At 62.9% G+C, this 55566-nt stretch carries 59 protein-coding genes and 8 pseudogenes; 39 read left to right on the top strand and 28 right to left on the bottom strand.

The window, feature by feature from the left end; translation table 11 throughout:
* Nucleotides 1–64: 64 nt before the first annotated feature.
* Nucleotides 65–472, bottom strand: coding sequence for a recombinase family protein (locus QMK32_RS20185; RefSeq protein WP_283477021.1), 408 nt, complete (start codon nt 470–472; stop codon nt 65–67).
* Between the two features lie 539 nt (nt 473–1011).
* On the opposite strand from QMK32_RS20185, the pseudogene QMK32_RS20180 reads away from it, so the two are divergent.
* The 5 genes and pseudogenes from QMK32_RS20180 to QMK32_RS20165 form a co-directional block, all read left to right on the top strand.
* Nucleotides 1012–1935 (top strand): annotated as a pseudogene (locus tag QMK32_RS20180) (3-oxoacyl-ACP synthase III family protein); the annotation flags it as partial.
* A gap of 4 nt (nt 1936–1939) precedes the next feature.
* On the top strand, nt 1940–2059 hold the full coding sequence (locus QMK32_RS25450; protein WP_502943714.1) for a hypothetical protein: 120 nt from the start codon (nt 1940–1942) through the stop codon (nt 2057–2059).
* A gap of 1 nt (nt 2060) precedes the next feature.
* Nucleotides 2061–3485, top strand: a complete 1425-nt coding sequence (locus QMK32_RS20175) for an aspartate aminotransferase family protein (RefSeq protein WP_283477019.1) — start codon at nt 2061–2063, stop codon at nt 3483–3485.
* Nucleotides 3482–4645 carry an acyl-CoA dehydrogenase family protein gene (locus QMK32_RS20170; RefSeq protein ID WP_283477018.1) on the top strand — a complete coding sequence of 388 codons (1164 nt, stop codon included), beginning with the start codon at nt 3482–3484 and terminating at the stop codon, nt 4643–4645. Before QMK32_RS20175 ends, QMK32_RS20170 begins: the two co-directional genes overlap by 4 nt.
* A gap of 17 nt (nt 4646–4662) precedes the next feature.
* Nucleotides 4663–5043 (top strand): thioesterase family protein, encoded by a 381-nt coding sequence (locus tag QMK32_RS20165; protein WP_283477016.1) that lies wholly within the window; start codon nt 4663–4665, stop codon nt 5041–5043.
* A gap of 21 nt (nt 5044–5064) precedes the next feature.
* Here the strand turns inward: QMK32_RS20165 and QMK32_RS20160 are convergent, their stop codons facing one another.
* Complete coding sequence (locus QMK32_RS20160; protein ID WP_283477015.1) at nt 5065–5622, bottom strand: CGNR zinc finger domain-containing protein; 558 nt, start codon at nt 5620–5622, stop codon at nt 5065–5067.
* Nucleotides 5623–5702: 80 nt separating this feature from the next.
* Here QMK32_RS20160 and QMK32_RS20155 point away from each other — a divergent pair, with 80 nt between their 5' ends.
* Together QMK32_RS20155 and QMK32_RS20150 are read left to right on the top strand one after the other, a co-directional pair.
* Nucleotides 5703–6926 carry an MFS transporter gene (locus QMK32_RS20155; protein ID WP_283477014.1) on the top strand — a complete coding sequence of 408 codons (1224 nt, stop codon included), beginning with the start codon at nt 5703–5705 and terminating at the stop codon, nt 6924–6926.
* 199 nt (nt 6927–7125) lie between these two features.
* Entirely contained in the window at nt 7126–7671 is a 546-nt protein-coding gene (locus QMK32_RS20150) for a LuxR C-terminal-related transcriptional regulator (protein ID WP_283477013.1), read from the top strand.
* A 669-nt stretch (nt 7672–8340) separates the two neighbouring features.
* Here QMK32_RS20150 and QMK32_RS25445 read toward each other — a convergent pair.
* A complete protein-coding gene (locus tag QMK32_RS25445) occupies nt 8341–8772 on the bottom strand; it encodes a transposase (protein ID WP_502943718.1) in 432 nt (143 codons plus the stop codon).
* A gap of 75 nt (nt 8773–8847) precedes the next feature.
* Nucleotides 8848–9750, bottom strand: coding sequence for a LysR family transcriptional regulator (locus tag QMK32_RS20145; RefSeq protein WP_283477012.1), 903 nt, complete (start codon nt 9748–9750; stop codon nt 8848–8850).
* Nucleotides 9751–10111: 361 nt separating this feature from the next.
* On the opposite strand from QMK32_RS20145, the gene QMK32_RS20140 reads away from it, so the two are divergent.
* The 5 genes from QMK32_RS20140 to QMK32_RS20120 all read left to right on the top strand — a co-directional run bounded on the left by QMK32_RS20140 (nt 10112) and on the right by QMK32_RS20120 (nt 15365).
* Nucleotides 10112–10924, top strand: coding sequence for an EamA family transporter (locus QMK32_RS20140; protein ID WP_283477011.1), 813 nt, complete (start codon nt 10112–10114; stop codon nt 10922–10924).
* A gap of 172 nt (nt 10925–11096) precedes the next feature.
* Nucleotides 11097–11636 carry a putative immunity protein gene (locus tag QMK32_RS20135; RefSeq protein WP_283477009.1) on the top strand — a complete coding sequence of 180 codons (540 nt, stop codon included), beginning with the start codon at nt 11097–11099 and terminating at the stop codon, nt 11634–11636.
* 382 nt (nt 11637–12018) lie between these two features.
* A complete protein-coding gene (locus tag QMK32_RS20130; protein WP_283477008.1) occupies nt 12019–13257 on the top strand; it encodes an MFS transporter in 1239 nt (412 codons plus the stop codon).
* A 126-nt stretch (nt 13258–13383) separates the two neighbouring features.
* Entirely contained in the window at nt 13384–14655 is a 1272-nt protein-coding gene (locus tag QMK32_RS20125; protein WP_283477007.1) for a glycosyltransferase, read from the top strand.
* Nucleotides 14652–15365 (top strand): PIG-L deacetylase family protein, encoded by a 714-nt coding sequence (locus tag QMK32_RS20120; protein WP_283477006.1) that lies wholly within the window; start codon nt 14652–14654, stop codon nt 15363–15365. The genes QMK32_RS20125 and QMK32_RS20120 overlap by 4 nt, the downstream gene beginning before the upstream one ends.
* 5 nt (nt 15366–15370) lie before the next feature.
* Here the strand turns inward: QMK32_RS20120 and QMK32_RS20115 are convergent, their stop codons facing one another.
* Together QMK32_RS20115 and QMK32_RS20110 are read right to left on the bottom strand one after the other, a co-directional pair.
* Nucleotides 15371–15616 (bottom strand): hypothetical protein, encoded by a 246-nt coding sequence (locus QMK32_RS20115; RefSeq protein WP_283477005.1) that lies wholly within the window; start codon nt 15614–15616, stop codon nt 15371–15373.
* A gap of 77 nt (nt 15617–15693) precedes the next feature.
* Nucleotides 15694–16614, bottom strand: coding sequence for an IS3 family transposase (locus QMK32_RS20110; RefSeq protein WP_502943713.1), 921 nt, complete (start codon nt 16612–16614; stop codon nt 15694–15696).
* Nucleotides 16615–16739: 125 nt separating this feature from the next.
* Between QMK32_RS20110 and QMK32_RS20105 the strand changes: the two genes are divergently transcribed.
* Nucleotides 16740–17903: an IS30 family transposase gene (locus tag QMK32_RS20105; protein WP_502943712.1), complete on the top strand. Its 1164-nt coding sequence runs from the start codon at nt 16740–16742 to the stop codon at nt 17901–17903.
* Nucleotides 17904–17906: 3 nt separating this feature from the next.
* On the opposite strand, the pseudogene QMK32_RS20100 reads toward QMK32_RS20105, so the two are convergent.
* Nucleotides 17907–18095 (bottom strand): annotated as a pseudogene (locus QMK32_RS20100) (IS3-like element IS987 family transposase); the annotation flags it as partial.
* A gap of 242 nt (nt 18096–18337) precedes the next feature.
* Here QMK32_RS20100 and QMK32_RS20095 point away from each other — a divergent pair.
* Nucleotides 18338–18844 (top strand): DinB family protein, encoded by a 507-nt coding sequence (locus QMK32_RS20095; RefSeq protein ID WP_283477003.1) that lies wholly within the window; start codon nt 18338–18340, stop codon nt 18842–18844.
* A 412-nt stretch (nt 18845–19256) separates the two neighbouring features.
* Here QMK32_RS20095 and QMK32_RS20090 read toward each other — a convergent pair whose 3' ends face one another.
* The 4 genes from QMK32_RS20090 to QMK32_RS20075 all read right to left on the bottom strand — a co-directional run bounded on the left by QMK32_RS20090 (nt 19257) and on the right by QMK32_RS20075 (nt 21516).
* On the bottom strand, nt 19257–19616 hold the full coding sequence (locus QMK32_RS20090; RefSeq protein WP_283477002.1) for a hypothetical protein: 360 nt from the start codon (nt 19614–19616) through the stop codon (nt 19257–19259).
* 416 nt (nt 19617–20032) lie between these two features.
* A complete protein-coding gene (locus QMK32_RS20085; protein ID WP_283477001.1) occupies nt 20033–20707 on the bottom strand; it encodes a hypothetical protein in 675 nt (224 codons plus the stop codon).
* A 9-nt stretch (nt 20708–20716) separates the two neighbouring features.
* Nucleotides 20717–21040 carry a hypothetical protein gene (locus QMK32_RS20080; RefSeq protein WP_283477000.1) on the bottom strand — a complete coding sequence of 108 codons (324 nt, stop codon included), beginning with the start codon at nt 21038–21040 and terminating at the stop codon, nt 20717–20719.
* Nucleotides 21041–21309: 269 nt separating this feature from the next.
* Complete coding sequence (locus tag QMK32_RS20075) at nt 21310–21516, bottom strand: hypothetical protein (RefSeq protein WP_283476999.1); 207 nt, start codon at nt 21514–21516, stop codon at nt 21310–21312.
* 277 nt (nt 21517–21793) lie between these two features.
* On the opposite strand from QMK32_RS20075, the gene QMK32_RS25280 reads away from it, so the two are divergent.
* The 4 genes and pseudogenes from QMK32_RS25280 (at nt 21794) to QMK32_RS20055 (ending at nt 23979) form a co-directional block, all read left to right on the top strand.
* Entirely contained in the window at nt 21794–21961 is a 168-nt protein-coding gene (locus tag QMK32_RS25280) for a helix-turn-helix domain-containing protein (RefSeq protein WP_349307585.1), read from the top strand.
* Nucleotides 21894–22829 carry an IS30 family transposase gene (locus QMK32_RS20065; RefSeq protein WP_283476997.1) on the top strand — a complete coding sequence of 312 codons (936 nt, stop codon included), beginning with the start codon at nt 21894–21896 and terminating at the stop codon, nt 22827–22829. Before QMK32_RS25280 ends, QMK32_RS20065 begins: the two co-directional genes overlap by 68 nt.
* Nucleotides 22830–22863: 34 nt before the next feature.
* On the top strand, nt 22864–23481 hold the full coding sequence (locus QMK32_RS20060; RefSeq protein WP_283476996.1) for an SDR family NAD(P)-dependent oxidoreductase: 618 nt from the start codon (nt 22864–22866) through the stop codon (nt 23479–23481).
* A gap of 10 nt (nt 23482–23491) precedes the next feature.
* A pseudogene (locus tag QMK32_RS20055) lies at nt 23492–23979 on the top strand (MerR family transcriptional regulator).
* Here the strand turns inward: QMK32_RS20055 and QMK32_RS20050 are convergent.
* Nucleotides 23959–24228: a hypothetical protein gene (locus QMK32_RS20050; RefSeq protein WP_283476995.1), complete on the bottom strand. Its 270-nt coding sequence runs from the start codon at nt 24226–24228 to the stop codon at nt 23959–23961. The pseudogene QMK32_RS20055 and the gene QMK32_RS20050 sit on opposite strands and share 21 nt — an antisense overlap.
* Nucleotides 24229–24241: 13 nt before the next feature.
* Entirely contained in the window at nt 24242–25432 is a 1191-nt protein-coding gene (locus QMK32_RS20045) for a MerR family transcriptional regulator (RefSeq protein ID WP_283476994.1), read from the bottom strand.
* Between the two features lie 134 nt (nt 25433–25566).
* Here QMK32_RS20045 and QMK32_RS25440 point away from each other — a divergent pair, with 134 nt between their 5' ends.
* On the top strand, nt 25567–25704 hold the full coding sequence (locus tag QMK32_RS25440) for a Fic/DOC family N-terminal domain-containing protein (RefSeq protein ID WP_502943710.1): 138 nt from the start codon (nt 25567–25569) through the stop codon (nt 25702–25704).
* 212 nt (nt 25705–25916) lie between these two features.
* On the opposite strand, the gene QMK32_RS20040 is transcribed toward QMK32_RS25440, so the two are convergent.
* Nucleotides 25917–26768, bottom strand: coding sequence for a helix-turn-helix transcriptional regulator (locus QMK32_RS20040; protein ID WP_283476993.1), 852 nt, complete (start codon nt 26766–26768; stop codon nt 25917–25919).
* An 86-nt stretch (nt 26769–26854) separates the two neighbouring features.
* On the opposite strand from QMK32_RS20040, the gene QMK32_RS20035 reads away from it, so the two are divergent.
* Together QMK32_RS20035 and QMK32_RS20030 are read left to right on the top strand one after the other, a co-directional pair.
* Nucleotides 26855–27649, top strand: a complete 795-nt coding sequence (locus QMK32_RS20035; RefSeq protein ID WP_283476992.1) for an SDR family NAD(P)-dependent oxidoreductase — start codon at nt 26855–26857, stop codon at nt 27647–27649.
* Between the two features lie 68 nt (nt 27650–27717).
* On the top strand, nt 27718–28599 hold the full coding sequence (locus QMK32_RS20030; protein ID WP_283476991.1) for an AraC family transcriptional regulator: 882 nt from the start codon (nt 27718–27720) through the stop codon (nt 28597–28599).
* Between the two features lie 6 nt (nt 28600–28605).
* Here QMK32_RS20030 and QMK32_RS20025 read toward each other — a convergent pair whose 3' ends face one another.
* Both QMK32_RS20025 and QMK32_RS20020 read right to left on the bottom strand, forming a co-directional pair.
* Nucleotides 28606–29871 carry an MFS transporter gene (locus QMK32_RS20025; RefSeq protein WP_283476990.1) on the bottom strand — a complete coding sequence of 422 codons (1266 nt, stop codon included), beginning with the start codon at nt 29869–29871 and terminating at the stop codon, nt 28606–28608.
* A 49-nt stretch (nt 29872–29920) separates the two neighbouring features.
* Nucleotides 29921–30514: a TetR/AcrR family transcriptional regulator gene (locus tag QMK32_RS20020; protein WP_283476989.1), complete on the bottom strand. Its 594-nt coding sequence runs from the start codon at nt 30512–30514 to the stop codon at nt 29921–29923.
* Between the two features lie 98 nt (nt 30515–30612).
* Between QMK32_RS20020 and QMK32_RS20015 the strand changes: the two genes are divergently transcribed.
* On the top strand, nt 30613–31797 hold the full coding sequence (locus QMK32_RS20015; protein WP_283477029.1) for a Cmx/CmrA family chloramphenicol efflux MFS transporter: 1185 nt from the start codon (nt 30613–30615) through the stop codon (nt 31795–31797).
* Between the two features lie 81 nt (nt 31798–31878).
* Nucleotides 31879–32073, top strand: a complete 195-nt coding sequence (locus tag QMK32_RS20010; RefSeq protein ID WP_283476988.1) for an NAD(P)H-dependent oxidoreductase — start codon at nt 31879–31881, stop codon at nt 32071–32073.
* Nucleotides 32074–32137: 64 nt separating this feature from the next.
* On the opposite strand, the gene QMK32_RS20005 is transcribed toward QMK32_RS20010, so the two are convergent.
* A complete protein-coding gene (locus tag QMK32_RS20005) occupies nt 32138–32728 on the bottom strand; it encodes an NADPH-dependent FMN reductase (protein WP_283476986.1) in 591 nt (196 codons plus the stop codon).
* Nucleotides 32729–32767: 39 nt separating this feature from the next.
* On the opposite strand from QMK32_RS20005, the gene QMK32_RS20000 reads away from it, so the two are divergent.
* The 4 genes and pseudogenes from QMK32_RS20000 to QMK32_RS19985 all read left to right on the top strand — a co-directional run bounded on the left by QMK32_RS20000 (nt 32768) and on the right by QMK32_RS19985 (nt 36014).
* Complete coding sequence (locus tag QMK32_RS20000) at nt 32768–33466, top strand: TetR/AcrR family transcriptional regulator (protein WP_283476983.1); 699 nt, start codon at nt 32768–32770, stop codon at nt 33464–33466.
* Complete coding sequence (locus QMK32_RS19995) at nt 33463–34341, top strand: aldo/keto reductase (protein WP_283476982.1); 879 nt, start codon at nt 33463–33465, stop codon at nt 34339–34341. The genes QMK32_RS20000 and QMK32_RS19995 overlap by 4 nt, the downstream gene beginning before the upstream one ends.
* A 223-nt stretch (nt 34342–34564) precedes the next feature.
* A pseudogene (locus QMK32_RS19990) lies at nt 34565–35056 on the top strand (transposase); the annotation flags it as partial.
* A 66-nt stretch (nt 35057–35122) separates the two neighbouring features.
* Nucleotides 35123–36014, top strand: a pseudogene (locus QMK32_RS19985) (IS5 family transposase).
* A gap of 293 nt (nt 36015–36307) precedes the next feature.
* Here QMK32_RS19985 and QMK32_RS19980 read toward each other — a convergent pair.
* The 3 genes from QMK32_RS19980 to QMK32_RS19970 form a co-directional block, all read right to left on the bottom strand.
* Entirely contained in the window at nt 36308–36667 is a 360-nt protein-coding gene (locus QMK32_RS19980) for a GntR family transcriptional regulator (protein ID WP_283476981.1), read from the bottom strand.
* Nucleotides 36664–37614, bottom strand: coding sequence for a hypothetical protein (locus QMK32_RS19975; RefSeq protein WP_283476980.1), 951 nt, complete (start codon nt 37612–37614; stop codon nt 36664–36666). The genes QMK32_RS19980 and QMK32_RS19975 overlap by 4 nt, the downstream gene beginning before the upstream one ends.
* Nucleotides 37615–38004: 390 nt before the next feature.
* A complete protein-coding gene (locus QMK32_RS19970; protein WP_283476978.1) occupies nt 38005–38484 on the bottom strand; it encodes a winged helix-turn-helix domain-containing protein in 480 nt (159 codons plus the stop codon).
* 201 nt (nt 38485–38685) lie between these two features.
* Between QMK32_RS19970 and QMK32_RS19965 the strand changes: the two genes are divergently transcribed.
* From QMK32_RS19965 to QMK32_RS19945, 5 genes and pseudogenes are all read left to right on the top strand, one after another.
* Nucleotides 38686–39306 carry a SagB/ThcOx family dehydrogenase gene (locus QMK32_RS19965; RefSeq protein ID WP_283476977.1) on the top strand — a complete coding sequence of 207 codons (621 nt, stop codon included), beginning with the start codon at nt 38686–38688 and terminating at the stop codon, nt 39304–39306.
* Between the two features lie 221 nt (nt 39307–39527).
* Nucleotides 39528–40657 (top strand): annotated as a pseudogene (locus tag QMK32_RS19960) (IS1380 family transposase); the annotation flags it as partial.
* A gap of 131 nt (nt 40658–40788) precedes the next feature.
* Nucleotides 40789–41988: a tyrosine-type recombinase/integrase gene (locus tag QMK32_RS19955; protein WP_283476976.1), complete on the top strand. Its 1200-nt coding sequence runs from the start codon at nt 40789–40791 to the stop codon at nt 41986–41988.
* The gene (locus QMK32_RS19950) at nt 41981–42913 is read left to right on the top strand and encodes a tyrosine-type recombinase/integrase (protein WP_283476974.1); all 933 of its coding nucleotides are present in this window, start codon (nt 41981–41983) and stop codon (nt 42911–42913) included. Before QMK32_RS19955 ends, QMK32_RS19950 begins: the two co-directional genes overlap by 8 nt.
* The gene (locus QMK32_RS19945; protein ID WP_283476973.1) at nt 42910–43809 is read left to right on the top strand and encodes a tyrosine-type recombinase/integrase; all 900 of its coding nucleotides are present in this window, start codon (nt 42910–42912) and stop codon (nt 43807–43809) included. The genes QMK32_RS19950 and QMK32_RS19945 overlap by 4 nt, the downstream gene beginning before the upstream one ends.
* 170 nt (nt 43810–43979) lie before the next feature.
* Here the strand turns inward: QMK32_RS19945 and QMK32_RS19940 are convergent.
* Nucleotides 43980–45110 (bottom strand): annotated as a pseudogene (locus QMK32_RS19940) (IS1380 family transposase); the annotation flags it as partial.
* 319 nt (nt 45111–45429) lie between these two features.
* On the opposite strand from QMK32_RS19940, the gene QMK32_RS19935 reads away from it, so the two are divergent.
* The 3 genes from QMK32_RS19935 to QMK32_RS19925 all read left to right on the top strand — a co-directional run bounded on the left by QMK32_RS19935 (nt 45430) and on the right by QMK32_RS19925 (nt 47475).
* The gene (locus tag QMK32_RS19935; RefSeq protein ID WP_283476972.1) at nt 45430–45624 is read left to right on the top strand and encodes a hypothetical protein; all 195 of its coding nucleotides are present in this window, start codon (nt 45430–45432) and stop codon (nt 45622–45624) included.
* A gap of 75 nt (nt 45625–45699) precedes the next feature.
* The gene (locus QMK32_RS19930) at nt 45700–46416 is read left to right on the top strand and encodes a hypothetical protein (RefSeq protein ID WP_283476971.1); all 717 of its coding nucleotides are present in this window, start codon (nt 45700–45702) and stop codon (nt 46414–46416) included.
* Between the two features lie 513 nt (nt 46417–46929).
* Nucleotides 46930–47475, top strand: coding sequence for a pyridoxamine 5'-phosphate oxidase family protein (locus QMK32_RS19925; protein ID WP_283476969.1), 546 nt, complete (start codon nt 46930–46932; stop codon nt 47473–47475).
* Between the two features lie 105 nt (nt 47476–47580).
* Here QMK32_RS19925 and QMK32_RS19920 read toward each other — a convergent pair whose 3' ends face one another.
* A complete protein-coding gene (locus tag QMK32_RS19920; protein ID WP_283476968.1) occupies nt 47581–48210 on the bottom strand; it encodes a LysE family translocator in 630 nt (209 codons plus the stop codon).
* A 103-nt stretch (nt 48211–48313) separates the two neighbouring features.
* Between QMK32_RS19920 and QMK32_RS19915 the strand changes: the two genes are divergently transcribed.
* Nucleotides 48314–49234, top strand: coding sequence for a LysR family transcriptional regulator (locus tag QMK32_RS19915; RefSeq protein WP_283476965.1), 921 nt, complete (start codon nt 48314–48316; stop codon nt 49232–49234).
* Nucleotides 49235–49423: 189 nt separating this feature from the next.
* Here the strand turns inward: QMK32_RS19915 and QMK32_RS19910 are convergent, their stop codons facing one another.
* Complete coding sequence (locus QMK32_RS19910) at nt 49424–49921, bottom strand: hypothetical protein (RefSeq protein ID WP_283476964.1); 498 nt, start codon at nt 49919–49921, stop codon at nt 49424–49426.
* Between the two features lie 77 nt (nt 49922–49998).
* Nucleotides 49999–50388, bottom strand: coding sequence for a helix-turn-helix domain-containing protein (locus QMK32_RS19905; protein WP_283476963.1), 390 nt, complete (start codon nt 50386–50388; stop codon nt 49999–50001).
* Nucleotides 50389–50442: 54 nt separating this feature from the next.
* Here QMK32_RS19905 and QMK32_RS19900 point away from each other — a divergent pair, with 54 nt between their 5' ends.
* Nucleotides 50443–51306, top strand: a complete 864-nt coding sequence (locus QMK32_RS19900; RefSeq protein ID WP_283476962.1) for an alpha/beta fold hydrolase — start codon at nt 50443–50445, stop codon at nt 51304–51306.
* A 146-nt stretch (nt 51307–51452) separates the two neighbouring features.
* Here QMK32_RS19900 and QMK32_RS19895 read toward each other — a convergent pair whose 3' ends face one another.
* The gene (locus QMK32_RS19895) at nt 51453–52304 is read right to left on the bottom strand and encodes a helix-turn-helix transcriptional regulator (RefSeq protein WP_283476960.1); all 852 of its coding nucleotides are present in this window, start codon (nt 52302–52304) and stop codon (nt 51453–51455) included.
* A gap of 138 nt (nt 52305–52442) precedes the next feature.
* Between QMK32_RS19895 and QMK32_RS19890 the strand changes: the two genes are divergently transcribed.
* Nucleotides 52443–53222, top strand: coding sequence for an NAD(P)H-dependent oxidoreductase (locus tag QMK32_RS19890; RefSeq protein ID WP_283476959.1), 780 nt, complete (start codon nt 52443–52445; stop codon nt 53220–53222).
* 112 nt (nt 53223–53334) lie between these two features.
* Here the strand turns inward: QMK32_RS19890 and QMK32_RS19885 are convergent.
* From QMK32_RS19885 to QMK32_RS19875, 3 genes and pseudogenes are all read right to left on the bottom strand, one after another.
* Nucleotides 53335–54032, bottom strand: a pseudogene (locus QMK32_RS19885) (site-specific integrase); the annotation flags it as partial.
* A 404-nt stretch (nt 54033–54436) separates the two neighbouring features.
* Nucleotides 54437–54697, bottom strand: a complete 261-nt coding sequence (locus QMK32_RS19880) for a Txe/YoeB family addiction module toxin (RefSeq protein WP_283476957.1) — start codon at nt 54695–54697, stop codon at nt 54437–54439.
* Nucleotides 54694–54945: a type II toxin-antitoxin system Phd/YefM family antitoxin gene (locus tag QMK32_RS19875; protein ID WP_283476955.1), complete on the bottom strand. Its 252-nt coding sequence runs from the start codon at nt 54943–54945 to the stop codon at nt 54694–54696. Before QMK32_RS19875 ends, QMK32_RS19880 begins: the two co-directional genes overlap by 4 nt.
* A 310-nt stretch (nt 54946–55255) precedes the next feature.
* On the opposite strand from QMK32_RS19875, the gene QMK32_RS19870 reads away from it, so the two are divergent.
* Nucleotides 55256–55546: a type II toxin-antitoxin system Phd/YefM family antitoxin gene (locus QMK32_RS19870; RefSeq protein WP_283476717.1), complete on the top strand. Its 291-nt coding sequence runs from the start codon at nt 55256–55258 to the stop codon at nt 55544–55546.
* Nucleotides 55547–55566: the final 20 nt, after the last annotated feature.

Genomic DNA, 55566 nt, shown 5'->3' with positions numbered 1-55566 from the left:
CCTGCCGCCGAGTGCTTGATCACTTTCATACCGGACTCCCCTCAGGTTGCCGGTATCTACTGCATCACGCAGCGACTTCCAACTCGTGCAGGCTGGAGTTCCGGTGTGTCGAGATAACTGAGAATTCGGCCATCAAGCCGAGCATTCCGATGAACATTTTGCCCATCGGGTCTGTCGGGTCGTAGACCTTGCCGTCTATCGACAATGCCACCCCGCGCGCGGCCAAGCGGTCGACGGTCTCGTGGAGATCTCCTGCCGACCGGGAGAGCCGGTCGAGCTTGATGACGCAAAATTCGTCACCTTCGCGGCTGGCATTGATCGCGTTCTCGAGTCCGGGCCGCTTCGCTTGCCGGCCGCTGATCCCGTGATCGATGTAGATGTGATCGCGGTGTACGCCGGCCTTCGTGAGCAACCCGACTTGAACGGCCGTGTCTTGGCGGACGGTAGAACAGCGTGCGTAGCCAACTTTCATGCCCACTCCCCCTTGTACGTCCGATCTGTCCACTAGAAACAGCGGACTACTGGACTTCAGCAAATGGACTCATAACGGACGATTTCAGAGGCTATATGTCGACGTCGATCGCACACAGACGGCCGTTCCCGTCCGTCCGGTATGACGATGGTCAAAACGCACACCCGAAGCCGCAGGAAGCTGCTCAGCTCCACATCGGCTCGCTGATGTCTCCAAAAGCGTTGACGACGGTCTCCGGGACAGACGTGAGGCCGTGGAGCGCTGCGGTGCTATCAGGCGGCCTGAAGCAGCACCGTCCAACATCCGGTCGGCGAATACGTGGTGCAGTGCCTCCGTATCACGAACGGCGCAGATACAGCGAAATTGCGGACCTTACCGCCTGAGCGCCGAAGAACGGTTCACCCAAGCGTGGTCGAGGGAAACAATGCATGTCCCGAGATGTCGGGACATGCACAAACCTTCCGGTCCTCATAGCGTTGAAGTTGCAGCTGACGGGATCCAAAGACCCACGAAATCACTGAAACGGGAGCGTTTAGCGAATGCAGAATGCATCAGAACCTCTAGTAGCGACCACCGTGACCGGAACGGGTTCGTACGTGCCCGACACATGCGTGTCGTCGACGGAGATGGAAGCGCGCCTCGGTCTGCACGACGGCTGGATATTTGAGCGCACGGGAGTGCTCGAACGCAGAGTCGCCTCCCCGACACAGGCCACATCGGACCTTGCGACCATCGCGGCAACGCATGCCCTGACATCCGCCGGGGTAAGCGCAACCGACATCGGCCTGATCATCGTGGGCACCTCGACACCGGACAGTCCACTCCCCTCGACCGCCTGCATCGTGCAGGCGCAGCTCGGTGCCGCCGCTGCTGTCGCCATGGACATAGACGCAGTCTGCACCGGCTTCGTCTATGCACTCGATGTCGCACGGAAGATGATGCAGGGCGACCCCGAGCTCGACCATGCCCTAGTCATCGGAGCTGATGTCTACTCCCGCATCCTCGACTACACCGATCGACGCACCAGCGTGCTGTTCGGAGACGGCGCCGGCGCCGTCGTATTGTCACGCTCGAATGCCGGTGCGGCCATCAGCCATTCGAAGTTGGGTAGCGACGGCACCTTGTCCGACTATGTCGGGATCGTCGGCGGCGGCAGCAGACGGCCTTTGACCCCAGACCGTCTGTCCGATGGAGAACAGTTTTTCCGGATGAACGGTCGCGCGGTTCGCGACTTCGTCCACGACCGACTCCCGCAGATGATCCATGAAGCGCTCGACGCTCGAGGACTCGTCGCGGCCGACATCGACCTGTTCGTTCCTCACCAAGCCAACGTCCGCATCCTTGAGGAGGTCAGCAAGCACCTCGGCTTCGCCCACGACCAACTCGCTATCACCGCGGACAGATTCGGCAACACCGGAGCAGCGTCGATACCCATCACGCTCGACTACGTGGTGCGACAGGGGGGGCTTGAGCAGTGGCGGCAGAGTCCTGCTCGCCGGATTCGGAGGCGGCATGACATGGGGCTCGATCCTGCTCGAATGGCCGGCATCCCCTCGTCCCGCACAGTCGACCACGGGCGGTGAATGACATGACTGTCATCGAGACCTATCAGCAACGGACTCCGTTGTCGCGGAGACACTTCGACGCGGCGTCGCTCGCGATCCCCGGAGGGGTGACCCGCAGTCTGAATGCCTGGCCGCCCTACCCGACCTACATCGATGCGGGAGATGGAAAGCACCTGCGAGATCTCGACGGCAATCGGTACCGCGACTTCCTCGGCAACTACACGGCACTGCCGCTGGGCAACACCAACGAGGCGGTCCGAACCGCGGTGACTGACCAACTCCGAACCGGCAGTGTCTACAGCTTCTCTGGCGACCTCGAAGCTCGGCTGGCGGCCATGATCGTGGGGCGCATTGCCGGTATGGAGAGGGTTCGCTTCACCGGCTCGGGAACGGAAGCGGTGATGTTCGCGCTGCGCCTGGCGCGCGCGGCGACCGGGCGACCGAAGATCGTGAAGGCAGAGGGCGGCTATCACGGCACTGTCGACGACGTGATGGTGTCGAACAGGCCACCCGCCGACCTCGCCGGCCCTCGCGACCGGCCGAACTCGGTACCGGAAATGCGCGGCATACCCGAGAGTCGGGTCCACGACACGGTGATCGTGCCCTTCAACGATCCGGAGGCGACGGAGGCGATCCTCCGCCAACATCACACGGAGCTCGCTGCGATCATCGTCGAACCCATGCTCGGCGTCGGCGGCATGATTCCGGCCACCGCCGGTTATCTGCAGCGGCTGCGATCGATCTGCGACGAACTCGGAATCCTGCTCATCTTCGACGAAGTCATCACCCTTCGACTCGCAGTCGGGGGGGCTCAGAGCTTCTACGGCGTCACTCCTGACCTGACCACCATGGGGAAAGTCATCGGCGGCGGGCTTCCGATCGGAGCGTACGGCGGTCGTGCCGACCTGATGGCGCTCCTCGAACCCGGCCGAGGAACAGACGTCTACGATGCACGCTCCGGCGGTCCCGTGCTCTATCAAGGGGGAACATTCACCGGAAACGCCCTCAGCCTCGCAGCAGGAATAGCAGCGCTCACCCAACTCGACCATCCTGCACTCACCGCGCTGAACGCACACGGAGACCATCTCCGCGACACCCTGAACAACCGACTTCGAGGTGCACGACACCAGGCCTGTGTCACCGGTAGAGGGTCGCTGTTCAATGTGCACATCGGGCCCACCACCGTCGACACCTTCCGCGACACCCGTTCCGTCAACGCTTCCGGTCAACACGATTTCTTCCTCGGAATGCTCAACCGCGGGTTCGTCCTGGCCGCCCGAGGCATGGGCTGTATCTCCACCGAACACGACACGCTCGACATCGACGACTTCGTCGATGCCGCGATCGATGCGATCGCCGACCTCGCACCCCGCCGCGCAGACATCTCGTCAGGCTCTGACGCCGCGTCAACCGATCTCTCCCCTCAGCCGTTGGAGGCCACCCAATGAACCTCACCTGGACACCCGAACAACTCGCGCGACGAGAGAAGTACCGAGCCTTCGGGCGAACCGCAGTCGCACCCGGCGCCGAGGACCGAGACGCGACCGGCGACTTTCACCGCTCCGCGTGGAAGGAGTTAGCCGCGTCGCAGTTCTGGCTCTCGCATGTCAGCACCGACGTCGGTGGCCACGGCGGAACACTGTGGGATTTCCTCGCCAATCTCGAGGGTCTCGCCACCGGAGCAGAAGACTCCGGATTCGTCTTGAGCGCCGTCGCTCACGCGGGTCTAATCCACGTCCTTTCCGAGCACGGAACACCGGAACAGCAGCGCCGCATCATTCCGGCACTCACCGGTGGGGCGCTGGGCGCGACGGCGGCGACCGAACCCCAGGGCGGCTCCCACGTGGCAGCGGTCGCGACCACCGCCAGACCCGCCGCTCACGGGGGGTGGACCCTCACCGGACACAAGAGTCACATCACCAACGCCCCTGCGGCGGACCACCTGCTGATCGTCGGACGCATGCCCGAGCTCGGCAAGAGAGACATCACACTGTTCGTCGTCGAACGCGGACGCGCCGGGCTCAGCACCGGAGACCACGAGCACCTGCTGGGACAACGCACCAGCCCCACCGGGCCCATTTACTTGCAGGACGTCGCCGTGACCGACGATGACATCGTCGGCGAGCCGGGTAATGGACTGGCGACGCTCTACAGCTTCCTCGCGTTCGACCGCCTCATGTACGGCATCGTCGTCGCCGCCCAACTGGAAGCGGCCTTGCCCGGTGCCATTGCTCGCATCACCGACCGCCACGCCTTCGGCTCCCCTCTGGCCGAGCACCAGATGATCCAGGACAAACTCGTCACCGCGCGGACCACCATCGAATCATCCCGGCACCTGGCCTACGCGGCGGCAGACGCCCTGATTCGTGGCGACGATCGTTTCAGCGTTCTGGCCTCCTGCGCGAAACTCGCAGCGTCCGAGGGCGGGGTCCATTCCGCACTTGAGCTGATGCAGATCTTCGGACACTCGGGCTACGAGCGGACGCAGCCCCATGAACGGCGCCTCCGCGATGCTGTCGCGATCCGGATCGCCGGCGGAACAACGGAAATGCAGAAGAAGAACATCTTCAAGGACACCGCTGAGCGCTTCGCGCCGGCGGCGACATGAGAATCGGAGACTACGCCATGAGAACAGTGCAGATGCGACAGTTCGTCGAGGTGAGGCCGGAGGATTGCGCCACCCAGTGGGGAAACGACGGCCTCGACGTGCTGTCGACACCCACGATTCTGGGAACGATGGAACGGTTGTGTGTCGAAGCGTTGGCACCCGCCCTGAGAGTCGGGGAGATGACGGTGGGCACCGGAGTGGAGATGTCGCACACCGCTGCAGCGCTTCTGGGGGAATTGGTGAGCTACGACATCGAAGCTGCCGTCGACGGCCGGCGCATCGACGTCACGTTCACCGTGACCAGCAGCGACCAGACCGTCATCAGCCGAGGCCGTCACTCACGGGCCACGGTCGACGCCCGGCGCTTCAAGCAGAAGCTGGGACTCATTCCGGACTGACTGTGGACCGGGCGCGGTTGGTCACCGGATGGGGCGCTGCCTCGCGCGGTGGGCGGTGACTTTGGCGATGGTGCCGCACGCACGCCCCTCGGGGCCGTTCGCGTACATCCCGCACCACACTCGACTCAGGTTCGGGGACCGGTCGTAGAACACACGCTCACACCCGTGGCACGCCCTCAGCCGTCGCCACTGATCGTCGGAGACGGCGTCGACCACGATCGCCACGACGGTCGCGGCGCAGCTGCCATTGCGGGCGCGGTGCCGAACGGTGCCCGATTCGGGATGCAGGTACGTCTCCACCGGGTGCGTGTCCAGCCAGCACTGCAACCCCGGGGGGTGGTGTCCGCCGAGTTCGCGTCTGATCTCGTCCAGGAGCGCGCGTAGTCGGGCCAGTTCGTCTGCGGCCGGACGAGGGAACGCACCGGAGAACTCGGCACCCCACCGCTCCGGCGCAGAAGCGATCTCGGTGAGGTGGTCTACGGGGACGCGGGTGTCATGGGAGATCGTGCAGGTGTTGAGCAGTGTGCGAACGTCGTCCAACGCTCCGGGCGCGGGGTTGCGCGCGTACTCCTTCACCACGGTTCAACGGTACACCTGCACATGTAACCTTCATAATGGAGTGTGATGGTTACACATTTGCCAACCAGGGGGACGACGCCATGCGTACGACATCGACCGAGACAGTGACCGTGATCAGGGCGCGCGGATTCAGCGCGTGGTTACTCGCGACAATCGGCGCCCGCCTTCCGATCGCGATGGCGCCGCTCGCGCTCGTCGTCGTCGCCGAACAGGCGACCGGCTCCTACGGGTTCGGCGGCGCCCTGGTCGCGGCCCACACCGTGGGCGAGATCGCCGGATCTCCCCCGATGGGAAGGCTGGCCGACCTCTGGCCCAGCCGGTGGAACCTCGCGGCCGTCCTCGTCCTGCAGGGCGCCGGGTTCGCGGCGCTGTCGTGGTCACTGACCATGGAGCACCCGCAGTGGTTGCCAGTTGTTCTGGCGGTAGCAGTCGGCGTGATTGCCGCCGGGGTCCCAGGGGCGCTCCGGTCTCGGCTGACTCAGATGGTGCCCGCACCGGCCGTGATCAAAGCGCTGTCCATCGACAGCGCGATCAATCAAATCTGTTGGGCTGTGGCTCCGGTCGTCGTCGCCCTGCTGGCCGTGACCGCCTTTTCGTCGATAGCGCTGCTGATCGTGGCAGTTTCCCCGCTTCTCGCAGTTCTGGCCTGTATCGCCCTTCCTGAGTCAGGATCGGCACCCGAGACGGCCGCCGGCGGTTTCGTCTCGCTCGCCCGCCTGCTGCGCACGACACTGGTTCTCACGATTGTTCTTCGGTTGGCTCTGGGAATCCTCGCGGTCGCCGCGATACCGGTGTTCACCGATGCAGATCACGCCGGTCTCGCCGGCCTCGCGCTCGGGTTGTATGCGGCCGCCACAGGAACCGGCGCTGTGACACTCGGGGCGCGGCGGCCACTTCATCGGGATGCGCAACGAGACGTTGCGTTACTACTTGCCCTGCTGGCAGCAGTGTTGATTCCTACGCTCCTGCTCGCCTACAGTGTGGTGGGGCTACTCGTGGTGTTCGTGCTCGCCGGTTTTGTCGAGGGGCCCACCGTGGTCGCATTGTCGGTCCACATCCAGGACAGCGTGCCCGTTCCGTGGCGCGCCACCGGGTTCTCGGTGCAGTACGCCGCACTGGGCGTCGGGTTTGCGCTGGGAAGCCTCGCACTGGGCCCACTACTCGATGTCACCTCCCCCGCCGGCGCCGTCTCGGCCGTCGGAGCAGTCATGTTCGTCTCCGCATGCACAGTTGCTCTGCTTCGCGGACGCGAGATCACGCGCTCACAGCGGAACACCTTCCCTGCGAGTACCCACTCCGAATAGTCGCCCTGTCGACGTAATAACAGGTTGCAGCGCCGGATCGTGGCCGAAGCCTCCACTAATACGGCCGGCGGTCGCTCCTCGCTGCCTCGGCCCGGCGGTCAGCTACACGACAACACCCTTACGATTCGACACCGGACGAGTCTCACATGCGATTGACACGACTCGTCATCGCTGCTGACCGCCTCTCTCCGGCGCGGCCGTGAAGATCGGAGTGGTTATCGACCACGCTGTCCTTCTTGGATATGTGTTGTCAGCGATCCAGGAGACGCGCCCTCTGATCGCGGTGCATTCGCACAGTGCTCGACACCTGCCCAGCGACATCCACCTCTTGGTCATGGAGTACACCAACGAACGAACCTCGCTCAGCGACCAACCCGATCACCTGCGAATTTTACTGGAAGTCTCCGCGACCGGGCGCGTCGCCCGCATCGAGGCCACCGACACAGTGCCGAGAGCGACTACAAAACTCGTGTGGGACCTCGGCCACCGGATCCACGCTTTAAGCAATGGTTGCATCGACAGCCCAGTCCCCAGCAACCGAACGAACCGAGGTCAGTTTTCCCAACGTGAGCGTGACGTCCTCGCCGGCCTCGCCGCAGGCCTCACACGCCGTGAGATAGCGCGCAACCTCGGCATCAGCATTCACACCGTCGACACGTACAAGTACCGCGTAAAAGAGAAGGCGCGGGCCGAAACGATGGCGGATCTCGTCAGAACTGCCATCGAGCTGGAAGACGCCAGCTGAAGAAGACCCTCCGGTCGGGCGGCGATTTCTAGCCTGGCGGGGTGTGCCACATCCGATCGTTTCTGGCAGCTGCCGTGCTGACATTCAACAGGCCCGAAGGGATTGCTGACTCGGCGATGATCGCCGAGGCTGTCGGCGGCACCGCGCACGGGGTTTAGGTGACATCCGGTGACACCTTGACCGCAGTCCTCGGTTTCAAGGACCACCTAAAAGATAACGGGCGCCGGTTAGTGCAGTCAGCTCTTGAAACTGACGGTGGTGTTTGACGATGGTCAAAACGCACACCGGAACCCGCAGGAGCGATCTGAGGGTGGTCCGGGCAATAGGCGTTGACTCAGACTCAAGATTCCTACAAGCGCACTGGACAATGGGGCGATGGGATCAAAACCCGGCGATTTCGCCTTGACGATGGACGAGTTGCGCGTCGTTGCGCGTTTCGCCGCAGACAGCGCAGAGACGGTACTGTCGATATCTTGATCGTGAATGCTGGCCGTTCACCGAGCACTCTTACTTCGCTGCGGCCGATGAGGACTGGATTGACATCTACACGACAATCGCCCCGGCGAGAAGCCGCACGAGCTTCGCAGCGATGAAATCCGCACGTATGCAGCCGATCTCGATCGCACGCTCGGCGAGTTCTGTCGCCGACGATGAATCTCATCTCGGGACCTACCGTGGCCACACGGATGTGGGCACCGGACGATCTCGTCGACCGTGCCCGCCGCCACAACTCCGCCTCCTCATTATCCGACATTCCTGGTCGGCCGATCTTCGACACCCGCACCCTCCTTCAACTGGACTGTTGCGCTGACCCTTTGATTGAAAGGATGCTTTTTTCAGGAATGAGATGTCTTTCTCCTGGTCAGCGACCTGCTTGCGGAGACGGGAAAGTTCGGTGCGCTCGGCAGCAGCCAACGGTTCGTCGCCGGTGGCAGCTGCGGCGTCCCTGCGCCGACGCTCGTCGGCGACCCAACGCCCGAGCAGTGCTTCGTTGATGCCCAGTTCACGGGCGACTTCGGCGATTGTGCGGCCGGAATCGATAACCCGGCGGGCGGCCTCGACCTTGTACTCGGTGGTAAACGACCTACGCTTGCCGGATATGAGGACCTCCTTCCAACGAAACCATCGGTCCCGCTATCATGCTGTCCACCATCTGGGGTGAGCCTCAGAAAGTCATCAGTACCGTCGGGCGGTCTGCTCGAGTAGTTGTAGCGTCCTGCTGATCAAAGGTTGGCGGCTGCTACCCGCTCGAACACACGTCAGCACACGGCGTATCGGAAGATTTGACCCGGATAGAACAATCCGATGGACACCGGGTGTATTGAGCGGTGCCATGCGTGGGTAAAGGCACACACCCATGCCTGCTTTGACCAACGCCAGGACGGCATTCCACTCGTTGGCCTGGTGCCGAAAGTTCGGTACGAAGCCTTCCATCGAGCAGGCGGCCTCGATGAGACGCCGTTGATCTATGTGAGGCTCAATCCAGTACTCACGATCAGCATCCTGTAATCGCCCTGTCTCGAGCTGACCCAGCGGACCATTGCTCGCAGCCACGAGGTCCTGAGGATCGTCGAGCAGGGTTTTCTGCTCGAATCGGGGATCACCGAACGGCAGGTTGGTCGGTGCGGCGATAACCGCCACATCGACGCTTTGCTGCAGCAATAGGGTCAGACTCTCGGCAGTGCTCGCCTCGCGAACCGAAACCGTAACCCTATTGCTTTCCTTTGTCAGCGAGTGCGCTGTTGGTGCCACGAGTGACGGTATTGCGGTAGCAAACCCACACATTGCCAGGTGGCCAGTTAGTCGTTCATCACCTGTAACGAGGAGGTCGAGATCTGCGCGAGCCTCCTCCCAGACAGCAGCCGCCCGGTGTGAATACCGCAACAAGGTATGAGCCGCTGGTGTCAATCGCACTGACCGGCCTTCGCGTTCGAGTAGGGATGCTCCGACATCGTCCGACAGTTGGCGGATCTGTTGCGAGATCGCTGATGGTGTCAGATGCATGACCCGTGCGACTTCTGCTATCGAGCCGTGGTGTTCGATCGCTCGTAGCGTCTGCATCCTGCTGGGATCGATCATGTAGCTCACTCTTCACTATTTCGGTAGCAAAGACTCGCTTGACCTTACGAACAGCTCGTGCGGAACTGAAGTCATGTTTGAATTCATTTCTCGGACAACAGAGCTGCGTGGAACGCCGCGCACTCTAGTTCGCCGACTTCGTCGCACACCCGCAGTGGTACTTGTGTTGTGCAGCGTGTCGAGCGTTCAGTTCGGACAAGCGCTTGGCAAACGATTGTTCGACACAATCAGTTCCGAGGGGGTCGTAACACTGCGTTTGGTGATTTCGACAATACTTGTTTGTGCGGTCGTTCGCCCTGCGCTACCCAGGACCAGGCGCGATCTGATCTTGGTGGGTTCATTTGGAACGGCTATCGCCGGCATGAACATTGTCTACCTCGCATTGCAGTATCTGCCAGTGGGCGTGGCCGCCACCATCCAATTACTCGGCCCACTGACAGTCGCGATCTCGATGTCACGCAAATATCTCGACATCGGGTGGTCGTTGCTGGCAGCAATAGGTTTGGCGTTGTTCGCCGTACCGTCCCTCAGCAGCAGTGTGGGTCTGCCCCTGACGGGAATATCTTTAGCAGGGTTGTCGGCGGTATCGATGGGCGCGTACGTCCTGTTGAGCAAGAAGGCGGGAGCCGCTTCGCTAGATGGTAGGTACCTCGCGCTAGCGCTGGTGTGGGCATCGGCTCTGTGGTGCCCTTTCGGGATCGCTGCCGATGGTGTCGGTCTTGTGCACCCCGGTACCTTCGCCATGGGATTTGTCGTGGCCGTCTTGTCCGCCGCGGTGCCATATTCATTGGAACTGGTAGCTCTGCGCAAGTTGAGTCCACGCATCGTTGGCACTTTGCAGAGTCTGGAACCGGCGGTTGGTTCCCTGGCCGGATTGATTGTGCTCAGCGAGTTGCTGACACCCTCTCAATTGATTGCCGTGGCGTGCGTCACTGTTGCATCCGTCGCCTCCGTCTCGACCTCTCGTCAACGACGATCTAAAGACGACCAGATAGCCGAGATAGACGAGATTAAATATGATCTTGACTCGGCTGGAATCGAAACAATTGGCACTCAACGCAGCACAGAACCCCGTGCCCCCAATCGTCCGGATTGGGCCAATCGAAATCGACCCAGAACCGCAGGCGCACGCCGCAGAAACGAACTCAGACGCGATCGCCGACCGAACGCCTGACCAAGCGCGAACCTCGCCGACAGACGAGGTTACGAACCACAAGCAATCGGATGGGTTTGCCACACTCGCGAAGTTGATCGATTCATGCCCCGAAATGCAGCGTTTCGTGTTTGAACAGCGATTAATTTGGACTTGGCTTCGGATTCCTACAAGCGCATAGGACAATTAGGCGATGGGACCAGTATCCGGCGATTTCGCCTTGTCGATGGACGAGTTGCGGATCGTTGCGCGTTTCGCTGCATACAGCGCGGAGGCGGTACTGCCAGATTTTGAAGCCGAACTACCGGACGACCCGCGCCCACGCGCAGCGCTGGCCGCAGCACTGACGTTCGCGTGCGGAGCACCACGAACCAACCTTCAACGAACGACCGCGGTCGCTGCACACCGCGCCTCGAAAGAAGCAACTAGCGAGGCCGCGCGACTTGCAGCACAAGCATGTGGCGACGCAGCCGCAGCCGCGTATCTTCACCCGATCGCCAAACCGACTCAGGTCGGCCACATCTTGCGCTCCGCGGCATGCGCGGCTCGCGTGGCTGAGTTGAAGGCGGGCGGCGATGAGGCCGCGGCCATGAGCGCGATCACCTCAACGGCTCACCATGCCACCCTCAAACTGAGAGACGTGCTGAACCGGTACCCGCTGGCACCTAGTGGAACCGGCAGACTCGCGCAGATCATGAGCGCACTTGACGTCTTCCTGCGGCACCAAATCTAGGACCGAAGCTGGTGTTCCCGAATCGACGGTGTTCCGGTCCGGTATGACGATGGTCAAAATGCACATCCGTAGCCACAGGAGGCAGCTCGGGCTCTGCTGGAAGTTCGGCCGAAAGACGGCCCACCGAAGAGCTTGAGCGCTGAGCTTCTGCTGCCCACCTGTCAGTTTCAGAAGACGACTGCACTTTTCAGAAGACGACTGCGCGATCGGCGGAAGTAACTGTGGCCCAGACACGCCACCGTCACTTGTTGTTTAGTCGGTACTGGTTGACGCGATTCGGACGGCGTGGTTTGCTTTGGGTGTTCACACATGATGCCGCAGCATTCCTGCCCGTCCGGGGATGTAGGCACTTGATTCCGACAGGGCGACCGCGAGGGTTGCCATGTCTGTTCCCGTTCGTACCCGCCGTCAGACGGTGGCGTTGTGGACTATTTTCTTCGTCAACGGTGCTGTTCTGGCAAGTTGGGCGCCCCGCATCCCACAGGTCAAGTCCGAACTCTCGCTGACCGACGGCCAGATGGGGTGGGCGCTGCTCGGGGTCGCGGCTGGTTCGGTGCCGGCGTTGATCGGTACTGCACGTCTGCTCCGGTCGGTATCGGCACGATCGGTCTGCATCAACTCCTCCGTCATTTTCGCCGGCGCGTTGCCATTGATCGCTCTCGCGCCGAACGGATGGTCTCTCGGTATCGCGCTGGCTGTGCTGGGGGCAGCCAGCGGATGCCTGGATGTGGCAATGAATACTGCTGCGATCGAGTACCAGAATCGCGAGGGGAAACGGATTCTCTCGCGACTGCACGGCGGGTACAGCCTGGGAGTTCTCGCCGGAGCTGCGTCCGGTGCGATCGCCTCGAAGTTCGGGATCACTGTTTTCGAACACTTTGCGGCCGTCAGTGTCGTTCTGTTGGCGTTGGCCGTTTCGGTGTCTGTATCTCTTCCTATATCGGCTTCGCGCTCTGCTCCGCCTGCAGGTTCGGGGAGGGCAGCAGACCCAGCCGGGGATGGTCTGCGCTCGGTGTCCGATCGGGTCGCCCACATGCTGGCGATTCCGGCGGTGGTAGGTCTGATGGCGATCGCGGCCTTGCTGGTCGAGGGGATGGTCACCGATTGGTCCGCTCTGATGGTCTCCCGGGACTTCGCCGGCGGCGCCACGGTCGGTGCCACCGCAATCGTGGTGTTCAGTAGCGCGATGTTCCTCTCGCGTTCGTTCGGTGACTTCGTCATCGAACGACTCGGGTCACAGATGACGCTGGTGTACGCAGCGCTGGTTATAGCAACGTCGACACTCGTGGGAGTGGTTCTCCAGCAAGGCCCGTGGGGCGTCGTGGTGGCCATGGGCTTGATCGGTATCGCTCTCGGTCCTCTGTTCCCGCTGCTGATCACCGAGGCGGGTCGCCGCAGCCGTGCAGGTATCGCGACCGCGACCGCTCGTGTCAGCGCCATCGGATACGGCGCATATCTCGGCGGGCCTCCGCTCGTAGGTTTCCTCGCCGATCACACCGGACTGCCCAGTGCCTTCGTTCTGGTCGCCTGTACGTGTTCGATCGTCCTCGTGGCTGCATCGTCATCACTGCGGCGCCACCCATCTCCTGTCCCTTCATCCAGCCAGTTCGCCGAGAGGTAACTCATGCCACACGTGACCGAAGTCGCCGTAGCACCATACGATTCATCGGCTCTCACATCCGAATTACCTCCAGGACGGTGGAACTCGCTGATCGAGTCAGCTGACCGATACCCCGGTGGGGCCACGATGTGGCACATCAATTCCACATCGGCAGGAGGAGGCGTCGCCGAGATGCTGCACCCCATGATCGGCTTGGCCACGGCTCTCCGAGTACCGGCGCGGTGGCTGGTGATCGATGGGCCACCGGAGTTTTTCGAGATCACCAAACGCATCGACAACGGAGTGTCCGGTATCGCAGGAGACGGCGGACGGCTGGGAGAACCGGAAACGTACCTCTACGAACTGGTTTCAGCCGCCATCGCTGATGAGCTGGCAGCGTATGTTCAGGCTGGTGACCGCGTCGTCCTGCACGACCCCCAGACCGCCGGGTTATGCGCCGCTATGCGCGAGCTCGGTGCGACGGTGGCATGGCGAGCGCACAACGGCGCGGACCGAGCCAACGAACATTCCGTTCGATCCTGGGAATTCCTCCGCCGGTACATCGGCAGCGCCGCCGGCCTGATTGCAACAACCGACGAATTCCGCCCTCCCTCACTCGACGCTGTCCCCTACAGGAGCATTGCTCCGTTCATCGACCCCACCGCACCGAAAAACCGCGCATTGACCGAGTCCGATGTACTCACCCGCCTGGAGCACTGGGGCATCATCGAGGGCAACGCCCGACCTGCGCGCATACCACCCGGCTACGAGCTCTACAGGGAAGGACCACCCCCCACCGCCCGCACTCCCATGATCGCGCAGATCTCGCGGTGGGATCGAGTCAAAGACATGGCAGGTGTCATCGACTCCTTCGAGCGCAGCATCGCACCGTACACCGACGCCCACCTCACCCTGGCCGGCCCCGAAGTTACAGGCGTCGCCGATGATCCTGAAGCCGCCGACTACCTCGCCCACTGCGTATCGCGGTGGCGCCAGCTTCCCCGCGAGATCCGCCGGCGAGTCCAGCTGGTGTGCTTACCGATGGCTGACATGACCGACAACGCCCTCACCATCAATGCGCTGCAACGACATGCACTCATCGTCACACAGAAAAGCCAGTCCGAAGGATTCGGACTCACTGTCGCCGAGGCGATGTGGAAACGAACAGCAGTGGTCGCGACCGCCGTCGGAGGAATACGCCTTCAGATCCCCACCTCTCAGCAGGGTGCAACCGTGGCTGTCGACACCCCGAATGATGCGTTCGGCACAAATGTTCGCACGCTGCTCGAACAACCCGAACAGCGACGCAGCATCGGTGAACACGGACGTGAGCACATCCGTACTCACTTCCTGCCCGACACTCAGCTGATCGCGGAATTCGATTTCTTCGAACAACTCTCGATGGAGGTCACGGTATGAGTTTGCGCATCATGGCAATTGGAGCCCACCCGGACGACGTCGAGATCCTCGCTGCGGGCACACTCGCCCGATATCGAGAACGAGGACACGCTATCGCGGTCTGCATCCTGACCGACGGACGCCTGGGCGCGCCAACAGGTGACCCAGACATTGTTGCCGCAACCCGCAGAGAAGAGGCCCAAGCAGCCGCCGATCTACTCGGTGCTGAGCTGTTCTGGATCGGGCAGCCGGATGGGATGCTCTACGACAATCCAGAGACCAGGACTGCCGCCGTCGAAGCTGTACGCACATTCTCACCGAACATTCTGTTCGCCCACGACCCGAACGACTACCACCCCGATCACCGCGCGGCAAGCACGATCGCGATGAGTGCACGCCAGCTCGCCACTGCCCCGCTGTTCGTCACCGACGCCCGACCCCTGGCAACAGCACCGTCGGTCTACTACATGGACCCGCTTGGCCTCGTCGGCGATGCACCCGAACTATGGGTGGACATCTCCAGCACCGTCGACATCAAACGCCAGATGCTGTGGTGCCACAAAAGTCAGAACGAATGGCTACAGAACACCGACGGCATCGACTACGTGACCTTCATCGACAGGCAAGGGCAGATTCGCGGGCTCCAGTGCGGTGTCTCCTACGCCGAAGGATTCCGCGCCGCACGTACCTATCCCATCGAAACAGGCTGCAGCGGGCTACCCGGGCTCTGACTCGATCACGTTCTCACTTCGACAGCTAAGGACACCACATCATGTGCGGCATAGCAGGTTACGTCGGGCCAGGGCACGCAACCACAGTCCTGCTCGACGCGCTCCACGTTCTCGAATACCGCGGATACGACTCGGCCGGAGTCGCGCTGAACTGCGGGGGCGAACTCGTGGTGAGCAAATCGGTAGGGCCCGTTCAAAGCCTCGACGATGCCCTGACACCCCGGCCACACGCGAACGCGGGTATCAGTCACACGCGGTGGGCTACACACGGTCCGCCCAATCACGCCAATGCACACCCTCATGATCCATCCCGGCATTTCCGGAGAGCTCACTGCGTGAGTGCCTCCTCCGGATCGAGGGTGCGCGTCCGAGCGTAGTGGAGTTGCTCGGCGTGGTCGGGTGTGAGGTCATGGCAGTAGCTGTGGGGACGCTCGCGGTTGTAGAACGCGACCCACTGCGCGGTGGCCAACGACAATTCTGCGACGCCCGGGTAACGAGGACCGTTGTCGACGAGCTCGTTCTTGTAGTCCGCGTTCACCGATTCGGCGAGAGCATTATCGTAACTGTCGCCGACCGTTCCGATCGACGCGGCGATGCCCTCCTGCGCCAAACGGTGCCCGAAGGCGATCGCAGTATATTGCGATCCGGCGTCACTGTGGTGGACGAGATTGCTGAAATCGATTACACCGGAACGCTTTCGAGAATCAATAGCGTTGGTGATAGCTGTATCGACGAGACTGGTAGTCATCTCCGATGCCACTTTCCAACCGACGATCTTGCGGGCGAACACATCGACGACGAATGCAGTGAACGCCCACCCCGACATCGTGCGGCAATACGTAAAATCGGCAACCCACAGCCGGTTCGGTGCCACCGCACTGAACCGGCGCTTCACCAGATCTTTGGCCCGCTCCTGTGCAGGATCGGCGACCGTGGTGCGGACCCGCTTCCTTTTGAGCGCACCGTGCCATCCCATCTCCCGCATGAGGCGCTCGACGGTGCATCGAGCTACGTCAATACCGCTGCTGCGCAACATGATCCACGTTTTTCGTGAGCCGAGCACCCGTGCCAGCGGCTGCCTCGCCCGCAGAATGTGAATGGCATCGATCACCGATGCATCCAAATGAATTCGGGCACACGGCACCCGAGTGACATGGTCGTAGTACGTGGACGGGGCGATATGCATCCCGTGCTCGGAGAGCACGCTGCACATCGAGTCGACACCCCATGCAAGACCATCGGCACCCACCCGGTTTCCCTGGTGAGTGCCGATGAAGTCCACAATTATCGGTGTGGCCGGTCGATTTCGGCCGCGAAAAAAGCTGACTTAGAATCAAAGGGTCAGCGCAACAGTGCAGTTGAAGGAGGGTGTGGGTGTCGAAGATCGGCCGGCCGGGAATGTCGGATAAGGAGAAGGTGGAGTTGTGGAGGCGGTGGCGATCCGGCGAATCGATCAGCGTCATATCCCGCGGACTACGCAAGCCGCCGGGATCTGTCTTCACGGTACTGAAGTATCACGGCGGTATCGCGCCGGCGGAGTCCACAGTGCGGGCTGGTTCATTGACTCTTGTTGAGCGTGAGGCTATCTCGCGGGCAATTGTCACAGGTGACACAGTTCGATCGATCGCCTCTGCACTCGACCGTGCGCCCTCGACGGTGAGCCGTGAAATCAACAGAAATGGCGGGCGTGGCAGCTATCGTGCCGCCGCTGCGCAGGACCGTGCTGGGGCGCAGGCGAAGCGACCCAAACTGTGCTTGCTGAAACGGAATCCGGTACTGCGCGACAAGGTCGTGTCGATGCTCGACGACGAGTGGTCGCCGGAGCAGATCGTCGGGCATCTGAGAATGCGCCATGCGAATGAAACTGAGCTGGCGATCAGTCACGAGACGATCTATCGCTCGATCTACACCGCACGCTGGGGCGTCATTCCGCAGAAGCTGTGCAAGAAGCTTCGGACCCGTCGACCGATCCGAAAGAACAAGCGGCACAGCGTCAAAGGTCAGTGGTGCTCCCAAATCGTCGATGCACGACCCATCGAGGACCGGCCCGCCGATGCGCAAGACCGCAGCGTAAGCGGCCACTTGGAAGGCGACTTGGTCATTGGTTCGAGAAACAGTCAGGTAGCGACCCTGGTCGATCGCAAGTACCGCTATCTGACCATTGTGCAGACACCAACCCGGCATACGACGTCAGTTGTTCCTGCGCTGGTCAGGGAGTATGCACGGATGAATCCGGTGATGTGCCGGAGTTTGACCTGGGACCGAGGGATGGAACTTGCCGGCCACAAGCTGCTTACCGCAGCGACAGGCATCGAGATGTTCTTCGCTGCACCGCGCAGTCCCTGGCAGCGAGGAACGAACGAGAACACCAATAAGCTCTTGCGCCAATATCTTCCGAAGGGAACATACTTAGGAGATTTGACTCAGCAAGACCTCGATTCTATTGCAGCCAAACTGAACAACCGTCCACGAAAGTGCCTTGGATTCAGGTCACCCGCAGAGTGCCTTGCCGGGGAGCTTGTTGCGTTGACAGGTTGAATTTAAGGACGCCGCCTTCAATATCCCGTTCGCCCGTTTGAGTTCGGCGTTCTCCTGACGCAACTTCCGGATGACCTCTGCGTCGGCGCGTACCTCGACAGTGCTGCCGGGGCCGTCGACGGGCACCTTCCGGACCCACTGGCGAACGGTCTCCGCTGCGCCCACGCCGAGCAAATCTGCGGTCTTGCGCATCGCGGCCCACTCGGTATCGCCCTGTTCAACCAACCGGGCCACCATCTCGACGGCGTCCTTCTTCAATTCCGCCGAGTACTTCTTCGATCGTGCTGCCATGAGGTTTCATCTTTCCCTGAGACGAGCCCTCCGGAAACACCGGGACGGATCACAAAGCGGCCTCGATTCTCCACGCTCACCCCGACACACGGTGTGAGCGCTGCACGCTCAACTCCCCCACCCACCGAAAGGAACCAACGACGATGCACGACGACATGATCACCGCTGGAGATGACCGGCAGATCATCGACAGCATGCTGGACCGCAACCGACAAGCCTTGATCGACACAGCCCGGGGCCTCTGCGAATCCGATGCCCGCAAACGGTTGGTCCCGTCCCTCACGACACCGATCGCGTTGATCAAGCATGCTGCAGCAGCGGAACGCATTTGGTTCCAGAGGCATTGGGCCGGGTTCGGCGAGTCCGACTGCGACGGCTACTCACGCCGCGACGAAGGGACGTTCACCGTCTGTGACCATGAGACGTTGGCCGATGTCATCGCCGAGTTCGAGCGAGCCAGCAAGCGATCACGCGAGATAGCTTCGCGGTTCGAGCTCGACGACACCATCGACCTGCCCACCGAAGGAATCATCAGCATGCGATGGACACTGCTGCTGATGATTCAGGAATTCGCCAGGCACGCCGGCCACGGTGACATTCTCCGCGAGCAGATCGACGCCGGCGGTCAGGTCGACGGCACTCTGTCCTGACGAACACCGACCGACCACTGGGTGCACTCGTCTTCTGATAACGAAATTCCAGAAGACCACTTCACTCAGTCGCGAATCGCCTGGTCGATGTGCAGTCGACTTCTGAAACTTACACGCTCTCGATTGAGTGGATCGCGTCGTAGACGGTCGATCGCTGTTCTTCGCAGTGGGGCCGGCCGCCGTGACGATCTGTCTCATCGTCCGGCAGACTGAAGATATTGACCGATTCGGGGACATGCGGCCGCGCACTTTTCCGAAGTTCACGGCAACGCAGGTGCGTACTGCGGGCTCAATTCGACCGTTGTCAAGATCATGAACGCCCGATCCTGGCATAGCAAGGTCGGAGTGGACGGTGTCGACAATCGCTTGATTGCCGCCCACTGGGGCCTGGCCCGACCTATTCGGCGTGTGCTCAGCTCGCCATGTCGAAGATCGACAATTGCTGAGGGTCGTGCTGGCGCCGCCTGCTCGTTCGGCGTTGCGGCCGCGCCGACGTCGCTGCAACCGCGGCATCACCCCGGTCAGCCGATGCGGGATCGGCAACACCGGCACGGCGCGCAAGTTCTGCGCGAACAGCCCCGTGATCGACCGAGCCTGCTGTGCCCCTGCTTCCACGGAAGTCGGTACGCCACTGACTCGAGCCTGCCGGCGGAACGACCAGCAGAGAGTCGGTCAATCGATCGAGAAGAACATCGACTTTGTCGTGCAGCACCTCAACAGCCTCAGCGAATGCGGCATCGGAAACCGTCCGCAATGCAACCGAACTCGACATAGTCGCCATCGTAGTCTCATACCACCTCGGGTGCGTTTTCATTCGCGGCCCCTCGTAATCGTAAGAATCCCTGCGTTCAATGGTTTTCGGGTAGGGGCAGCATTCTTTGTAAGAGCTCCTCTGCCTGCTCTTCGGTACCGTCGAAGTGCTGTGGGTCATCGGTAAGCGCTGTGTGAGAGGCTAATCGAGCAGTGATTCTGAATTGGCCGTAATTGACATCGGGGATGGTCCACTGCAGATGTGGGCGCCGGACTCGGATCTGGCGACGTGGAGTTGGGATGCCGGGTGAGGTGAGCACCAACATTGCCCGATTTCGGGAAGCGCCTGTTCCGAGGCGGCGGCACGATGGTTTCATTGTCCGGTCGCTCACCGATAACGGGCTGTTACGTCAGTTCCCCTGCCGATTGCTTTCGGCGTCACTCGTGCCGATCGGTGGCGTTCGTGTGTTGTTCGAGCAGGTCGAGCGTGCGGGCGAGGAGTGCGTCGATGCGGTCCTCGACGTCGTCGTACAGCTCAGGTACCTCGGTCAACAGTGTGTGCGCGGTGCGGCGCGCCGCAATGCCGGCCTCGTAATAACCCGAACCGAGTTCGGCCGAATCATGTTCCGGCACAGACGGTACGGCGTCATGTGTGTCATCGGAGCGTTCGCGGCGTTTCTGTGGAACGGATCCGCGGCGCGGCGGCAATCCCGTCCGGTGTGCATCGACGATCTCGGCGATAGCGGCCGGAGACATCGCATCGGCGGGTAGCGGCATGTGGCCCCACCGGTCGATCGGTACCGCCACCGGGCACGCCCGCTGCGGCCACCCGGACATGTCCGGAAAAGTATCGCCGCGCAGGTGATCGAGCACCAGCGTGGTCGAGGGGTACCGGTCGGCGAACCGCAACACTGTGTCCCACCGGGACCACACCTCGCCTGGCCGGAACCCAGCAGGATCGTCAGCGGTGAGCCGAAGCCGATGGGTGCCGCCGATCCACACACTGCCCGCGGCGCCCGCGGCGAGGTCGGTACGGTCCAAGGCCGCAATCTCGCGGTAGGACAACCCTGCGGCCGCGAGGATCAGCAGAACCGCATCGCGGCGTCCGAACAACGCCTCGGTCTACCCCACAGTCGGCAGGCCGCCTGGAGCAGCGGCCAGCTGCCGGGGATGGCGGTGTCGGCGCTGCGCTCGGGCGGAGTCGAGGGCCAGACGCAGCGCCGTGGTTCGCCCGGGCGGCGGGAGGCCGGCATCGAGGTGGGCGCGGTTGATCGCCGAGATCCGGCGGATCTGTACCCGATCGCCGGCTGGGTTGTCGGCGAGAAACTCGGCCAGCGCCACCGGGGGTGCGGGTAGAGGGGTCAGGTCCGCGGCGGCGCACCAGTCGGCGAACAACGCCCACTCGTAGCGATACGACCTGTTCGAACCCGCCGCCGTGCCCCGCATATGTTGAACGGTATCGGGTGGCTCCGACATCAGCGGGGTCTCCACACGGGACCTGGTGCTTCGATTCGCGCCGGCGGACATTGACATTCCTGATCGCTCACGGACCCCCAGCCGAAATCTCCACGCTCAAGATTTCGTCAAACAGCATTTCCGAACCGTCAAGGAGTCTTGACGGTGGCTTCGGAGCTTTCATTCGTCTGCGACCCGAAAATGGCTGCGTGGTTGCCGACCGACGTGTTCCTGGTCGGCAACCACGCGCTCACTTGCGTCTACTCGGAAAGCTTGGTGATTGCCTGCGCCCACAGGAAGTACTTGTTGCTTCCGAGATCGCCGATGGTCTTGATGTTGAACGCGGCCTTGAGGTGCTCGGCGTCGCCGGCGCTGACGCCCTGCAGGGCTTCGACGGGTGCGTCGACGAGTTCGGTCAGCGGCTTGTCTTCGTATGCCTTGTCGAGCTTGTCAGCGATTCCAGCCATGGATAGGCCTCCTACGTCTCGAGTATCGGTGCCGGTTCGGCACCGTCATCCGAGGGTACGGAATCGTCCCTGAGAGCAGGGGGCGGTTTCCACTGATCGAAGCGAATCTTTGCCCGAGAGGATTCCGATGCCCAGGTGCGCGTGGAACAAGTCACCACAGGAGAGCAAACGCCGCTACTTCGAGCTGATCAGACAAGGCCACTCAGGATCGAAGGCGGCATCAACGGTCGGCGTGTCGCTGAGCTGTGGGTCGCTGTGGTTCATCGACGCTGGCAGTGTGACCTATGTCGAGAGTCCGATCAGTAGCCGCTACTTCAGCCAAGACGACCGCATCGAGATCGCCGATGGGCTGGCCCGCGATGAGCCGGTCAAGACGATTGCGGAACGCATCGGCAAGAGCTTCCAGTCTGTGTACAAGGAGATCGCACGCAAATCGAAAACCTGATGGTCGATACCAACCGTGGTACGCCCACAACCAGGCACACCAGCGTCGACGACGTCCGAAAATGCGCGTGTTCACCCACGATGACACGCTGTGCCGGCTCGTCGCCGCCAAGCTCGGTAAGCGCTGGTCACCGGCGCAGATCAGCCGGTGGCTGCGGCGACGCTACCCACGCCGCACAGCGTGGCACGTGTGCGTGGAGACGATCTACGAAGCGGTGTACCGCGGGCTGGTCCTGGCTGCCACTGGTGGGTCTTTGCGCACCGGCCGGACGTATCGCCGGCGCCGTGGACGTGGACGGTCCCGGGACGGTTCGCTCAAGCAATCTACGAATATGACGCCTATCGCGCAACGGCCAGCCCACGTGGATTCACGTCGTCAGGTAGGCCATATCGAGGGCGATCTCATCATCGGCGCCGGGCAGAGATCGGCGATCGCGACACTCGTCGAGCGCAAGACGCGATTGACCATCCTGGTCGCGATCCGTGGTGGACACTCCGCGCACATCGTCGGGGATGCTCTCATCGAGCGTTTCACGCGAATGCCGGTCTCGCTGCGGCGGTCGCTGACCTGGGACCAGGGCAACGAGATGTTTCATCACGAGCGCATCGCGGCCGCTACGGGACTGAAGATCTACTTCGCCGATCCTCACTCTCCATGGCAGCGAGGCACGAATGAGAATACGAATGGTCTTCTGCGGCAATACTTCCCGAAGGGAACCGACCTGAGCTGCTGGACCCAGGACCAGTTCGATGAAGTCGCCGCCGAACTCAACGACCGTCCGAGGTTATGCCTGAATGACCTCACTCCGAACCAGGCTGTGCGACCATGGTGGCCCCTGCACGATTACCCGATGATTCGCCACGACTAGTGGAAACCGCCGTTTCGGGACGGTCGACGTCGTCGTGAACAACGCCGGCCGTGGGCTCGTCGGGGCGGCAGAAGAAGTGACCGACGACGAGTTACGAGACCCGATGGACCTGCACCTGTTCGGGCCGGCGGCGCTCGTACGAGCGGTGCTCCCGGTCACGCGTGAGCAGGGGGTGGGGACGATTGTGCAGATGAGCAGTCAGGCGGGACGGATCGCGTTCCCGGGCGTCAGTGCCTACTCCGCGACGAAGTTCGCGATCGAGGGCTGGTCGGAATCGTTGGCCGGTGAGGTCGCACCGTTCGGCGTCCGGGTCATGATCGTCGAGCCAAGCCGGTTCCGGACGTCCTTCAACACTGCCGAGGCGTTGCTGTTTGCGCAGGAGTCGTCGACCTACGGCGCTGCTCTGGGGGCGCTGCGTTCGGAGATGATCTGTGCCGACGGGCTGCAGGAAGGCGATCCGGTCAAGGCGGCTCAGATCATCGTCTCGCTCGCTCACGGTGATGACGTCCCGTTGCGGTTGCCGCTCGGGCGTGAGGCCGTTGGTCGTCTACGCACGGGCCACCTCACCGGGCTGGCCGAGCTGGATCGCCTGCACGACCTCGCCATCAGCGCCAACTTCGACGACCCTGCCTCACCGCCACGATCGTTCTAGGCTGGGCAGCATGGCGACCGAAGACCTGATGAACAAGATCCTGAGCAACCTGGGTGAGATCGACGGTCCGATGTCGATCGAGGAGATCCACCGGCGCGTGGATGCCACCGACGTCGAAGGACCATGACGATCACCCAGGTCGCCAACCTGCTCGACCTGTCAGCCCACACCCTGCGTTACTACGAGCGGGTCGGGCTGCTCGCGGTCGGCCGGAACGCCAGCGGCCACCGGGTCTATGAAGCCGACACGCTGCGGCGGCTGGTGTTCCTGGCGCGGATGCGGTTGTCGGGGATGGCGATGCGCGATCTCCAGCACTATGTGGAGCTGGTGGACGTGGGGGAGGCGACCGTGCCGGAGCGGCTCGACATGATGCTCGAGCACCGCGACACCGTCCGTCGGCAGATCCGCGAGCTCACCCTCTCCCTGGCGGCGACGGAGTACAAGATCGCCACCTACGGCGGTGGGGCGGCCCCCGCTTTAGGTGATGACAGTTACTGACGCCGGGTGGGAAGATGTGAACTTGCCGGCTGGCTCGACGGGCCCTTCATGACGGTGCCACACCGCGCCGGCTGGGGATGAACGCAGCGAATGCGAACCCTGCGACGAGCCGATCGTGATCGCGGTGATGGCGGTTCGTCTGGCGGCGCCTGACGCGATCTCGATGAGGATGGCGAGGCCCGCTGCGACGCCATCGTGCTTGGCCGAGACGTCGGTTCCGGCGGTGATGAACATGATGGTCCTGGTCATGCCTTGGCCGATGCTAAAGACCACCAGTGCGGGCACGAGACACCGGTAGGCGGTGTCGGTGGTGAACAGCGTCGCGAGCATGGCGGTGCCCATACTGCCGGTCGACCAGACGGCCAGCAGAGCGGTGCGCCCGCCGGGTACTCGATGCAGCGACGGCACGCGTGGTCAAACTGAAGGAGGGCGTAACCGTTGACTCTCGGGATTCTTGCCGACTCACACCGGGTGAGCCCTGAGCCACTCCGCGACCTCGGTGGCGTGGGTGTCGGGCGGGAAGACCGGATAGAAGGCGTGCTCGACCTGCGTCCCGCGTAAGACCAGCGTCAACCGTTTGTATAGCCGTTGCGGCCCGCAGTGTTCCCGCGGGACTGTCTGGGCTGTGAAGGTGGGCAGACCCATCTCGTCGGCCAGGGCCAGGTCGGGGTCCGAGAGCAGCCGGTACGGCAGGTGCAGCCGGTCTGCGAGCTCGTTGATAGGCGCTGGCGTCAGAGGACAAGGCGATGACGTGCGCGACACCGGTTTCGTGCAATGCCGCCAGTTCATCGCGGAAGGAGCAGGCCTCCTGGCTGCATCCCCGTGCCCCGGGAATGTCATCCCAACCCTGGGGGACGTCGACCCCGGGCTCTCCGGTGAGGGGATAGACGAAGAGCACCCAGCGTCCTGTGGCGACTGCGCTCAACGAAACCCGCGTCCCGTCGGTGGCGACCAAGGAGACGGAAGGAACGGTGGAGCCCGGCAGGTGCTCTGCAGCACCGTCGTCTTCGGGCGCGACCAGGCCGTCGGGCAACGGGCCGGGCTGCGGTGCTGTCATGGGTTCCTCCACAATGTTGTTATCGGTTGGCTTGAGGTCGAACCCTCTGCGAGCGGCGCCGAGCATCCTCTGTGTGAGCTCTTCGCGGGCGTGCGTCATGCGCGCGATCATGACGTCCATCTGATTGATCTTCTGCTGGTAGGCCGCGATCGAGTCCGCGCACTCATCAGCGGCATCGTGGCCGGCGCGCAGACACGCCACGAACGGCTCGGCCTCGCGGGCCGACAGCCCAAGCTCCATCAGCCTTCGGACCTCGACCACGGCCTGTACGTCCGCGTCGGTGTAGACCCGGTACCCGTTGCTCGCGCGAAAAGGCCGAACCAGATCCATCCGCTCGTAGTAGCGCAGCGCCTTCACGCTGACACCTGCAACTGCCGCCGCCTTGCCTGCCTTCATGGATCGGACGCTACAGCCGGACCCGTGGGGACAGGTCAAGCAACGTGACCAAGACCACTGTGGACGGACCAGCCTCACGATCTTGAGGTGGATCACCTACGCAACGACTCCCCCGCGAGATCTACCTCACGCCGGTGACCCAGGTCGCCCTGCCTCAGACAGACGTAACGCTGAGGCAGCTCAACGGTCTCGCCCATCTGATCAGCGAGCCAGAAGTTCTCATGGGGCCCTTCCTCACGAAGGAAGCACTGTCGAGCTCGAGGATCGAATGAACACGTGCGTCGCTCTCGAATGTCCTCCAAGTCGAGGCAATCGGCGAAGATACCCTTCGAAGCGACGACGTCGCGGAGGTTGAGAACTACCTCAAGGACAATCGCCTCGCCGTGCACTTGACCAAGGAGCCTCCCATCACCCAGCGGCTGATCAAGATGATTCACGCTGAGCTGATGACCGGAGTCAGGAGCGAGGAATGGCTGCCAGGCAGTCAGAGAGCTGCGTCCATACGTTGGGTGCCGACGACCGAGAGGAGGCGCATGGCCTCCTCGGCAGGCGTCCCGGGTGTGGCCGTGTAGATGATGACTCGTTGGTCGCGATCGGTGATGTCGAGAATGTCGCAGTTGACCGCGATCGGGCCCATGAGCGGGTGCTCGAAGGTCCTGCACAGTGTGGGGACGGCGGTGACGTCATGCGATTCCCACAGTTCGGCGAACTCCCGGCTGCCGGCGAGGAGATCAGCCACGAGGCTGATCACCCGTGGGTCGTGGGGGTACCGAGCGGCGGCCACTCGTAGGTTCTGAGCTGAGGTACGGGCGAATTCGTCGCCGTCGGACACGCCATACAACCGCTTGCCGTCCTGGCGGCGATGCAGGAACGAGCGCCTGATGAGGTTGCGATCGCGCCTGGCGAGGGCGGAGAAGTCCTCCAACAGTGCAGCCGCCAGGTCGTTCCACGCCAGAATCTCGTAGTCGGCGGACGTCACGATGGCCGCGGCTTGGGGAAGGCGTTGCAGGAGGTCGAGGATGCTCGGGTGCACGACGCGGGACGGCCCAGGGGGCGGGGCAGGCGGAGTGCCGGCGAGCTGGTGCAGGTGGTCGCGTTCGGCATCGCTGAGGCGAAGTGCCCTGGCCAGCCCTGTGAGCACCTCGCGCGACGGGTGTGGCCCGCGTGCCTGTTCGAGCCGGGTGTAGTACTCGACGGAGATGTAGGCGAGCTGTGCGACTTCTTCGCGGCGGAGGCCGGGCGTACGGCGACGTGTTCCAACGGGTAGGCCGATATCGGCGGGTGTGATTCGCTCACGCCTGTTGCGCAAGAAGTCCGCGAGCTTTTGTCGGTCCATTGCTCCAGTGTGCCCGGGTGAACCGGTCGCAGGCAGGTACAGACGGTTCCTGTCTATGTCTGTCGACCGACACGACCATGGAGGACATGACCACGACATCGGCACATGACTCATCCGTCCACCGCGGCCTGCTCGACGGCAAGGTCGCCTTCATCGCCGGAGCCGGACGCGGCATCGGCGCGGCCGCAGCACGCCTGTTCGCCCGCGAGGGTGCGACGGTGGTGCTCGCAGCCCGAACGGAGTCCGAGCTGAAGCGGGTGATGCAGGAGGTCAGGGCCGCTGGCGGGACCGCCGACTACGTGCTGTGTGACCTCGCTGACGCCGAGAGCGTGAGCGCCGCCGTGCAGCACGTTGTGTCGCTTCATGGGCGGCTCGACATCGCGTTCAACAACGGAGCCACTCTCGTGCCGCCGGGACCGATGGATGCGGCGACCGAGGTCGACTTCGACCACATCTACGCCGTCAACCTCAAAGGTCCGTGGCTGGCCATGGTCGCGGAGGTCACGGCTATCCGTGCGACCTCGGGCACCGGTGCCATCGTGAACACCTCCAGCATCGGGGCCCTGATGGCCAATCCCGATCTCCCGGCCTACGGTGCGATGAAACGGGGGCTCAACAGCCTCACCGCGTCGGCAGCGGTCACCTACGGACCAGAGGGCATCCGGGTCAACGCGATCGCTCCCGGTACCACCACGACCGAGATGCTCGGATCGTGGGAAGAGGCCTCACCTGGCATCATCGACAGTCTTGTCGCTTCCACTCCGCTGCGTCGTGCTGCATTGCCCGAGGAGATCGCCGAGGCAGCAGCGTGGCTCCTGAGTGACCGAGCCTCCTACGTGACCGGCACGATCCTGCGGGTCGACGGCGGCGCGCTGGCCTGACGGAGGACGTATGGGTCGAGGGGTCCAGCCGAGGAAAATCGCCGACTGCGTCCGTGCTAAGCATGGGTGTGCTGACGACTTCAGAACACGGCCCGATGGCGGGCGCGCTCGATCGGGCTCTGAACGCCCTCGAATGGCACCTGCACGGTGCGCGACGAGATCGGTTGGTCCGCGACGAGCAGTTGAGCGCTGCGGGCGACGGCGCGGGGTTCACCTACGTGCTGAGCGGACGGGCTGAGATCCGTATTGGCACGACCTCCACGGAGATGGCTGAGGGCGACTTGATGTTCTTCTCGCGGGGGATCCGGCGTCAGGTGCGCGCCCTGGCCGAGGCCGAGTTGCTGAACGTGACGTTCGAGCCGTCGGTCCGGGAGCGACCGTCGGTCGAGACGTTGCCCGACTGGTTGGTGGTGTGGCGGTTCGACGAGCACGAGCCGAACGTGGTTGTCCTCGTCGAGAACATGGCCCGCCACCCGTGGCTTGCCACGGACCCGGCGCGAGTGGGGGACGGCGTGATCTGTGGTCGTATCGCGCTCACGGTGGTGTCGGCGGCGGTCCGCTCCTGGTCCGAGCTGGGGTGCGCGCCTGAGCGTTGGCTGCAGCGGGTCATGAACCCTCACCTCGCGCGTGCGCTCGACGCCCTCCACGCCGACCCGGGCGAGCCGTGGACGGTCGACAGCCTGGCCCGTGTTGCCGCGATGTCGCGGTCGGCGTTCGCCGAACGGTTCCGCGTCGCGATGGGTCAGTCGCCCGCCGCCTACCTGGCTGCCGTGCGCATGGATGCCGCCGCCGACTTGTTGACCGGTGAGCAGCTGAGTGTTGCCGAGACGGCGCAGCGTCTGGGGTATGAGTCCGAGGCTGGGTTCAGTCGGGCGTTTCGCCGCCACACCGGGTCGACGCCCAGCCAATGGCGCCTCGGGTTTGCTGCGCCTGTCGTGGCCGCGGTCTGAGCACCATCACCGCGCGCCGACAAGTGATGAGTCTGTCCGTCCTTCGACCAGACCGAACAGCAGTCCGCCGACGAGGCTTGTGCCGGCAGCGATGGTCAGTGCCAGCTGGATGCCGCCGCCGTCGACCAGCAGGCCGCCGAGCCCGGCGCCCAGGGTGATCGCCAGCTGGAACCCCGCCACCAGCAGCCCGCCTCCGGCCTCCATCTGCTCGGGCGCGTTGTGTCCCATCCAGGTCGCGGCGACGATCAGCCACGCCCCGAACGCGAACCCCCACACGCCGACAGCGATGACGACGAGCCACGTCTGACCCGGGAAGGCGGCCAGACCGGCGATGCCGGTAGCGATCAGAGCCGGAACCAATATCCGCATGGACCGTAGGTGCTTGTCGACGAGCAGCCCGATCAGCAGGTTGCCGAGGAAACCGCCGAGGCCGAAGACCACCAGCACCACGGCGACGCCCCCTGCGTCCAGGTCAGGGACGAGTCCCAACGCCGCCCTGACGTAGGTAAACGCAACGAAGTGGCCCAGCACGACAAGCACGTGACCGGTCAGGGCGACCCGGGTGCCACGGATGGCAAGGGTCTCGCGCAACGCCCCGAAGCCGGTGGCCGCTGCTGGTGCGACCGGGGGCAAGACCCACAGCACCATGGCCGCGACCACGAGGGTGAGGACCGCGACCCCGGCGAACACTGTCCGCCAGCTCGTCAGCGATCCCAGATAGAGGCCGAGGGGTACCCCGACAACGGTGGCGGCCGTGGTGCCGGTGTTGACCAGCATCAATGCGCGCCCGAGGTGGTGCGGAGCAGCCAGCCGGGCGGCCACTGCAATCGACATGGCCCAGAAGCCGCCGATGGCCGCACCGAGCAGCAGCCGCGCGACCAGCAGGACGACCAAGTTTGGCGCCACTGCCACCAGGATGTTCGACGCCGCTGCGGCCACGGCCAAGGCGCCGAGCAGGGTCCGGCGGTCCAGGCTCGGGAACAGCATCCCGATCGTGGGAGCGGTCACGAACCCGACCAACGCGGTGGCCGTGACCGCTTGGCCGGCCTGCCCCTCGGAGATCCCGAGCGACGCTGCCATCGAGGGCAGCAGGCTCGGCGGCAGGAACTCGGCGACGACGAGCACGAAGCTCGTGGCCGTCATTGCGACGATCGCACTCCACGACGTACGGGAAGGGGTGGACGTCCTGATGGGGTTGTCGATGGCCATGTATTCGAGTCTTGCTGGCACCAACGCTGCGCGGGTGATCCATCGTCCAGAGCACCCGACCACTCGTCCACACCTGCTCGGTCGCACCGTCCCGGCCCGGGCGTCGAGGTCCTCAGGGACAGGAACGGGTCGCGATGTCGGCAATGGTGGTCAGCTCGGCTTTCGTTGCGCCTTCGCTCGCTCGCTGGGCCAGGCCGCTGATGACCGTCATCACGTATCCGGACAGGCCGTCAGCGTCGGTGTCTTCGGGTAGTTGACCTGCAGAGATGTCGGCTCGGATCCTGTCGCTCAGCGACTGGGCCTTCTCCGAGCGAAGGTGCTGCAGGGAGTCGTGGATCTCGCTGTCGGTCGTCCCGGCGTCCCCGCTGGCGACCAGGCACCCGTGGGGCAGTCCGTGGCGGGTGTATCGGGCTGGTGCTTCGAGGAGGATGCGACGGACCGCGGCTGCCGAGGTGGGGGCGTCTTGGATGGCGGCCTCGATGAATCCGCCGTACTCGCGGTCGTAGATGCTGACGGCCTCGGTGAACAGTGCTTTCTTGTCGCCGAACGCGTTGTAAAGGCTCGGCGTCCCGATCCCGAGCTCTTCGCTCAGGTCGCGGACCGAGGTCGCCTCATACCCCTTGCGCCAGAACAGGCGAATCGCCAGGTCAAGGGCGGTGTCGCGGTCGAAGGACCGCGGCCGACCACGCGTAGCTGAGGACACCATGACAACGATTTTATACCAAGCGCTACACAACATGCTAGTCTCACATTCTCTAACGATCGCTACAGAAAGAAGTCGGCATGGTGGCACGAACGGATAAGCTGCCGCGCGCGGTCTGGGTCATCGGGTTCGGAATATTCGCCCAAGGCACCAGCGAGCTGATGCTCGCCGGCCTGCTGCCCGAGATGGCAACCGACCTGGGGGTGAGCATCCCGCGGGCCGGCCTGCTGATCAGTGCATTCGCGCTGGGCATGCTGGTCGGCGCGCCGGTCTTGGCTGTCGCGACGTTGAACTGGCCCCGCAGGCACGCCCTGCTGGTTTTTGTGGCGGTCTTCATCCTTGGACATGTCGGCGGCGCACTGACCGACAGCTACGCCATCCTCTTCATCACACGGTTCGCCGCAGCGTTCGCCTACGCGGGATTCTGGGCGGTCGGAGGCAGCGCCGCCATGGCGCTGGCCGGCCCCGAAGCGCGGGGACGTGCGATGAGCGTCGTCGCCGGCGGGCTGACCGTCGCCACCGTGCTGGGGTTACCCGCCGGAACCTGGGTCGGCCAGCACGCCGGATGGCGCGGAGCGTTCTGGGTCGTGATCGCCCTCTCGACCGTCGCCGCAGTCGTGATCGCGGCAGCGATTCCCGCCGGCCGTCCGCAGGTGCAGCCCCGGCTGGGGGTCGAGCTGCGCGGGCTCAGGGTCCCGCGGCTCTGGCTCTCCTACGCGATGACAGCTGTTGCCACCACAGCACTGCTGGGGACCTTCTCGTACCTCTCAGCAATGCTGATCGAGACGACCGGCCTCATGTCCGCCTGGGTGCCAGCCGTCTTGTTCGGCTACGGCCTCGGGGCCCTCATCGGCGTCGCCGTGGGAGGCAGAGCGGCCGACCAGTTCCCGCACGCGATCCTCGGAGTGGGATTCGCGGGTCTGCTCCTCGCCTCCGCCATCTTGGCACTCTCGGCCCATCAGGTCGGGCCCACTGTCGTCGTCGTTGTGGTGCTCGGGCTTGTTGGGTTCAGCACCAACCCCGCCCTCAACTCGCGCATCGTCGCGCTTGCCCCCACGTCACCTACCCTCGCGGTCGCCGGCAACGTGGCAGCCTTCAACATCGGCATCAGCCTCGGCCCCTGGCTCGGCGGACTCGCACTGTCGGCGGGCTACGGATATCCCGTTGTCGCCTGGATCGGCGCGGCCCTCGGCGCACTCGCCCTGCTCCTCTGGTCGGGAGACCTTGCGCTCACCAAGACGGCCCCCGCTGCCGCGGGAACGCTCGTAGCGAGGAGTCGTGAGTGAGGCTCCCCACGAACCCGTACCCGGGTTCTCGTAGTTGAGGTCAGTCGTCGAAGCAAAACCGTTCTCGCGAAAGGAATGTTCATGATCGTTCTTGTCGTCACGGCGCACCCTGGAGAATGTTCGCTCACTTCAGCCCTGTCTGCGGTGACCCGCACTACGTTGGCGGATGCTGGACACATCGTGATCGAATCCGATTTTTATGCGATGGCCTGGGGTCCAGCGCTGCGGGAGGAGCAGTTCGGCACCGAGACCGTTAAAATTGAGCGACTCCCCTGACAGAGAATGGTTCGGCACCGGTGGTCAATGATGGAGTGGTGGACGCGCTAGCGGAGATGGTCCGTCATGCGATCACATCCGGATGCCGGATGGGTCGCAGTGCTCCAGCCCACTGCTCAAGATCATCCAGCGCCCGGGCGAGATCGGCTTCACGCTCTACTGCCGGGGTGAACGTTGCATATCCTTCGAAGTCGGTTCCGAATCTGAGCGCGACACTCGCGCGCACGTCGGCGAGCTTCAGTTCGCCGCAGACCTGCCGCAGCTGCTCTGCTGCTCGGATGCCGCCATCGACGCCGTAGCTGACGAAAGTGGCGGCCTTGTCGTTCCACTCCGCGAACAGCAGGTCGAGCGCATTCTTCAACACTGCTGGAGGCGCATGGTTGTACTCCGGGGTGACGAAGACGAACCCGTCGTACGGCTTGATTATCGAGGCCCATTCCACGGTGTGAGGCAGGCTGTACTGCCCGGCCATTGGCGGGAGCACCTCATCGATGAACGGTAGGTGGATTTCGGAGAGGTCGATGACTTCGTAGGTGGCTGCGGGGCGGTTCTTCGACGCGCTGGCGACCCAGTCTGCGACGGTTCGGGAATGGCGGCCGGGGCGAGTTGATCCCGCGATAATGGCGAGACGAAGTGGGTGAGGTGAGATGGTCATACGGGGCCTCCGGAGGTTCGATATCATAGGAAAACGATGATGGCAGAAACTGTACATGGGCACGCCGGACCGACTCCTCGGGGCGGTCGGCCGAGCAAGCGCGCGCAGATCGAGACGGCTGCCAAGGAAGTGTTCGGGCGAGTCGGGTTCGCGGACGCCACGATGGATTCCATCGCAGCCGAGGCACAGGTCTCGACCAGGACCCTCTACCAGCACTTCACGTCCAAGAACCACCTCTTCGCTGCCGTCCTCACCGCCAGCGCCTCGCTGGTTGCGGACGATTTCTCGCGCGGAGCGGAGCATGCCTTGCGCGCGGCCGACGTGCGATCGGCACTGATGGTGCTGGGCCATGCGTTCGTCGACCAGCGGGCGAGTCACCCGCAGCACTTCGCCATGGTGAACCAGCTCAGGGCCCGCGCTGTCAGCCTCACCTCGGAACAGGCCACAACATGGCATGACGCAGGCCCGTACCGGGTGCAGGCCGAGGTCGCCTCGGTGCTCGACGAACTCGGACAACGTCGATGGCTCGGTGTCCCGGACGTTCGGCAAGCAACGTTGCACTACATCGCGTTGACGACCGCCGAATCAACCATCCGACCCTTCGCGGCCGAAGCACTCACACCCAGCCAGGTCCAACCGATGGTCGAAGCCGGTGTCGACGCCTTCCTTCGGGCCTACGGAACGGACGGGACGACGATCCGTCCCGGGCAGCGCCGCATGGCTAGCGGCAGAGCATGACCGGCGACCGCCTGTGGCCAAGCAACCGAGCCTCTCGGCAGGGTCTGGGGCTCATGCGCTTGCGGGACGAAAGGTGGGGCGACGCGGACCGCGATCCGGCCCACCTTTTCCAGGCCGCAGTCGATTCTGGTGTCACCATTTTCGACACCGCGGAGATGTACGGCAACGAGGAGGTCGTCGGGCGAGCACTCAGCGGGCTTCACGACCAGGTCACGCTCTGCACGAAGTTCGGCGTCTACAGGGGTGCATCGGGCGATTTCGACGATTGGAACGTCCGCGCCGACGCGGACACGGTTCGCACCGCAATCGAGGGCAGCCTTCAACGGTTAGGAGTAGAGGCCATCGACCTCTACTACCTGCACCACCGCAGCGACACGACGCCCATCGAAGAAACCGTGTCCGCCATGGCAGAGCTACGGCAGGCCGGCAAGATTCGAGCACTAGGTCTGTCCAACGTCACGGTTGATGACATCAAACGGGCACACGCAGTCCACCCGATCGAAGCAGTCCAGGAAGCATGGTCGTGGGGACGGCGCGACGTCGAGGCAATACTCCCTGTGATCCAAGAGTTGGGCATCACACTCGTGGCCCACTCTCCTATGAACCACGGCGACGTCCAAGATTCGACGCCCGGAGCCCTCAGTGTCGCCGCCGAACGCTACGGACTCAACTCGAACCAGGTCGCGCTCGCCTGGGTGCACAACCAGGCTCGCCGCCGCGACCAATTGGTTATCCCGATCCCCGGAACCACAAGCATCCAACATCTACTCGACAACAACGCCGCCCGTGACGTCCTCCTCGACGACGACAGCATGAACGTCCTCTCGACAAGCAGCACGCAACAACTGCACCCGGCAGGTCGGAAACGATCATGATCGCTTCGATCCGACACTCCATCGCCGTCGGATCTCACTGCACGCCGAAGCTGTCGGACAACCCGAGAGATACGAGCCGTCTCATCGCGGCGGTGATTTGCCAGGAGCTCGGCGACACATACCGAGAAGGGACTGTCTGAATAACGGTTGATCCGATCCTTGGTTCGACACGCCGAGCCCAGCTTGGCGGGAAGGATCGATGATGACCGAAAAACTGGAGCCCATGGCGGACGAGGTGGATCAGAAGCAGTTGGCCGAGCAGCTCCTAGCTCAAGCCAAGGAGCAGGGTGTGGAGTTGATGGGCCCGAACGGGCTGTTGAATCAGCTCACCAAGAATGTCCTCGAATCCGCGTTGGATGCGGAGATGACCGAGCACCTCGGCTACGAGAAACACGACGCTGCCGGTCGTGGCAGCGGCAATTCCCGTAACGGCACTCGTTCGAAGACGGTGCTGACGGAGATCTGGCCGGTGGAGATCGAGGTGCCGCGGGATATCGATTCCTCATTTACGCCGCAGATCGTCAAGAAGAGACAGCGGCGGCTGACGGGGATCGATGAGATCGTATTGTCGCTCACGGCAAAGGGATTGACGACCGGCGAGGTGTCCACGCATTTTCAGGACATCTATGGTGCGACGGTATCGAAGGACACCATCTCCCGTATCACCGACAAAGTTGTTGGGGAGATGACCGACTGGCAGAACAGGCCACTCGAGCGGGGGCGGATTCCACTAGGGCGAGTCTCCTAGATGTGAGTGTGGTTGTGCTCGAGAATGTTTCTCGTGTCGAGATTGCAGATGTTCACCGATGAGCAGTGGGGTCTGATCGAACCGTTGTTGCCCTCGTCCGATGGTCTTCGGGGTCGGGCGTTCCGGAACAATCGGCTGGTGGTCGAGGGGATCGCGTACCGATATCGGGCAGGGGTGGCATGGCGTGATCTGCCCGCAGAGTTCGGTCCGTGGCAGACGGTGTGGAAACGTCACCGCCGCTATGCCGGTGACGGGACGTGGGATCGGGTGCTCGCAGCGTTGTTGAGCGCCGCCGATGCCCGTGGCGGGGTGGATTGGCAGGTGTCGGTGGATTCGACGATCAATCGAGCGCATCAGCACGGTACGAACCTCGCTCGTTCCACAGGGGGATCTGTCGAATTGCATGAATCTGCTTGCCGAGCCCGATGATCACGGTATCGGCCGCTCTCGTGGTGGATTGAGCACCAAAATTCATCACCTCACCGATGGGAACGGTTTGCCGTTGGTGGTTCTTGTCGGTGCCGGGCAGGCGGGTGACAGTCCGATGTTTCCGATCTTGCTCTCGCACTTGCGGATCGAGCGCGAGGGGTCGGTGCCGCCGCGTATTCGTCCGGACGCGGTACTCGGTGACAAGGCGTATTCCTCGCGTGCAATTCGTGCGCTGTTGCGGTCGCGGCGGATCGAGGCGGTGATCTCGGAGCCACGAGATCAGCAGGGCCACCGGCGTAATCGGGGCAGCGGTGGTGGTCGGCCTCCAAAGTTCGATGCGCAGAAATACAAAGGCCGCAATGTAGTCGAACGTTCCTTCAATGCCGTCAAACAGTGGCGAGGACTTGCCACCCGGTACGACAAACTGGCGTTGACGTACCGGGCGGGTGCGCTCCTACATGCGGTCTTCCTGTGGTCGCGCCACATCACCCTTTAGGAGACACACCCTAGGCGTCCTCGGTTCACTCGACGGGCTTGTCGGCGTCCTCCATCTGCCGGTCCCGGTGATACTCGGCGTGAACGCATTTCGCAACGCAGGAGCGCGCGGCCGTGCCAGCCTCGACAGCAATGCCAACTTCGTCACCGCGCAGTGACGACCAGGTCCGTCCAGTTCGTGCGATCCCGGTGATCACAAAGCCCACGTCGATAGTGCACCAGGCACCAGGCACCAGATACCCGGTCCTCGCGCCGCGGCACGTATTTCACAAACCACTCCCCCGCATGTCGGGTCTACCCATTGAGCTCGGCGCGAAGTGAAGTCACCACATCGTTCGGGTCCACCTGCTCACGTGCTGTGAGATCTGCAAGCTTGCGGATCATCACCACCAACGATTCCGGCAGCGGTGACGCACCCGCCGCCACCCGCGTCCCGGCGCCGGTGCGAGATGCGACCAACCCATCTCGTTCCAACTGCTTGTAGGCCCGCGCCGCTGTCCCCGCGGACACCCCGAGATCGGCCGCTGTTTGACGCACGGACGGTAGCCGCTCCCCGATACCGAGCCTGCCGGATGCGATGAGTCCGCGGAAGTGGTCGTAGATGACCGCAGACGGGTTGGGGTGGTCGACTCTGTCCGTCTCTCGGGCAGTCACGCGCGAACCGTGATGTGGGCACTGCTGTTCTTTTGTCGAAGTCCACGCGCGATCATCAACAGCAGCAATGTTATTGCTGCGGTTTGCAGTGCCCAGCCGATCACAGCGATTGCAGGCGCCAGCGAGGAGTACCCGACGCTCCACATATACATCTCTTCCCCTTCGCCGAATCCTGCAGACCCCCGCCCTGTGCCTGCTACGAAGGACAGCGCGTATCCCAGGCTCAGAACTACCGCACCCAAGGCGGGAAGAAGGACACTCGAGGCGGTTGCACGGCGGGTCAGAGTGCCGGCAGTAACAGTGTCAGGTCGTGAAAATGGTTTCGCTGCATCGGCATTGAGCACATAGATACCCAGTCCCGACACGACGACGACCGTGATAATGACCGGTACCGCGTAGGCCCACCCGTAGAACGATGCGATGCCTGAACTGTCGCCTGCCGTGATTGCCGCGTATGAGCCGGTCGGCGACGGGATCGACGCATTGCCGCAGGCGATCGACAGCGCCAGCAGCGATACCGCCGCGGCCGCATACAACCGAAGTTGGATGGGATCAGCGAAAGTGCGCCAAGTACGACGCACTACCGGAACCACCGGAACTTCGACGTCGGCCGCCTTTCTGGTGACCCGAACAGCCAGCACAGCGAGGCCGACGACGGCGCCGAACATCGGTGCTGCATGCCGCCACCACGGTGCATCCCAAGGCCCGGCGCACAACCTCGTCGCTGCGATGGCGACCGCCCAGCCGATCAACGCCAATACAGAGCCGATCGCTGCCGAGCCGTCCGGAAATCGTACCGCAGCAACACTGTATGATTCCAGCGTAGATAGCGCACGGCGTCGGCGGCGGATCATCGGTGCGACCACCGAGGCAGCGACGACACCGCACACAGCAGCCGATTCATCGGTGGCAATCAGCATTCCGAAAACAAAGTCGAGCGCATCCATCAGGTCCTCCAGTCGGTCGCTTGTACCAAGAAGCTAACACATTTTGTATCCGCCGGAAGGTACAAATCTAGATTCCTGAAAAGTTGCGGCCCTGGTCAGGGCGCGTCGATACCGAATGGCTAAGTCAGTCGACGAGGGCATTGAAAAATCGGCGAGTCCGAGTCGACTCTCGAGCGCACGCTGTCCGCGCGGAGTGAGCGTGATGGCTCGCTGGCGCGGCGCCCGGGTGAGCCATTCGGCTTCGAGGAACGTTCGGCAGATCTGCGCACCGAGAGTTCCCGCGATGTGGTGGCGCTGTTCGGTCCAGTCGAGGCATGCACGCAGCAGAGGACGTCGCCCGTGAATCTGTTGCACCGCAACGATATCGATACCGATGTCCGCGAGGACGCCTCAAGAGTATGGTCCGAGTTCGTACGGGCAGTTCGCGCAGGAGCCCGCCGACAGTGGATCGGTCTCGGCGCGTCCCGTGCCGGCCCCATCGTCGGTACGGACGAGGGCCTGTGTGCGAAGCAGTGCCTCGGTGATGGCCACCCCGAGTTTCCCCGCGACGTGGTCGTAACACGTTCTCCCCTGCCGCAACCCGTGCGCCCGGGTGCCTTGTCGGAGACTGGTGATCTCGAACGGCTCTGCTATCGACGCCAACGACGCCAACACCGACCCGATCTCAGGCCCGGCCAGCGTGTAGTACCGATGCCGACCGGACGCCGCAACCCGCACCAACCCACCTGACACCAGCTTCTCGAGATGGCCCGACGCAGATTGCGCACTGATCCCGGCTTCGGTCGCCAACACGCTCGCACGCAGAGTCCACCCATCGGCAAGGATCATCAAAATCCGAGCCCGGTAGCTGTGGAGTGAGGCGCTGGGCATGGCGGGCCGCACGGTTGCCTCGGGTCCTCATCTCTTGGGACGGAATCACCGATGCTGCGGTACGCGATCAACGCTGCCTCGTCAGTCACCGGTTCGTATAAGGACGGGTGACGGCTCCTGTCAACGATTTAGATGACGTGTGGCGCGCAGTCAGGAGGCCGCTGACACGCTGGTCAATGGCACATATGTGAGAATTTTCAAATGCAGGAAACTATCGACCTCCCCCGCGTCGAGACACGGCACGCTCTCACCAATTTGTTGTCGCGACGCCGTTCGACGAAAAAATTTGATGCCGCGCGGGATCTCGATGTCGAAGGCATTGCGGCGATGGCGTGGGCCGCCTCTGGAACGACAACGCCGCCGCACCGCGTATCTCCTTCTGCGCGGGCCAGCAACCCGATCGCCATTACGTTGGTTACCGGAAAGGTGAGCGGTATCGACGCCGGAAGCTATCGATATGACCCTCAGGACCACACGCTTGTTCTAGCACGCATTGGTGACCATCGGGAAGATATCGCCAAAGGGACGTTGGACGCCGTCGACTGGCTCTGTGACTGCCCGGCGCTGCTTCTGATGACCGCGGACATGAGTGCAGCCCGTCAACGTTTCCCTGGTCAACCAGCTGATCACGGCGAGCACTTCGTCTGGATGGAAGCGGGTCATTCGGCCCAGAACGTATATTTGTCGGCCGCAGAACAGAACATCGGCACATGCCTGGTGGCAGGGTTCAATGATGACGCGATGAGGTCCACGTGCCGCTCGCTGATACCACAGCGCCACCAAGTCCTCGGTATCTTGGCACTCGGGTATCCCGCCGCATGAATAGGTAGCGGGCCCTTGCGAGGTTCAGTCTCTATCTGGCAGGAAGCGCCGGCGCAGCGATCTGGATAAATATCCGCGGTGACCGCACCCGCGTGGATAAACCTGGATGCACCGATCAGGCGGGAGCTGAGCGCGAGTTGGTAATACGAAATGCCCTGTCGTGGTGGAGAATAAGACTTCTCACAGAAAAATTCTGACCACACAGAAAGGGCATCTCGCAGATGCAACTATCTCACACCCGTCCCGTCGCTTCGGCGAGGTTCGACGACCCGAACCTCGTGTCCACCGCGGGCCTGGTCCCGGTGATGGCGTTGGCGCAGCGATCCGGACTGCTCACGTTGAGTCAGGAGCATCTGAGCGTGCCGACCGACAAAGGTGCCAACGCCGGCCGCAAGATCGGATCCCTCGTCGCCGGCATGGTCGCCGGAGCCGACAGCATCGCCGACATGGCGATCCTGCGGCACGGTGCGATGAACACCCTCTTCGACCACCCGTACGCACCCTCGACACTGGGGTCGTTTCTGAGGGAATTCGCCTTCGGGCATGTCCGCCAACTCGGCGCGGTCGCCTCCCGACTGCTGTGCGCCCTGAACGAGCACACCCCGGTGCTTGCCGGGATCGACACCGAACGTGTGATGGTCGACATCGACGACTCGATCATCGAAGTCCACGGTCACAGCAAACAAGGTTCCGGATACGGTTACTCCGGCATCCGCGGTCTGAACTCACTGATCACCACCGTCACCACGACCACTGCGGCACCGGTGATCACCGGGCAGCGACTCCGCAAAGGAGCATGCGGTTCCGCCCGCGGGGCAGCGCGGATGATCGCCGACACCCTCGCCACCGTTCAACGGCTCCGCGCAACCGCGCATGCAGCTTCCGATCCCGATGTGGCAGCGGCACAGTCGAAACCATTGGTGCGGGCCGATTCCGCATACTTCGGGTACCCGACCATCGGTGCAGCGACCGGTGGCGGCGCCGACGTCTCCATCACCACCGGACTCAATTCGGTCATCCGGGCCGCGATCGCCACCATCACCGACGACGCCTGGACGCCGATCCGATACACCAACGCCGTCTACGATACCAACACCCAGCAGTGGATCTCGGTGGCAGAAGTCGCCGAGATACCGTTCACCGCGTTCGCATCCCAGAAGAAAGCGCACCACGTTCCGGCAGGCTCGTCGTGCGACGGATCCTGGACCTGCGACCGAAAAAGATCAAGGTCAGGGGGAATTGTTCGATGTGTGGCGGTTCCACGCCTTCATCCGCCACCACCGACCTGGACGACCTCGACACCGTCGCAGCCGACCAGGTCCAACGCCGGCATGCGATCATCGATTATGTCGATGTCCGGGTTATGTCGATGTTTTTCCTGAAGCGTCTGGTCAGGGCGGTATTCGGCTCAGATAGTGCGACATAACTATTCGTAACTGTTCGATGCTTATTCTTCCAATTCTCTCTGGAAGGACGAGACAGATGAGTGACCCATCGAAAGTTCGTATTACCGGTCCGCTGGACTGCTGGCAGGACGACCTCACCGCGGAACTGACCCGTTTGGGGTTTGCCCCGTCGGTGACCGCTCGTCATTTGCAGCTGTTGGCTCATCTTTCACATTGGATGGCTGATCACGACGTCAGCGTGGAGGGGCTGTCGTGGCCGCAGGTCGAGCGTTTCTGCTCGAATCGTGGATTGATCGGTCAGCGCCGGGTGGCCCCGCAGTCGGTGATGGTGCTGATGAATCTTTTACGGCCCGATTGTGTTCCGGCGAAGAGTACTGGTCTTTCGGCCGGCATAGAGGAGTTATTGAACGGTTTCACTACCTACCTACATGAAGAACGCTCGCTGGCAGATCAGACGGTAGAGGGGTATCGCTACCACGTTCAGGTGTTCGCGTCATGGTACGTCGAACGCTGTGGCGAGGATCTGAATGCGGTGACGATCGCCGATGTGAACCAGTTCCTCATCGGGCATGTGGCCGTATGGTCTGTTGGTACTGTCCGGGCGGCCACGACAGCTCTGCGTGCGATGTTTCGATGGATGTTGTACATCGGCCGCTTGAACAACAATCTGGCCGACGGCATCGTTCCTGTCCTCAGTCATTTGCAGGCTGGTGTCCCGAGGGCGTTGCCTGCCGAGGATATCGAATCGCTTCTGGCTGTTGAGATGTCGACGAGGGACCGTGCGATAGTCCTACTTTTCCTACGTCTGGGACTGAGGGCGGGCGAGGTGTCCAGTTTGAGCCTGGACGACTTCGACTGGCGTGCTGCGCGGGTGCAGATCCACGGCAAAGGCCACGACTGCCAGTTCATGCCGGTCACTGTTGAGGTCGGTGAGGCCGTTGCCGAGTATCTGCTCGAGGACCGGCGCGTAGATTCGCCCTATCGCCAAATATTTCTTACCGCGAACGCCCCGCATCAGCCCCTGACCCGCGTCGGGGCCTCCGGCGTGGTGACTTATCTGGCCCGCCGAGCGGGAATCGAAGGACGTGTCGGGGCCCATCGGCTTCGCCACAGTGCCGCGACCGCGGTTCTGGCAGGTGGGGGAACGCTCGCAGAGGCCGGGCAACTGCTACGCCATCGTAGTGCGCAGGCCACGGCGATTTACGCCAAAACCGATCAGTGGGCATTGGCTGGACTCGTGCGGCCCTGGCCGGTCGACGGGACCGCTCATGAGTGAGGACCTGCGGGCTCGTGCCGCCGAGTATCTGGCGTTGCGCCGCGTCATGGGATATCAACCCTGCGATCAGGAATGGCTGATCCGAGAGTTCCTCGATCATCTCGAAAGTGAGCACGCTTCGACGATAAGCGTGAGCCGCGCATTGATATGGGCTTGCCTGCCGCAGGGTGCGACACCGCGGTGGCGACACCGCAGGCTTGCTGTCATCCGGCTGTTCGCGGCCCACGTTCATGCCTGCGACCCGCAGGCCGCCGAACTGATTCCAGCCGGCATGTTGCCTGCCCGGGTCGAACGGGCCATCCCCTATATCTATACCGCGACCCAGATTGCCGACCTCGCCCGTCGTGCTCGGGCCCTGCGCCCGGTGCTGCGCGGTCACACGCTCGCGACCATCATCGGCCTCATGGCCGCGACAGGGATGCGCACCGGCGAAGCGGTGGCCCTGAATACGACCAGCATCGACAATGCTCGTTCCACAATCCTCGTGATCGGTAAGGGCGGCACACAACGCCTGCTGCCCGTTCACGCCACGACCTTGATGGCATTGACGAGCTATCTCGAAACCAGCCGGACAACGCTCGGACCGCCGCACGATGACGCACTCTTCCTGGGCCCGAGAGCATCCCGAGCGCTGGCAAACAGCATTCAAATCGCATTCCGCGCCGTGGCACAGGATAGTCCCCTGCCCCGGGGATCGGGCAACAGGGCACCCCGACTGCACGATCTGAGACACACATTCGCCGTCAACACCCTCATAGACGCCCACCGTGATGGTGTCGGCGTGCAGGCCCGCATAGCGGCGTTGTCCACATACCTGGGCCACGTCAGTCCAGCCGACACCTACTGGTACCTCACCGCCAGCCCCGAACTTCTTCACCTGGTCAGTGACCGGCTCGAGAACTACCGTCGACAAGATCTACCATGAGTACGTTCACGGCGTCGCTGCAAGCCTATTTCACAACATTTCTCACCGGCCAGCGAGCCACCAGCCGACACACCATTGCCGCCTATCGCGATACCTTCAGGATGCTGCTCGTCCACATACACGAGACAACCGGCACAGCTCCGGACGCGGTCGAGTTCTCCGACCTCAATGCCGAAGCGATCACAACGTTCCTGGACTATCTGGAAACCCAGCGGCACAACAGTATCCGAACTCGAAATGCCCGACTGGCCGCCCTTCATTCATTCTTCGCCTATGCGGCCTACGATCACCCCGAACACGCTGACTTGATCGCGAGAGTCTTGGCCATCAAGACGAAAAGGACAAGCGCATCCGTCCTGACTTACCTCACCCTCGCCGAGGTCGAAGCACTCCTGAGCGCACCCGATCAGACGAACAAGATCGGAAGTCGCGACCACACGATCATCTTGACTTTGATCACCACAGGCCTGCGCGTCAGCGAATTGACCGCGTTGACCCATCAGGATCTGCATCTGAGCAAACCGGCGCATCTGCTCTGCCATGGGAAAGGCCGCAAGGACCGGATCACTCCGCTCGACCGGCTCACAACCACGACTCTGCAGCAATGGATCAGGCAGAACCCCGACAATCAGCCGCACAGAGCAGTTTTCACCGCTCAGGGCAGTACCGAGTCGATCAGCCGCGACGCGATCGCAGCGAGACTGCGCATTCACGCCGCCACCGCCGCAAAAACGTGCCCCAGCCTGACCTCCAAAACCGTCACACCCCATACCTTGCGCCACACCACCGCCATGCGGATGCTCGATGCGGGAATCGACATCACCACCATCGCCTCTGGCTCGGGCACGAATCCACGCAAGCAACTCAGGCCTACCTACATGCTGACCTGGGCATGAAGGAACGCGCGCTGAGCCGGCTCACGCCACCGGGGACCACGAGCAAGCGATACGCTCCAAACGGTCAGCTGCTGACGTTCCTGGAAAGCCTCTAGTTATGTCGCACCATCTGAGCCGAATACCGCCCTGACCAGACGCTTCAGGAAAAACATCGACATAACCCGGACATCGACATAATCGATGATCGCATGGCCGCGGTGAAGTTTGTCGGCGGCGACGGTACCGAGATCGGCGGGGTCGGTGGTGGTGAAGAACGCGTGGAACCGCCAGACGTCGAAGAGCTGCCGTTGGCCTTGATCTTTCTTTGGTCGCAGGTCCGGGATGCGCCGCACGATCAACCGGCCTGGAACGTGGCGGGCTTTCTTCTGGGAGGCGAATGCGGTGAACGGTATTTCGGCGACTTCGGCGGTGGAGATCCAGTGCTGGGTGTCCTCGTCGAAGAGTGCGTTCGTGTATTTGATGGCCGTCCAGGCATCGTCGGTGATGGTGGCGATGGCTGCGCGGGTCACCGAGTTGAGGCGGGTGGTGATGGAGACGTCCGCGCCGCCGCGCAGCGCAGCTCCGATGCTCGGATATCCGTAATAGGCTGAGTCAGCGCGTAACACTGGCTTCGACACTGCCTGTGCTGCTGTGCTTGTCGGGGCTGTGTCCGCTGCGGCCCGGAGTCGTTCCACTGTTGCGAGGGTGTCGGCGATCATCCGTTTCGCGCCACGCGCGGACCCGCACGATCCTTTGCGGAGGCGTTGGCCGGTGATCACCGGGGCGGCAGCGGTGGTGCTGACTGTGGTGATCAGCGAGTTCAGGCCGCGCACCCCGGAATAGCCGTATCCGGAACCTTGCTTGCTGTGACCGTGCACTTCGATGATGGTGTCATCGATGTCGATGAGTACTCGTTCGGTGCTCAGGCCCGCGAGTACCGGAGTGTGTTCGGTTAGCGAGTGCAACAGTCGGGATCCGACGGCATCGAGTTGTCGGACGTGCCCGAAAGTGAACTTCCGCAGAAACGAACCCAGCGTCGAGGGAGCGTAGGGGCGGTCGAAGAGGACGCCCATCGCTCCGTGGCGGATCCGGTGGAGGTCGGTGATGGAGTTGGCGCCGGCGATCATGCCCCCGACCAGGGATCCGATCTTGCGGCCGGCGTTGGCGCCTTTGTCGGTCGGCACCGATAGATGCTGATCGGCGAGGGTGAGGAGTCCGGACTGTTCGGCCAACGCCATGATCGGAACCAGCCCGGCACACGACACGAGGTTCGGGTCGTCGAAGCGTGCCGCGGTGACGGGATGGGTGTGAGATAGTTGCATCTGCGAGATGCCCTTCGTCGAGGCCGAATTGTTACTGTGAGAAGTTCAATTCTTCCACCACTACAGGGCATTTCGCGTATGTGGCGCGCGTTCAGCTGTCACCGAATCGGTGCATCCAGGCTTAGATCTCTGCGGCTCCGGCTAATTGGGTCCCCTTCTGCATTTGTGCGGCCAGCGTGCGCACTCGGGGTGGTGGCTTGTCCAACGCGCTCTCTGCATGGGCAACCCCCTCGGCGCGCGACGCTCGTCAACGGTGTAGCTCGCCCGCTGGCTCAGCGGCGTGAACTGAGATGTCTGCCTCTAAACGTTGCCGAATCCGATGTCCCGGGCCGGGCTACAGCCGTGGTCCTCTGCGGTGCGTTTCCTGCTCGACGACGGCTTGGTCGACCGTGCGGTGATGCTCGACGGTGTCGCGTTCGTGCTGGGCGCGGATCTGTTCTTGCCGTTGCTCGGCCCTGTGGTGCTCGATGGCGTCGGTACGGGCCTCGATGTGGTCGTGGACGGTGTTGAATGATGTGCGGTCGGCCCGGTTCACTGGTCGATTGCCGATGATCGCGGCAGTCCCGGGCAGATGGGCCATGATGAGACCATGCCAGGCTGGATCCACCGCTCCCGACTCCGCCGCCGGAGCGCACACCTGACCGCAGTGCGGCGCCGCGAAGCCCTCGCTCACGACACCGCCCTCGTCGACACCGCCGCCATGCAGCACTGGGCCGACCGTTCACTGCACCCCATCATCGACACCGACGCCCTGACCTGGATCGACGACGACCGTCTGCACACCACCGGCGCTGCCCACCGATTCGACGCATCGGTGCGGCTCCGCAACCCCGACGACGACGAGACCATCGGTGATCTCCCCGAGTCTGTCCGGGCCCGCCTCGCCGCCGTCCTCGCCGCCCACACCTCGACACCGAGCGATGCCCACCTGCTGGTGTGGGAGGGATACGGCTACCCGTGGAACGGCAGCCCATCCTCGCTCGGATTTTGCGCCGTTCCGGGCGACGACCCCGGACCGTGGCCGTGGCCAGCCTTGCCGTCGTTCATTCGGCACGGACCCACAGCAACCATGGACGGTGGCCGCGGCTTCGTCGTCTTTACTGGCCCCGTCGAATCGGCGGCCCGCGTCGAGTGGCAGATCAGGGGCACCTGGTTTCAGCACCATTGGCCCGACGTCGCCTACCCCGACGACCGAGCATGGCTGGCGTACTCCGACATCGACGAGGACACCCTGGACGTACACGGGACTGCAGCCCTGATTCAAGCGCTCCGCGACCTCGACGGCGTCGATATCGAACCCTTGTAATAAATCCCGCATCGGGTCGCGACATGGCTCGCGCCGCCCGCGACGTTGCACGCGTACCGATGAAGACGAGCGACAGTCAATCTCGCTGCCTCGGGGCAACTGCGTAGACGTTCAGGCGCGCCCCAATGCTGCCGAGAGGCAGCCAGTTTCCGCACCGTCAGGACAATCTGACGAAAGATCAGCCGGTCTTTCTCAAGAGTCTCATCGTTCAACGCGCTATCGGATTTGCCGAGCAGCGTCAGCAGAGCGGCCTGCTGGGCCACTGCATTGAACCGATTCGAGCGCGGCATATCAAAATGCATCCGCATCTCTTTACACATATGCGACACGGAGATACAACACCCGCCATCTCGACTTGTTCAGGCCGAACAATTGCCGGAGCTAAGACAAAAAGCCTTACGACTGAGTTCGATCCAATTACACTCTTAACGGGCGCTACCTCGCCAGGTGTGCGGACCGCCATCTAGCAACGGCGAGCCGGCCAGGCCATGACCGCGGTCTAGCATGGCCCGCATGGGAAAAGTCTTCGACGGAATTGACGACAACCTCAAGGCGTGGATCGAGGCGCAGCCCATGTGGTTCGTCGCTACCGCGCCTCTCTCGGGCGACGGACACGTGAACATGTCGCCACGTGGACACGACTCCTTCTCCGTTCTGGGCGCCAACCGGGTGGGGTGGGTCGATTACACCGGGAGTGGGGTCGAGACGATAGCCCATCTGAGAGAGAACGGTCGCGTCTGTTTGATGTTCAACTCGTTCGATTCGAGGCCCCGGATCGTGCGACTTCACGGCACTGGCGTCGTTGCAATGCCGGGCGAAGCGGCATTCTACGAGTTGACGGCGCTTCATCCCGAACATCCCAGCACTCGCGCCGTCGTGATCGTCGATGTCACTCGGGTCAGTGACTCCTGCGGTTGGGGCGTGCCCGTTATGGAGATGAGCGGCGAGCGCGATCTTCTTCGACTACAGGCCGAGAAGAAGGGCGTCGACGGGATGTCGCAATACCGAACGGAACGGAACTACGAGAGTATCGACGGCCTGCCGGGGCTCCCGACCTGATGGCGAGTGCCTCGAGGAGCCCTTCGGGGTCGGTTGCATTCCGCACCGTCAAAGGGACCTCGGCGGTGGTCGGATCCATGTCGCACAGGTGGATGTGCGCAACAATTACACCCCGCTTACTGCGACGTTGACGGCGAATGCGCCGAGAACGGCTGCTGCCGTTGTCCGTTGGATCTTCATTACGCGCGGGTGCGTACGCAGATAGCCCGACACCGATGCCGCGGCGAGAACGATCGCCCCGTTGACGGTGACCGCAATCGCAATCTGAACGGACCCCAACTGCAGAAATTGCAGAAGGGTGGAGCCGCGTTCGGGGTTCACGAACTGGGGTATGAGCGCGGCGTACATCAGGGCGATCTTCGGGTTCAGAATGTTGGTCACCAGACCCATCGTGAACAGGCGAAGCGGCGAGTGCGCGTCGAGTTCTCGTGCTTCGAAGGGCGACCGTCCGCCGGGACGAAGCATCCCCCAAGCCAGGTACAACAGATAGGCGGCGCCGACCAGTTTGACGACTGTGTACGCAGCGGGCACTGCAGCGAACAGAGCGGACAGACCGGCCGCCGATGCACACAGATAGACGACGAACCCCATCGCGATACCGCCCAGGGATATCAGGCCTGCGCGGCGTCCTTGCGAGATCGAGCGTGACGCAAGGTAGATCATGTTCGGGCCGGGTGTGAGGACCATCCCCAACGCGATGAGCGCGACAGCGAGTGCGGATGTGGCGGGCAGCAATGGGTTCTCCTGGCGACGGCTCTAGCTGGATGTACCGAGCATCGTGCAGATAACGTTGTGTGTCTATTACGTGTTTTCGGACAATTCCGTGAAGGAAAAGTGCATGGACGAGTTAGCAACGCTGCGTGCTCTGCAAGCAGTCAAAGATCACGGGACTGTCACCGCCGCCGCTGCGGTCCTACGTCTGAGCCCTTCGGCCGTCAGTCAGCAACTCAAGCGCCTCGAGCGCGCGACCGGTAGATCGCTTCTCGTTCCGAGTGGCCGCCGAGTAACCCTCACTCCCGAAGCGCACACGTTGCTCGACCAGGCCGGTCCGGTGGTGGCTCGCCTGGACGAGTTGTTGGGCATACCCGAACGTGTGGACAATGCAGTGGCCGGACATGTGCGGATAGCGTCGTTCACCACGGCTATCAGGCACGGCGCTCTGCCGGCGATCGCCGCTGTGCAGCAGCGGCATGACCGTCTGACATGTTCTCTCACCGAGATGGATCCCACCGAGTCCCACCATGCACTCGCTGCGGGCTCCGTCGACATCGCAATCGTTCATCACTGGCGCGGTCAACCGGAACCGGTGATGCCGTCGATCAACGCGGTGCACATCATCGACGACATCGCCGACGTCATCTGCCACCGAGACCTTCCACTGGGAAATTCGCCGTCGCTCGCCGATCTGGCAGGTCACGACTGGGTGTCGACCGGGGCAGGGTCGTTGTGCCATTCGTGGCTCACTTACATGTTTGCCACCCACGGCTTTCGGCCGCGTATCGCGATGGAAATATCGGAATTCTCGTTGCACGTCGAGTTCGCTGCCGCCGGTCTCGGACTTGCGCTCGTGCCTCGACTCGGTCGTCCACCACTACCCGAGCGCGCTCGCGCGATCCGGCTGGACTCCCCGCCGTCCCGTAGGGTCGCAATCGCCACTCGGTCAAGGCAGAGTACAGATCACGCGATCAGTATCGTGGCCCGTGCGCTCGGCGAATACCTGACCGCCGCAACGCCATCGGGAGCTGTGCATTCGAGATGACTTGCCTGATTCCGGCGAGGGCGGTTCCTTCTTCTGTCGAGATCGCCGTCGCTGCCGGATCCGGTGGCCGGCGTGCACGTAGTTGGAGCGAGCGTGCGTGAATGGTTCCCGCGCTCGGAACGTTCGTGGTGGAGGGTGCGGATTCGATGACGATGACACGTGTTCGGGCGGTAGCCAATTCGAGGGCGGTCATCGATCCGTTCCGCGGCGAAGCAAAGCGGCGATGGCGACGGCGACGGCGACGGCGACGGCGACGGCGGCCACGATCGCGGTCATCGTCACCAGGGTCGTGTGAAATCCGCTGTTGCACGAATCGACGACAGTCGTGCTGACTCGGTCGCTCGCGGCGTCTGGCGCGGTGCCGAGCGCGGTGTCGAGATCCCCGCTCGCGGCGGCAGTTCCGAGCGCTGCAGGGTCGGAGACACCGTAGATGGATTCTGCGGCCGAGGCGGCCCGGGCACCGACCACGCCGGTCAGGATCGATGCGTAGACCGCCACCGCGATCGCTTCGCTGCCGAGCCGGAAGGTGTTGACGACTCCGGCGGCCATGCCTACTTTCTCGACGGGAACCAACGCCAACGCTTGCCCGTCGACGAGCCCCCGCCGAGAGTCCCATTCCGCTGCCGACGAGCAGCAGCGGCACCGCGACCAGGCCACTGCGGTGTCCGGACTCGTCCTCACGGGCATTGTTCTAATCCTCATTGCAGTCGCGGGCAGCAGGTAGGCGCAAAGCTGACGACCCATGAGGGAACAGAGGGTTCGAGTCAATCGACGGTTCGCGAACCGTAGGCGTTCCGCCCATACGTACTGCAATCAGGGCATCGTGTGAGCAAATCATGCACACAACCGACGACGTGGGTGAGAAAGGTTTCCGCATCGTTCAGCTGCGCTTGCCGAATCCTGATCCGGCGTAAATGGGCTGCGATCATCTCTGCCCGCCCAGCTTTGCCTCGGTGCAGGACGCGTTTGATATCCGCCAGGCTCATTCCCACCGATTGACACGCGCGAAGCACCCGCAGTCGATGCACATGCTCCGCCGTGTAATCGCGGTGACCGGCAGCCGTGCGATCGGGGACAACGACTCCCATGTCGTCCCAGTGTCGGAGCACGTGATCGGGGACGTCCACGAGTTGTGCCGCTTCTCCAATTCTCACGGAAGCATTGTCTCAGATTGACTTCAGGTCGACCTGAAGTTTTAGCGTGGAATAATGACTGTGCCGACGCTCGAACTACCGGATCCGATCTTCGTGACCGTGGACGGGGTGCGGATCGCGACCTACGAACTGTCGCCCCGCCGTCCACGTGCACAGAACGAAGTGGTGTTGTGCCACGGAACTCCGTGGTCGGCACAGGTGTGGGCCGACGTCGCCACTCGACTGAGCGAGGGCAATCGAGTGTTCCTGTGGGACATGCCGGGGTACGGCCAGTCGGACAAGGGACCCGAGGTGGACACCGACTTGGTTTCTCAGATGTCGCGTTTCGCGGCGCTGCTCGAGCACTGGAAACTCGACGAACCCCGTGTGATCGCCCACGACATCGGTGGGGCGGTCACACTCGGAGCGCACCTTCTCCACGGGCGCAACTACGCCGGCCTATTCCTGTGGGACGTGGTTACCCTCGAACCGTGGGGTTCGCCCTTCTTCCAACTCGTCGCCGACCACAGCGAGGTGTTCGAGGCACTGCCTGCGGCGCTACACGTCGCCTTGGTCCGCGCCTATATTCGCGGAGCTGCAAGTCAGCCCATGAACGACGAGGTCATGGCGACGCTGACCGCACCATGGCAAGGCCGGAATGGTCAGAGCGCGTTCTACCGTCAAATTTCGCAGTTGCGTATCGAGGACACCAGGCCGGTCGCAGCGGCACTCAACCGAGTTCGCTGCCCGACCGCAATCGGGTGGGGAGAGCAGGACCCGTGGATTCCGCTAGCGCACGCCGACCGGCTTGCGCAGCTGTTGCCGGATGTCCCCCCACCGACAGTCATCGAAGGCGTCGGCCACCTCACACCCGTGGAGGCATCCGCGGCAATGCACCACGCAATCGAAAGCTGGCTTACGTACCTGCACCAGAAATGAAACAACCAAACCCCGAACTTCGACTGATCTGGACGCTCACTCGGCAGCGCCCTCGGAACCTGAGTGTTGATTGCTGTGTGGAGTCCTCCGCACCGTCAAACGAAGCAGTTTCCGCACCGCACCGCGCCGGGTCTTGGACATTATTTCTACGGACGTAGCGGTTCGGCGTGAGTTGAAGATGCAGTATCCGCTGATTCCGCTGCCAAGCTGTCGAGTAGGCGAAGGCTGTCTGCAGTGGAGCTGTCGGGGATAGCGGTGAGGACGATCAGCTCGAGACCGGGTTGGTCGGGTAGCGCCAGGTTCTCCTGATGAAATTCCAGCAGGCCGACGAGTGGGTGTCGGTAGGTCTTGCGTCCGTGGGTCCGCGCGCGCACGTCCGCGCGGGACCACAAACGCCGGAATCGTGCACTGCCGATGGACAGTTCGCCGATCAACGACGCCAATCGCGGGTCGTCGGGAAAGGTGCCAGCCGCCAGCCGGAGGTGACCTACGACGTCGGAGGTGCACGCATCCCAGTCGGCGTAGAAGCCCCGGTCGGCTTCGGCGAGGAACAGGTGACGGGCGGTGTTCAGACCAGGTATCGGCACCCCGTACAGCACCTGAGCGAGACGGTTTCCGGCGAGCACGTCGAGCCGGTGGTTCATGATCAACGACGGCGCACCGGCAGCGTAATCGAGCAGGCCCAGCAGCTCCGGCCGTAGCTTCCCGTTCGGCGTCTTCGCGCGGCGACGACGCTGCCGAGCGAGGCGGTGCAGGTGCTCGCGTTCGGTGTCGTCGAGTTCGAGGACGCGCGCCAGTGCATCGAGGACCTGCTCGGACGGCTCAGTGGCGCGGCCCTGCTCCAAACGAACGTAGTAGTCGACGCTCACTCCCGACAGGTGCGCCACTTCTTCGCGGCGCAACCCCTCCACCCGGCGGCGGCGATCGGCGAAGATACCCACCGACTCCGGGTCGACACGAGAGCGCCGGGTCCGCAGAAAGCTCGCCAAATCATCCACCGACCCAGTATGGCGCGCTGCGCAGCCCTCGATGGTGGTCCTGGTAGTACCAGGAAGTGCCGTCCCGGGAAGTGCGGCCCCTGAACAGGAATGTCGATGGCGCCCAGAATTGCAGGCACCACCGACACAGGAGCCCCCATGAGAACTCTGATCGTGTACGCCCACCCGGAACCGACGTCGTTGAACGGCTCGCTCAAAGACCTCGCGGTGACGACGTTGGAGGGCGCCGGGCACGAGGTGCGAGTCAGTGATCTGTACGCGATGCGGTGGAAGGCCGTCGTCGATGGTGACGACTTCGGTGTCCACGCATCGAACCCGCTGCAGATCGCCCGGAGTTCCGGGCAAGCGTTCGATTCCGGGGCGCTCACTCCGGATGTTATTGCCGAGCAGGAAAAGCTGCTGTGGGCGGAGACGATCATCTTCCAATTCCCGCTGTGGTGGTACTCGATGCCCGCGATCCTAAAAGGCTGGGTGGATCGGGTGTTCAGCTTCCACTTCGCCTACGGCGTCGGGGAGCACAGCGACACCAAGTACGGCGAGCGATTCGGGGAGGGCGCCCTCACGGGACGAAGAGCGTTGCTGTCGGTGACCACGGGTGGCCCGCAGTCGCACTACAGTGCCCGTGGAATCAACGGTCCGATCGATGATCTTCTGTTCCCGTTCCAACACGGAATCCTGTATTACCCGGGCATCGAGGTGCTGCCACCGTTCGTGGTGTACGGCGCTGACCGGATGAGCAGCGACGAGTACCCCGGCCTCGCAGACAAATTCACCGAAAAGCTGCTCACATTGGAGTCGACGGACCCGATCGCGTTCCGGCCACAGAACTTCGGCGACTACGACATCCCGTCGCTGCGCGTCAAAGACGGTCTTGAGTCGAACGGCCGAACAGGGTTCGGGTTGCACATAAAACACTGAGGACACTTTTTTGGGTAGAGAACCTCGCACCGCAGAGGCGTGGTGCCTCGTTGATCCGTCCCGGTGTTTCCGGAGGGTTCGTCTCAGGGAAAGATGAAATCTCATGGCAGCACGCTTTCACCGCTCCCCTGCCCTCTTGGTCGGTCTTCGACTTCCGTAACCGGATGTGGAGGCCGTCGTGCCGATGCACAGTGACGTCCCCACACACGAGATCGGAAAGTTCGCTGCGCCGGAATGCGCCGGCGAACCCGAGAAGCAGAATCGCCGAATCACGACGTTCGAGGACCTCGTCGGCCCAGCCGCGGCCCCCCGCCGCGCCGTCTCGACGAGCAGCTTGATGTCCTCGACAAGCAACGGGTCTCGCGGTGCGCGGGGCCGGTCCCCCGCCGCGGCGTACTCCCGTCTGATCCCCGACTGGGTCGCGGTAACCAGTTCGTGCGCGGACGGCGAAAGGTGGCCGGTTGTGCGGTGCTGGTGATTGATTGCGGCGATCCAGGTGCCGAAGGTGGCGACGGCGTAGGCCCTTTCCCCCGTTTCGGTGCGGGTGTCGGCGTCGACGAGGTAGGCGGCGACGGTGATCGGGTGCGCCGGCAACGTCACGTGACCATTCGCCTGGCACCAGTTGGAGAAGCGCCTCCACGCGGCCGCATACGTCTTGCGCGTTCCCTCCGACCGGGAGGACTGCACGGCACTCGCGATCCGCTTCGCGACGGCGGGCGGGATCTCCGGCTCGACAGCCACCGACCCGGCACGCTCCGGGATGCCCACGGTAGTGGTTGCCGAAGGTGTTCGGCCCAGTCGAAAGTCCATACGAGCAGCCTAGCGCAGGTCGCGGACACCCCTGCAGAGCAAAACTGTACTGAACTGCTGTTTTGTCAACGATGGTGCGGAAAATGCAATTTACATAGCTGCAGCCGGTGACGATATTTTGAGATGAGGTTGTTGAATTATATTGCACTGCAGATAATTACGATTCTGCGACGCTATGACGTAAGTCGGTCTATCGGCGTCGTGTTGAAGCTATTGCAGCGCAGAGTGTTTCAGTGCATGCTGCGGACTATTGCAAGGCAGCGACGTGCTGTTCGGGACGGCCATGGCGACTGGATGTGTGCAGGCGGTCGCGAATTATCTTCGCTGCTGCTCGTAACGCTATCGATGCCGGGTGCGGATCGCCCGCTGCGTGCACGATCGCAGTCCGTCGTCTGGCTGCGATGTCAGCTTCCGTAGTGGTATCGGCAGGCCGCGAGTCTGATTTCGTTCTCGTCGAGTTTGTACACAAGTCGGTGCTCGTCGGTGATTCGACGCGACCAGTAGCCCCGAAAACCGTGTTTGAGGGGTTCGGGCTTACCGATCCCCTCGTTGCCGTTACGTTCGATATCCTTGATCAGCGCGTTGATTCGCTTGAGTACCTTACGATCCTGGGTTTGCCACCAGAGGTAGTCCTCCCACGCGCTTTCGTCGAACACCAGCTTCATTCGAGCAACTCACGAGCACTCCCCGCACCGTGTTCGAGCCGATCGATCGAAGCCAGCAATCGACGGGCGTTCTCGGGGCTCCTGAGTAGGTAGGCCGTCTCCTTCAACGACTCGTAGTCATCGAGCGCCACCATCACCACAGGCTCGTGGCCGGCCCGGGTGATCACCACTTCTTCGCGGTCGTCGGTGACTGCATTCAAGGTTTCGGCATACCTCGCCCGCGACTCCGAGTACGTCATGGTCTTCACTGTTCACCCTCCAACATCTACGTACAACAAATTGTACGTGACCGGATCGCAGATGCAAGGCCGCGGCGCGATTCACATCAGACCCTGAGCGGGTACTGCTCGATCGAGGAGCGACTGCTCGATGGTGTGGAACCGATCGCACTCGGGACCATGGGTTCGAGAGTTTCGGCCGCGGTCGACGCTGTGATCCTTTGCCGTGTCCCAGTCGCGCCGTGGTCAGCGCATAGCTAAGCACTCGGAGGTGGGTAGCGACCAACTTTTTGACTTTCTGACTGGAAATGTACTCGAACCCATTTGTTGCGCTAGAATTGTGTACATGACGACTCTTCCTGTTGCCGACGCGCGAGCGCAGCTGTCGCGTTTGGTCGACGAGGCCGAGCACACGCACGAGCGGTTCGAGATCACCCGCAACGGGCACCGCGCTGCTGTTCTGCTGGGCGCTGACGACTACGACGCGTTGCGGGAGACGATCGCAGTGTTGTCGGATACAGATCTGCTGACTGCGCATTTCGCCGGACAGTCTGAGATCAATGGTGGGGACGTCGTAGATGCAGCAGGCTTGGAACGGCTGATGCGTAACGCGCGGCCCTCTGACGAGTGAGCGAGCCTGCCGAACGGTAC

Source organism: Rhodococcus sp. H29-C3 (genome assembly GCF_030063405.1).
Lineage (GTDB): Bacteria > Actinomycetota > Actinomycetes > Mycobacteriales > Mycobacteriaceae > Rhodococcoides.
Note: the sequence above shows the minus strand (reverse complement) of the source record. Positions and strands in the feature narration are given on the sequence as shown.

Coding starts and splice junctions, on each gene's coding strand:
- QMK32_RS19970 (WP_283476978.1), bottom strand. CDS start 38,484: ATGCCCAGCGCCTCACTCCACAGCTACCGGGCTCGGATTTTGATGATC.
- QMK32_RS20045 (WP_283476994.1), bottom strand. CDS start 25,432: ATGAAGGCAGGCAAGGCGGCGGCAGTTGCAGGTGTCAGCGTGAAGGCG.
- QMK32_RS20175 (WP_283477019.1), top strand. CDS start 2,061: ATGACTGTCATCGAGACCTATCAGCAACGGACTCCGTTGTCGCGGAGA.
- QMK32_RS19890 (WP_283476959.1), top strand. CDS start 52,443: ATGAGAACTCTGATCGTGTACGCCCACCCGGAACCGACGTCGTTGAAC.
- QMK32_RS19930 (WP_283476971.1), top strand. CDS start 45,700: ATGCCAGGCTGGATCCACCGCTCCCGACTCCGCCGCCGGAGCGCACAC.
- QMK32_RS19950 (WP_283476974.1), top strand. CDS start 41,981: ATGAGTGAGGACCTGCGGGCTCGTGCCGCCGAGTATCTGGCGTTGCGC.
- QMK32_RS20165 (WP_283477016.1), top strand. CDS start 4,663: ATGAGAACAGTGCAGATGCGACAGTTCGTCGAGGTGAGGCCGGAGGAT.
- QMK32_RS20130 (WP_283477008.1), top strand. CDS start 12,019: ATGTCTGTTCCCGTTCGTACCCGCCGTCAGACGGTGGCGTTGTGGACT.
- QMK32_RS19900 (WP_283476962.1), top strand. CDS start 50,443: ATGACTGTGCCGACGCTCGAACTACCGGATCCGATCTTCGTGACCGTG.
- QMK32_RS19925 (WP_283476969.1), top strand. CDS start 46,930: ATGGGAAAAGTCTTCGACGGAATTGACGACAACCTCAAGGCGTGGATC.
- QMK32_RS20125 (WP_283477007.1), top strand. CDS start 13,384: ATGTGGCACATCAATTCCACATCGGCAGGAGGAGGCGTCGCCGAGATG.
- QMK32_RS20145 (WP_283477012.1), bottom strand. CDS start 9,750: ATGATCGATCCCAGCAGGATGCAGACGCTACGAGCGATCGAACACCAC.
- QMK32_RS20040 (WP_283476993.1), bottom strand. CDS start 26,768: ATGGACCGACAAAAGCTCGCGGACTTCTTGCGCAACAGGCGTGAGCGA.
- QMK32_RS19935 (WP_283476972.1), top strand. CDS start 45,430: ATGTCCCGGGCCGGGCTACAGCCGTGGTCCTCTGCGGTGCGTTTCCTG.
- QMK32_RS19945 (WP_283476973.1), top strand. CDS start 42,910: ATGAGTACGTTCACGGCGTCGCTGCAAGCCTATTTCACAACATTTCTC.
- QMK32_RS19880 (WP_283476957.1), bottom strand. CDS start 54,697: ATGAAGCTGGTGTTCGACGAAAGCGCGTGGGAGGACTACCTCTGGTGG.
- QMK32_RS20080 (WP_283477000.1), bottom strand. CDS start 21,040: ATGCGGGGCACGGCGGCGGGTTCGAACAGGTCGTATCGCTACGAGTGG.
- QMK32_RS20020 (WP_283476989.1), bottom strand. CDS start 30,514: ATGGTGTCCTCAGCTACGCGTGGTCGGCCGCGGTCCTTCGACCGCGAC.
- QMK32_RS20120 (WP_283477006.1), top strand. CDS start 14,652: ATGAGTTTGCGCATCATGGCAATTGGAGCCCACCCGGACGACGTCGAG.
- QMK32_RS20000 (WP_283476983.1), top strand. CDS start 32,768: ATGGCAGAAACTGTACATGGGCACGCCGGACCGACTCCTCGGGGCGGT.
- QMK32_RS20050 (WP_283476995.1), bottom strand. CDS start 24,228: ATGACCAGGACCATCATGTTCATCACCGCCGGAACCGACGTCTCGGCC.
- QMK32_RS19955 (WP_283476976.1), top strand. CDS start 40,789: ATGAGTGACCCATCGAAAGTTCGTATTACCGGTCCGCTGGACTGCTGG.
- QMK32_RS19915 (WP_283476965.1), top strand. CDS start 48,314: ATGGACGAGTTAGCAACGCTGCGTGCTCTGCAAGCAGTCAAAGATCAC.
- QMK32_RS19995 (WP_283476982.1), top strand. CDS start 33,463: ATGACCGGCGACCGCCTGTGGCCAAGCAACCGAGCCTCTCGGCAGGGT.
- QMK32_RS20005 (WP_283476986.1), bottom strand. CDS start 32,728: ATGACCATCTCACCTCACCCACTTCGTCTCGCCATTATCGCGGGATCA.
- QMK32_RS19910 (WP_283476964.1), bottom strand. CDS start 49,921: ATGCCCGTGAGGACGAGTCCGGACACCGCAGTGGCCTGGTCGCGGTGC.
- QMK32_RS20095 (WP_283477003.1), top strand. CDS start 18,338: ATGCACGACGACATGATCACCGCTGGAGATGACCGGCAGATCATCGAC.
- QMK32_RS20075 (WP_283476999.1), bottom strand. CDS start 21,516: ATGGCTGGAATCGCTGACAAGCTCGACAAGGCATACGAAGACAAGCCG.
- QMK32_RS20170 (WP_283477018.1), top strand. CDS start 3,482: ATGAACCTCACCTGGACACCCGAACAACTCGCGCGACGAGAGAAGTAC.
- QMK32_RS20155 (WP_283477014.1), top strand. CDS start 5,703: ATGCGTACGACATCGACCGAGACAGTGACCGTGATCAGGGCGCGCGGA.
- QMK32_RS20035 (WP_283476992.1), top strand. CDS start 26,855: ATGACCACGACATCGGCACATGACTCATCCGTCCACCGCGGCCTGCTC.
- QMK32_RS20010 (WP_283476988.1), top strand. CDS start 31,879: ATGATCGTTCTTGTCGTCACGGCGCACCCTGGAGAATGTTCGCTCACT.
- QMK32_RS20140 (WP_283477011.1), top strand. CDS start 10,112: ATGAACATTGTCTACCTCGCATTGCAGTATCTGCCAGTGGGCGTGGCC.
- QMK32_RS19965 (WP_283476977.1), top strand. CDS start 38,686: ATGCAGGAAACTATCGACCTCCCCCGCGTCGAGACACGGCACGCTCTC.
- QMK32_RS20090 (WP_283477002.1), bottom strand. CDS start 19,616: ATGTCGAGTTCGGTTGCATTGCGGACGGTTTCCGATGCCGCATTCGCT.
- QMK32_RS20135 (WP_283477009.1), top strand. CDS start 11,097: ATGGGACCAGTATCCGGCGATTTCGCCTTGTCGATGGACGAGTTGCGG.
- QMK32_RS20185 (WP_283477021.1), bottom strand. CDS start 472: ATGAAAGTTGGCTACGCACGCTGTTCTACCGTCCGCCAAGACACGGCC.
- QMK32_RS19975 (WP_283476980.1), bottom strand. CDS start 37,614: ATGGATGCGCTCGACTTTGTTTTCGGAATGCTGATTGCCACCGATGAA.